The 57,671-nt window shown below is 61.8% G+C and carries 39 protein-coding genes and 3 tRNA genes (1 of these 42 running past the window's edge); 21 read left to right on the top strand and 21 right to left on the bottom strand.

What is annotated here, in order from left to right; genetic code table 11:
• The 10 genes from RWT78_RS04750 to RWT78_RS04705 form a co-directional block, all read left to right on the top strand.
• Positions 1–305, top strand: partial view of a PDR/VanB family oxidoreductase gene (locus RWT78_RS04750; protein ID WP_314674331.1) — the final stretch only. 817 nt of this gene lie to the left of the window's left edge; the window shows 305 of its 1,122 coding nt (coding positions 818–1,122); its start codon lies beyond the left edge, outside the window; its stop codon occupies positions 303–305.
• 40 nt (positions 306–345) lie between these two features.
• Positions 346–1,269 (top strand): alpha/beta fold hydrolase, encoded by a 924-nt coding sequence (locus tag RWT78_RS04745; protein ID WP_007729179.1) that lies wholly within the window; start codon positions 346–348, stop codon positions 1,267–1,269.
• A gap of 197 nt (positions 1,270–1,466) precedes the next feature.
• Positions 1,467–3,503, top strand: a complete 2,037-nt coding sequence (gene gyrB, locus RWT78_RS04740; RefSeq protein ID WP_003942515.1) for a DNA topoisomerase (ATP-hydrolyzing) subunit B — start codon at positions 1,467–1,469, stop codon at positions 3,501–3,503.
• 87 nt (positions 3,504–3,590) lie between these two features.
• Positions 3,591–6,122, top strand: a complete 2,532-nt coding sequence (gyrA, locus tag RWT78_RS04735) for a DNA gyrase subunit A (protein WP_003942463.1) — start codon at positions 3,591–3,593, stop codon at positions 6,120–6,122.
• The gene (locus RWT78_RS04730; protein ID WP_314674311.1) at positions 6,122–7,543 is read left to right on the top strand and encodes a DUF3566 domain-containing protein; all 1,422 of its coding nucleotides are present in this window, start codon (positions 6,122–6,124) and stop codon (positions 7,541–7,543) included. The genes gyrA and RWT78_RS04730 overlap by 1 nt, the downstream gene beginning before the upstream one ends.
• A gap of 75 nt (positions 7,544–7,618) precedes the next feature.
• Positions 7,619–7,692 (top strand) — tRNA-Ile (locus RWT78_RS04725).
• Positions 7,693–7,868: 176 nt separating this feature from the next.
• A tRNA-Ala gene (locus RWT78_RS04720) sits at positions 7,869–7,941 on the top strand.
• Positions 7,942–8,221: 280 nt separating this feature from the next.
• Positions 8,222–9,331, top strand: coding sequence for a hypothetical protein (locus RWT78_RS04715; protein ID WP_314674310.1), 1,110 nt, complete (start codon positions 8,222–8,224; stop codon positions 9,329–9,331).
• A gap of 62 nt (positions 9,332–9,393) precedes the next feature.
• Positions 9,394–11,058 carry an alpha/beta-hydrolase family protein gene (locus RWT78_RS04710; protein ID WP_007729186.1) on the top strand — a complete coding sequence of 555 codons (1,665 nt, stop codon included), beginning with the start codon at positions 9,394–9,396 and terminating at the stop codon, positions 11,056–11,058.
• Positions 11,059–11,185: 127 nt separating this feature from the next.
• On the top strand, positions 11,186–12,463 hold the full coding sequence (locus tag RWT78_RS04705) for a lipase family protein (RefSeq protein WP_314674307.1): 1,278 nt from the start codon (positions 11,186–11,188) through the stop codon (positions 12,461–12,463).
• A 57-nt stretch (positions 12,464–12,520) separates the two neighbouring features.
• Here RWT78_RS04705 and RWT78_RS04700 read toward each other — a convergent pair whose 3' ends face one another.
• Positions 12,521–12,973 carry a hypothetical protein gene (locus RWT78_RS04700; protein WP_314674305.1) on the bottom strand — a complete coding sequence of 151 codons (453 nt, stop codon included), beginning with the start codon at positions 12,971–12,973 and terminating at the stop codon, positions 12,521–12,523.
• Positions 12,974–13,039: 66 nt separating this feature from the next.
• Between RWT78_RS04700 and RWT78_RS04695 the strand changes: the two genes are divergently transcribed.
• From RWT78_RS04695 to RWT78_RS04675, 5 genes are all read left to right on the top strand, one after another.
• Positions 13,040–13,681: a TetR/AcrR family transcriptional regulator gene (locus RWT78_RS04695; protein ID WP_154100273.1), complete on the top strand. Its 642-nt coding sequence runs from the start codon at positions 13,040–13,042 to the stop codon at positions 13,679–13,681.
• A 200-nt stretch (positions 13,682–13,881) separates the two neighbouring features.
• Positions 13,882–14,715: an ABC transporter substrate-binding protein gene (locus RWT78_RS04690; RefSeq protein WP_157770410.1), complete on the top strand. Its 834-nt coding sequence runs from the start codon at positions 13,882–13,884 to the stop codon at positions 14,713–14,715.
• A 42-nt stretch (positions 14,716–14,757) separates the two neighbouring features.
• The gene (locus tag RWT78_RS04685; RefSeq protein WP_003942462.1) at positions 14,758–15,540 is read left to right on the top strand and encodes a siderophore-interacting protein; all 783 of its coding nucleotides are present in this window, start codon (positions 14,758–14,760) and stop codon (positions 15,538–15,540) included.
• 69 nt (positions 15,541–15,609) lie between these two features.
• Positions 15,610–16,137 (top strand): peptidylprolyl isomerase, encoded by a 528-nt coding sequence (locus RWT78_RS04680; RefSeq protein WP_007729190.1) that lies wholly within the window; start codon positions 15,610–15,612, stop codon positions 16,135–16,137.
• A 17-nt stretch (positions 16,138–16,154) separates the two neighbouring features.
• The gene (locus RWT78_RS04675) at positions 16,155–17,099 is read left to right on the top strand and encodes a rhomboid family intramembrane serine protease (protein ID WP_314674300.1); all 945 of its coding nucleotides are present in this window, start codon (positions 16,155–16,157) and stop codon (positions 17,097–17,099) included.
• A gap of 31 nt (positions 17,100–17,130) precedes the next feature.
• On the opposite strand, the gene RWT78_RS04670 is transcribed toward RWT78_RS04675, so the two are convergent.
• The gene (locus RWT78_RS04670; RefSeq protein ID WP_314674299.1) at positions 17,131–17,658 is read right to left on the bottom strand and encodes a lipoprotein LpqH; all 528 of its coding nucleotides are present in this window, start codon (positions 17,656–17,658) and stop codon (positions 17,131–17,133) included.
• Between the two features lie 304 nt (positions 17,659–17,962).
• Here RWT78_RS04670 and RWT78_RS04665 point away from each other — a divergent pair, with 304 nt between their 5' ends.
• Positions 17,963–19,306, top strand: coding sequence for an MFS transporter (locus RWT78_RS04665; protein ID WP_042920739.1), 1,344 nt, complete (start codon positions 17,963–17,965; stop codon positions 19,304–19,306).
• Here the strand turns inward: RWT78_RS04665 and RWT78_RS04660 are convergent.
• Positions 19,297–21,162, bottom strand: a complete 1,866-nt coding sequence (locus tag RWT78_RS04660) for a GAF domain-containing protein (RefSeq protein WP_073512969.1) — start codon at positions 21,160–21,162, stop codon at positions 19,297–19,299. The genes RWT78_RS04665 and RWT78_RS04660 overlap by 10 nt on opposite strands.
• Before the next feature lie 139 nt (positions 21,163–21,301).
• Here RWT78_RS04660 and RWT78_RS04655 point away from each other — a divergent pair, with 139 nt between their 5' ends.
• Together RWT78_RS04655 and RWT78_RS04650 are read left to right on the top strand one after the other, a co-directional pair.
• Positions 21,302–22,669 (top strand): FAD-linked oxidase C-terminal domain-containing protein, encoded by a 1,368-nt coding sequence (locus tag RWT78_RS04655; RefSeq protein WP_314674294.1) that lies wholly within the window; start codon positions 21,302–21,304, stop codon positions 22,667–22,669.
• 106 nt (positions 22,670–22,775) lie between these two features.
• Positions 22,776–23,624 carry a TauD/TfdA family dioxygenase gene (locus RWT78_RS04650; RefSeq protein WP_314674292.1) on the top strand — a complete coding sequence of 283 codons (849 nt, stop codon included), beginning with the start codon at positions 22,776–22,778 and terminating at the stop codon, positions 23,622–23,624.
• A 7-nt stretch (positions 23,625–23,631) separates the two neighbouring features.
• Here the strand turns inward: RWT78_RS04650 and RWT78_RS04645 are convergent, their stop codons facing one another.
• Positions 23,632–24,123 carry a PH domain-containing protein gene (locus RWT78_RS04645; RefSeq protein ID WP_003942511.1) on the bottom strand — a complete coding sequence of 164 codons (492 nt, stop codon included), beginning with the start codon at positions 24,121–24,123 and terminating at the stop codon, positions 23,632–23,634.
• Between the two features lie 107 nt (positions 24,124–24,230).
• Entirely contained in the window at positions 24,231–24,494 is a 264-nt protein-coding gene (crgA, locus tag RWT78_RS04640; protein WP_003942576.1) for a cell division protein CrgA, read from the bottom strand.
• Positions 24,495–24,596: 102 nt separating this feature from the next.
• Between crgA and RWT78_RS04635 the strand changes: the two genes are divergently transcribed.
• Both RWT78_RS04635 and RWT78_RS04630 read left to right on the top strand, forming a co-directional pair.
• The gene (locus tag RWT78_RS04635; RefSeq protein WP_003942461.1) at positions 24,597–25,310 is read left to right on the top strand and encodes a DUF881 domain-containing protein; all 714 of its coding nucleotides are present in this window, start codon (positions 24,597–24,599) and stop codon (positions 25,308–25,310) included.
• Positions 25,311–25,332: 22 nt separating this feature from the next.
• Positions 25,333–25,998, top strand: a complete 666-nt coding sequence (locus RWT78_RS04630) for an aminodeoxychorismate/anthranilate synthase component II (RefSeq protein ID WP_003942537.1) — start codon at positions 25,333–25,335, stop codon at positions 25,996–25,998.
• 57 nt (positions 25,999–26,055) lie between these two features.
• On the opposite strand, the gene pknB is transcribed toward RWT78_RS04630, so the two are convergent.
• The 7 genes from pknB to RWT78_RS04595 all read right to left on the bottom strand — a co-directional run bounded on the left by pknB (position 26,056) and on the right by RWT78_RS04595 (position 35,750).
• On the bottom strand, positions 26,056–27,981 hold the full coding sequence (gene pknB, locus RWT78_RS04625) for a Stk1 family PASTA domain-containing Ser/Thr kinase (RefSeq protein ID WP_007729221.1): 1,926 nt from the start codon (positions 27,979–27,981) through the stop codon (positions 26,056–26,058).
• Entirely contained in the window at positions 27,978–29,336 is a 1,359-nt protein-coding gene (locus RWT78_RS04620) for a protein kinase domain-containing protein (protein ID WP_063315330.1), read from the bottom strand. The genes pknB and RWT78_RS04620 overlap by 4 nt, the downstream gene beginning before the upstream one ends.
• Positions 29,337–29,339: 3 nt before the next feature.
• Positions 29,340–30,806, bottom strand: coding sequence for a penicillin-binding protein 2 (locus RWT78_RS04615; RefSeq protein WP_007735774.1), 1,467 nt, complete (start codon positions 30,804–30,806; stop codon positions 29,340–29,342).
• Complete coding sequence (locus RWT78_RS04610; RefSeq protein WP_007735775.1) at positions 30,803–32,254, bottom strand: FtsW/RodA/SpoVE family cell cycle protein; 1,452 nt, start codon at positions 32,252–32,254, stop codon at positions 30,803–30,805. Before RWT78_RS04610 ends, RWT78_RS04615 begins: the two co-directional genes overlap by 4 nt.
• Positions 32,254–33,684, bottom strand: coding sequence for a protein phosphatase 2C domain-containing protein (locus tag RWT78_RS04605; protein WP_314674286.1), 1,431 nt, complete (start codon positions 33,682–33,684; stop codon positions 32,254–32,256). The genes RWT78_RS04610 and RWT78_RS04605 overlap by 1 nt, the downstream gene beginning before the upstream one ends.
• On the bottom strand, positions 33,681–34,145 hold the full coding sequence (locus tag RWT78_RS04600) for an FHA domain-containing protein (RefSeq protein ID WP_003943418.1): 465 nt from the start codon (positions 34,143–34,145) through the stop codon (positions 33,681–33,683). Before RWT78_RS04600 ends, RWT78_RS04605 begins: the two co-directional genes overlap by 4 nt.
• Before the next feature lie 186 nt (positions 34,146–34,331).
• Positions 34,332–35,750, bottom strand: a complete 1,419-nt coding sequence (locus tag RWT78_RS04595; protein WP_050656362.1) for a DUF3662 and FHA domain-containing protein — start codon at positions 35,748–35,750, stop codon at positions 34,332–34,334.
• Positions 35,751–36,004: 254 nt separating this feature from the next.
• Between RWT78_RS04595 and RWT78_RS04590 the strand changes: the two genes are divergently transcribed.
• Positions 36,005–36,090: transfer RNA gene (locus RWT78_RS04590), tRNA-Leu, on the top strand.
• 53 nt (positions 36,091–36,143) lie between these two features.
• Here RWT78_RS04590 and RWT78_RS04585 read toward each other — a convergent pair.
• The 9 genes from RWT78_RS04585 to RWT78_RS04545 all read right to left on the bottom strand — a co-directional run.
• Positions 36,144–36,485 (bottom strand): hypothetical protein, encoded by a 342-nt coding sequence (locus RWT78_RS04585; protein WP_314674283.1) that lies wholly within the window; start codon positions 36,483–36,485, stop codon positions 36,144–36,146.
• A gap of 91 nt (positions 36,486–36,576) precedes the next feature.
• A complete protein-coding gene (locus tag RWT78_RS04580) occupies positions 36,577–36,807 on the bottom strand; it encodes a hypothetical protein (RefSeq protein ID WP_314674281.1) in 231 nt (76 codons plus the stop codon).
• A 963-nt stretch (positions 36,808–37,770) separates the two neighbouring features.
• Complete coding sequence (locus tag RWT78_RS04575; protein WP_314674279.1) at positions 37,771–38,949, bottom strand: hypothetical protein; 1,179 nt, start codon at positions 38,947–38,949, stop codon at positions 37,771–37,773.
• On the bottom strand, positions 38,942–44,146 hold the full coding sequence (locus tag RWT78_RS04570) for a hypothetical protein (protein WP_314674275.1): 5,205 nt from the start codon (positions 44,144–44,146) through the stop codon (positions 38,942–38,944). The genes RWT78_RS04575 and RWT78_RS04570 overlap by 8 nt, the downstream gene beginning before the upstream one ends.
• A gap of 989 nt (positions 44,147–45,135) precedes the next feature.
• Positions 45,136–48,876: a hypothetical protein gene (locus RWT78_RS04565; protein WP_314674273.1), complete on the bottom strand. Its 3,741-nt coding sequence runs from the start codon at positions 48,874–48,876 to the stop codon at positions 45,136–45,138.
• An 855-nt stretch (positions 48,877–49,731) separates the two neighbouring features.
• Positions 49,732–50,832 carry a DUF3320 domain-containing protein gene (locus RWT78_RS04560; protein ID WP_314674271.1) on the bottom strand — a complete coding sequence of 367 codons (1,101 nt, stop codon included), beginning with the start codon at positions 50,830–50,832 and terminating at the stop codon, positions 49,732–49,734.
• Between the two features lie 153 nt (positions 50,833–50,985).
• A complete protein-coding gene (locus RWT78_RS04555) occupies positions 50,986–51,417 on the bottom strand; it encodes a hypothetical protein (protein WP_314674270.1) in 432 nt (143 codons plus the stop codon).
• Positions 51,418–51,895: 478 nt separating this feature from the next.
• Positions 51,896–55,345: an SNF2-related protein gene (locus tag RWT78_RS04550; protein ID WP_314674268.1), complete on the bottom strand. Its 3,450-nt coding sequence runs from the start codon at positions 55,343–55,345 to the stop codon at positions 51,896–51,898.
• On the bottom strand, positions 55,342–57,671 hold a 2,330-nt coding region (locus RWT78_RS04545; RefSeq protein WP_399551271.1), incomplete at its 5' end, for an Eco57I restriction-modification methylase domain-containing protein. The genes RWT78_RS04550 and RWT78_RS04545, both read right to left, overlap by 4 nt.

Below are 57,671 nucleotides of genomic sequence, written 5' to 3'. Positions count from 1 at the left end.
CTTTGCATTTCGAGCGGTTCGGGGCTCCGCCGGTGATCGACGGCAAGGAATTCGAAGTGCAGCTTGTCAATTCGGGTCAGGTACTCGCCGTGCCCGCCGACGAGTCCGCGCTCGACGTCATCAAGAAGACATTGCCCGGTGTCGGGTACTCGTGTCAGCAGGGTTTCTGCGGAACCTGTCGCGTGAAGGTGCTCGCGGGTAAGCCCGATCACCGCGAAAGGCGTCTGACCGACACCGAACAGGAAACGGAGATGCTCATCTGCGTATCCCGTTCCGACGGTGGACGTCTCGTTCTCGATCTCTAGATTTCCCAATCCGAAGGATTCACAGCCGAAGGGTCAGTCAATGTCCAAGCACTCTCCTGTCCACGCCGTGACCGCGCGTCGCGTGACCAACGGTTCCGTCAGCCTGGCCGTGTTCGAGCAGGGCAAGGCGGACGGCGAGACCATCGTCCTGGTGCATGGTTGGCCCGACACCCATGAATTGTGGAACCGCATCGTGCCTTTGCTGGCAGACGACTTCCGCGTCGTCAGCTACGACAGCCGCGGGGCCGGTGAGAGCACAATCCCCTCGAGGGTGCAGGACTACCAACTGAGCGCACTGGCCGGCGATCTTTTTGCCGTCATCGACGCGGTCAGCCCGGGCAAGCCGGTGCACGTCCTCGCGCACGACTGGGGATCCGTCGAAACGTGGGAAGCGGTCTGCGAGCCGGGTGCCGAAGAGAAGATCGCGTCGTTCTCATCCATCTCGGGTCCGAATCTCGATCATCTCGGTAAGTGGATCCGGGCGAGCGCGTCCAAGCGTCGTTTCCTTGGCCCGGCGGCGCAGGGAATTGCATCGGCCTACACCGTTCTGTTCCAGATTCCCGGGCTGTGCACCCTTCCGTTGCGTCTGTGGTTCTCCAAGCACTGGCCGGCGTTTCTGGGCTTCTTCGACGGTCTGGACCCCCGTGTGGTCAACACCGCGCCCACCATTGCCGACGACATGGTGAACGGACTGAAGCTTTACCGCGCGAACATCCGGCCGTCGCTCGGCAAGCCGCGGGATCGGTACACGGACGTGCCTGTTCAGCTCATTCTGAACAAGTACGACAAAGCCGTTCGTCCGGTGGGATACGAAGACACCGAAAAATGGGTCTCCGACCTGCAGCGACGTGAAATTGCCGCGGGACACTGGTCGCCGTTTTCACATCCGGGCGAGGTTGCCGAACATGCGCGGGCATTTATCGCGAGCCTGAGAGAGCGTCGCTCGGAGAAGCAAAGTTCCTAGCGTTTCACCTTCCGGGGATCGTAAAAATTCGTCTGCGGCGCAGCCAGGGGTGTCATTGGCCGCTTCTAGTCGGTGCTTACCAGTAAGATGGTCAACGGTAACTAGCGGCAACATTCTCGAACCCGCTCCGACGACACCCGCAAGGGCTTGCTGACGGCTGCGCTCGAGTATTGACGGAGAAGGAGAGCTACCCACCCGTGGCTGCCCAGAAGTCAGATACAAGCACTTCCAGCAAGGACTACAACGCGTCGTCCATCACCGTCCTCGAAGGACTCGAGGCGGTACGTAAGCGTCCAGGCATGTACATCGGTTCCACCGGTGAACGCGGACTGCACCACCTCATTTGGGAGGTCGTCGACAACTCGGTTGACGAGGCGATGGCCGGACACGCCACCAAGGTCGAGGTCACCCTCCTCGAAGACGGCGGAATCCGCGTCATCGACGACGGCCGTGGCATCCCGGTCGGCATGCACGCCTCCGGAGTACCCACCGTCGAGGTCGTGCTGACCCAGCTGCACGCCGGCGGCAAGTTCGACTCCGACTCCTACGCCGTCTCCGGTGGTCTGCACGGCGTCGGTATCTCGGTGGTCAACGCGCTCTCCACCAGGCTCGACGTCGACATCAAGGTCGACGGCTACCGGTGGCAGCAGACGTACACCGATTCCAAGCCGGGAGAGCTCGTACAGGGCGACCCGACGAAGGAGACCGGCACCACCGTCAGTTTCTGGGCCGATCCCGAGATCTTCGAGACCACCCGCTACAACTTCGAGACCGTTGCGCGTCGTCTGCAGGAAATGGCCTTCCTCAACAAGGGCCTGACCATCACGCTGACCGACGAGCGCGCCGAGGTCATCGACGACGAAGCTGCCGAGGTGGCCGAGGCTCCCAAGTCTGCTGCCGAAGAAGCCGAAGAAGCTGCTCAGGCAGCGCCGCGTAAGTCCAAGACCCGTATCTACCACTACCCCGGTGGACTCGAGGACTACGTCCGGCACATCAACAAGAGCAAGACCCCGATCCACAACTCGGTCGTCGGATTCACCGCCAAGGGCACCGGCCACGAGCTCGAGGTCGCAATGCAGTGGAACTCCGGATACTCGGAGTCCGTGCACACCTTCGCCAACACCATCAACACCCACGAGGGTGGTACCCACGAAGAGGGCTTCCGCGCCGCACTGACCGCAACGGTCAACAAGTACGCGCTCGAGAAGAAGCTGCTCAAGGACAAAGATCCCAAGCTCACCGGTGACGACATCCGTGAAGGACTCGCGGCCATCATCTCGGTGAAGGTCGGTGAACCCCAGTTCGAGGGTCAGACCAAGACCAAGCTCGGCAATACCGAGGTCAAGTCCTTCGTGCAGAAGGCGTGCAACGAGCACCTCGCGCACTGGTTCGAGGCGAACCCCGCCGACGCGAAAACCATTGTGAACAAGGCTGTTTCGTCGGCGCAGGCCCGCGTCGCCGCACGTAAGGCGCGTGAGCTGGTCCGTCGTAAGAGCGCGACCGACCTCGGTGGCCTGCCAGGCAAGCTCGCCGATTGCCGCTCCAACGATCCGGAGAAGTCCGAGATCTACATCGTGGAGGGCGACTCCGCAGGCGGCTCGGCCAAGTCCGGCCGAGACTCGATGTACCAGGCGATCCTCCCGCTCCGCGGAAAGATCATCAACGTCGAGAAGGCGCGTATCGATCGCGTCCTCAAGAACACCGAAGTCCAGTCGATCATCACCGCGTTCGGCACGGGCATCCACGACGAGTTCGACATCGCCAAGCTGCGCTATCACAAGATCGTGCTCATGGCCGACGCCGACGTCGACGGTCAGCACATCGCAACGCTGCTGCTCACGCTGCTGTTCCGCTTCATGCGGCCGCTCGTCGAGCACGGCAAGGTCTACCTCGCGCAGCCGCCGCTGTACAAGCTCAAGTGGCAGAAGGGTGCGCAGCCGGAATTCGCGTACTCCGACCGCGAGCGCGACGCGATGGTCAAGGCCGGCCTCGAGTCCGGCAAGAAGATCAACAAGGACGACGGCATCCAGCGCTACAAAGGCCTCGGCGAGATGAACGCCAAGGAGCTGTGGGAAACCACGATGGACCCGACGGTGCGCGTTCTGCGTCTCGTCACGCTCGACGACGCGGCTGCTGCCGACGAGCTGTTCAGCGTGCTGATGGGCGAAGACGTCGAAGCACGACGCAGCTTCATCACCCGCAATGCCCGGGACGTTCGTTTCCTCGACGTGTAGGGCCTGCGGCCCTGTGGGCGGTTGAGGAGTCCCCGGACTCCTTTTCCGCGCACAGGGGCTTGCCCCCTCTTTTAAGAAAGTGAGCTCATGACCGACACCACGTTGCCACCGGACGGTCCGCAACACGACCGGATCGAACCGGTCGACATCCAGCAGGAAATGCAGAACAGCTACATCGACTACGCCATGAGCGTCATCGTCGGTCGCGCTCTGCCGGATGTCCGCGACGGACTGAAGCCGGTGCACCGCCGCGTGCTCTACGCGATGTACGACAACGGATATCGTCCGGACCGCGGATACGTGAAGTCTGCCCGACCGGTCGCCGAGACCATGGGTAACTACCACCCCCACGGCGACTCCTCGATCTACGACACGTTGGTCCGTATGGCCCAGCCGTGGTCGCTGCGTTACCCGCTCGTCGACGGTCAGGGAAACTTCGGATCCCGCGGCAACGACGGCGCCGCCGCCATGCGTTACACCGAGTGCAGGCTCACGCCGCTCGCGATGGAAATGCTGCGCGAAATCGACCACGAGACAGTCGATTTCACACCGAACTACGACGGTAAGACGCAGGAACCGACGGTTCTGCCCAGCCGTATCCCGAACCTTCTGATCAACGGTTCCAACGGCATCGCCGTCGGTATGGCCACCAACATTCCGCCGCACAACCTGCGTGAAGTTGCCGAGGCCATCTACTGGGCGCTCGAGAACTTCGAGGCGGACGAGGAAGCCACCCTCGCGGCCGTCATGGAGCGCATCAAGGGACCCGACTTCCCGACGCACGGGCTCATCGTCGGTGGACAGGGCATCCAGGACGCCTACACCACCGGCCGTGGCTCCGTTCGTATGCGCGGCGTCGTCGAGATCGAAGAAGATGCCAAGGGCCGCACCACGATCGTCATCACCGAGCTGCCCTACCAGGTCAACCCGGACAACCTGATCACTTCCATCGCGGAGCAGGTTCGTGACGCCAAGATCGGTGGCATCTCCGACATCCACGACGAGTCCTCGGACCGCGTCGGCATGCGCATCGTCGTCACCGTCAAGCGTGACGCCGTTGCCAAGGTCGTGCTGAACAACCTTTACAAGCACACCCAGCTGCAGACCAGCTTCGGCTGCAACATGCTCTCCATCGTCGACGGAGTGCCGCGCACGCTGCGCCTCGACCAGATGATCCGTCTGTACACGACGCATCAGCTCGAGGTCATCGTTCGTCGTACCAGGTACCTGCTTCGCAAGGCACAGGAGCGCGCCCACATCCTGCGCGGTCTGGTCAAGGCCCTCGACGCTCTGGACGAGGTCATCGCCTTGATCCGTGCGTCGCAGACCGTCGACATCGCTCGCGCCGGATTGATGGAACTCCTCGACGTCGACGAGATCCAGGCCGACGCCATCCTCGGCATGCAGCTGCGTCGTCTGGCCGCCCTCGAGCGTCAGAAGATCGTCGACGAGTTGGCCGAGATCGAACTCGAAATCGCGGACCTCGAAGACATTCTGGCTCGCCCGGAGCGTCAGCGCGCGATCGTTCGTGACGAGCTCAAGGAAATCGTCGACAAGTACGGCGACGACCGTCGTACCCGCATCATCGCCGCCGACGGAGACGTCAACGACGAGGATCTGATCGCCCGCGAAGACGTCGTCGTCACGATCACCGAGACCGGTTACGCCAAGCGCACCAAGACCGACCTGTACCGCTCGCAGAAGCGCGGCGGCAAGGGCGTTCAGGGTGCCGGCCTCAAGCAGGACGACATCGTCTCGCACTTCTTCGTCACGTCGACGCACGACTGGCTACTGTTCTTCACCACGAAGGGCCGCGTCTACCGCGCGAAGGCTTACGAGTTGCCCGAGGCGAGCCGTACCGCTCGCGGTCAGCACGTTGCCAACCTGCTGGCCTTCCAGCCGGACGAGCGCATTCAGTCCGTCATCCAGATCAAGACGTACGAAGACGCGCCCTACCTGGTGCTCGCCACTCGCAACGGTCTGGTCAAGAAGTCCAAGCTCACCGACTTCGACTCCAACCGCAGCGGTGGCATCGTCGCCATCAACCTGCGCGGTGAAGACGAACTGGTCGGCGCTGTCCTCTGCTCCGCCGAAGACGACCTGCTTCTCGTCTCGGCACAGGGCCAGTCGATCCGCTTCTCGGCCACCGACGAGGCACTGCGTCCGATGGGCCGCGCCACTTCCGGTGTCCAGGGCATGCGTTTCAACGGTGACGACGAGCTGCTCTCGCTCAACGTCGTTCGTGAAGGAACGTTCCTCCTGGTCGCCACGTCGGGCGGTTACTCCAAGCGAACCGGCATGGAGGACTACCCGGTGCAGGGTCGCGGCGGCAAGGGCGTGCTCACGATTCAGTACGACAAGAAACGTGGCACTCTGGTCGGTGCGCTCATCGTCGACGACGACGACGAGCTGTACGCGATCACCTCGGGCGGCGGCGTCATCAGGACGGCTGCCAAGCAGGTTCGTAAGGCGGGACGCCAGACCAAGGGCGTGCGTCTGATGAACCTCGGCGAAGGCGACACACTGCTCGCGATTGCGCGCAACGCCGACGAGCCCGAAGAGCTCGCTGCAGAGACCACCGACAACGCAGACAATGCCGATGGAGCTAAGGAGTCCTAGTGAGCACTCCCAACCAGCCGGGCAGTGACCAGAAGAGCGAAAGCACTTCAGGTTCGACGCCACCGAAGCCGGAGCAGGCAACTGCTCCGGCGGGGCCGCAGACCTCGAAACCTGCAGCTCCAGCGGACGGCGGACCCAGAGCTTCCGAGGCAGCTCCGGCGCCCAAGGCACCGGAGCCGCCTCGCGGCCCGTCGGCTCAGAAGCCGGCGGGTGGGGCTTCCGACGCCGCGGGTGCGGCCAAGGGTCAAGCTCCTTCCGCTCCTTCAGTGGCTCCGGCTGCGCCGGTAACTCCGGCAAAGGGTGACGGTCAGGCTCCGCCGCAACCGGTTGCCAATCAGGCTCGTGGCAGCCAGGCGCCGCCGTGGCAACGCGGACCCCAGCCGTCGGGTCAGCCGCAGGGGCAGCCAGCTCAGAACCCGGCTGCTCAGAACCCGGCTGCTCAGAACCCGGCGTCCAAAGCCCCGGCGTCGAAGGCTCAGCCACCGCAGAATCAGGCGCCGCAAAGTCAGCCGCAGACCAACATCACGCGCCCAGCCGGCGCTGGTGCTCCTGCGGGTCGACCGGCAGCTCCTGCCGGGGGTAAGCCGCCTGCGGGTCCGCAGCGTCCTGCAGCGGCCGGCCCGGCGCAGGGTGGTCCGGCCAAAAACCCCGCGCAGGGTGGTCCGGCCAAAAACCCCGCGCAGGGTGGTGCGCCGAAGGGACAGCCGCAATCGGGTCGCCCCGCTGCCGGTGCACCGACGGGTCGTCCTGCCGGCAACTCGTCGGCACGTCCCGTCGTGACGGGAACGGCAGCTGCCGCAGCTACCGGTGGCGTCGCCGGCTCGGCAGCAGCCAAGGCTGTTGCACCCTCGGGCGCAAATCCCAAGGCTGCAAACGCCACAGTCGCCAATCCCACCGTCGCTAATCCGAAAGCAAAAGCCGCCGCGATCGACGGGCCGACTCGGCACATTGATCGCAAGGATCTACCGAAGGACATGCCTGACCTCTCCGAGGCCAAGCATCCGTTGCCTGCTGCGGTGAAGGGTGAGAAAACTCACGCCGTATCGGCTTCGGTCGTGGACGGTGCGCCGCTGCGCGCAACGGTGCAGATCCGTCGTATCGACCCGTGGTCCACGCTCAAGATCACATCCGTGATCTCGGTGTCGCTGTTCTTCGTGTGGATGGTGGCCGTCGGACTGCTCTACGTCGTTCTCGACGGCATGGGCGTCTGGGATCGCCTGAACAACGCGTTCACCGACATCGTTGCCGACGGCGGCTCCGACGGTCTGGTGACGGCCGGCCAGGTGTTCGGCTACGCCGCGCTGATCGGCATCGCGAACATGGTGCTTTTCACGGCACTCGTCACGATCGGATCGTTCATCTACAACCTCTGCAGCGACCTGGTTGGCGGCGTAGAGGTAACTCTCGCCGACCGCGACTGACCTGCGAAAACATTGCTCCGCCGGGCCCGTTTTGGTGTCAGCGGCCCGGTGGGGTAATCTTTGGAATCGGTTCAGGGGCCTATAGCTCAGGTGGTTAGAGCGCTTTACTGATAATGAAGAGGTCGGAGGTTCAAGTCCTCCTAGGCCCACTCCCATGTGCCGAAGAAGGGTTGCTGGAATGAAGGTTTTCCTGCTTGTCGGGGCCGGAATTCTGGTAGCTCTCGGGGTCACCAAGCTGATCAAAAGTCAGCGCGGAGACAAGGTTTGGCACGATTTGGAAACAGGATAGAACCTAGGTACTCTGACTCCGGTCAGAAAACCGAACGGGGCCTTAGCTCAGTTGGTAGAGCGCTGCCTTTGCAAGGCAGATGTCAGGAGTTCGAATCTCCTAGGCTCCACAGTAAGAAAACACCCTCCCGGGATCCGGGAGGGTGTTTTTGTATGCCGATGTACCCGATCTCTGCTCGCCCCGGCTGGCCGGTGCCCGACTTGTGTGCCCCCGTTTTTGAGCGAACGGCACTTTCGGCGCACTGGAGGCGATGAACATGCCGTTCGCTCGGAGTGGGGTGGCCAGAACCGCGCCCACTATGGACCGTTCGTCCCGAATTCTCCGGAAAGTCTAGTGGTCATAACCAGCCGGGCGTAGCGTGAGGAGAACCCAATTTCAGGAGGTTCGTAGTGCTTCACAACGACATTCCCAGCCACGGTGAAATTGCCGCACTCGCGGAGGTGGAGGGGCCCACCTGCATCACCATCGTTACTCCGACTGAAGATGCGCCGCAGGATTACGACAAAGCGCGCATAGCCTTCAAGGACCAGGTCCGCTCGGCACTCGCATCGGTGGAGGATCCGGCCGAGCGCAAGCAGTTCGAGGCCGAATACGCAGAGCTCGACGACGACGACGATTTCTGGCGCTTCCAGTCGCGCTCATTGGTCACGTACGCGACGCCGGACCGTCTGGTGACCTTCCGCCTCCCCAACCGTCTGCAGGCGCTCGAAACGGTCAGCGATCGGTTTCATCTCAAGCCACTGCTCCGTTCGGTGACGTTCCCCCAGACGGCGTTTGTTCTCGCTCTGGCAGAGGGTTCGGTGCGACTGATCGAGATCACTGCCGACCAGCCGGCCGACGAGGTCCGTGTTCAGGGAATGCCGAAGAACGCTGCGGATCACGCGGGCAAGTCGTCGATCAACAGCCGTACCGAAGCGGGTCGGTTGTCGGGGTCGGACAGCCGAAAGTTGCGCGTCAATCAGTACGCCCGCGCAGTCGATCACGAGGTCCGCGGTGTGCTCGCCGGCCGTGACGTCCCCTTGATTCTGGCCGCTGCGGAACCCATCGCGTCGGTGTATCGCTCCGTGAATTCGTACCGCCACCTGGTCGACAAAACCGTCGAGGGAAACCCGGAAGCCTTGTCGACGCAGGAAGTGGCGGACGGTTCGCGTCCGGCGCTCGACGACTTCCATGCCGAGCAGCTGGCGGCGGTGCGGGACACCTTCAATGTGCGCACGGAACAGGGACGCACTCAGACGGACGTCGCCGACGTGGCAACAGCCGCGACGTACGGACAGGTCGACACCGTTTTCATCGACATCGATTCCGTCGTACCAGGAAGTCTCGATCCCCAGACGGGCGCTCTCACGACCGGTGAGTCGACCAACGGAAGCACCTACGGGGTCGTCGACGAGATCGCTCGTCGTGCGCTCCTGACGGGTGCGCGGGTGCTCGCTGTTCGCGCGGAGGACATTCCGGGCGGCGGCGCAGTTGCCGCGATTTTGCGCTTCGCCCCGTAAACAGACTGGACGCGTGTGCGCCTCGTGACCTGATTCGGGCACGGGGCGCATACGATTCCGGCATGAAACGTGTGTGGGAACGGCTGCGCCTCTATTGCAAGACGCTGCACCCGGTCGGGCTTGCCTTTGCTCTGGTCTTCTTCACCTGGTCGATGAGTCCGTCCCTGTTGCCGCGCGCGTGGTACCTGCAGGGCGTTGCGACGGGCATCTCGCTCGCCATGGGATACGGCGTCGGCGTGACGGTCGCCTGGATGATCCGCAAGTGCGGCGTCGAACCGCAGTGGTCGGATCGCACCAAGAAGATCGGCTGGCGAATCCTGTTGGTCGCGGCCGTCATTCTGGTGCCGACGTTCTTGGTCCTCGGTTCGTGGTGGCAGCAGATCGTTCGCGATCTCGTGGAAGCTCCACGCACCAATCAGGCGAATTATCTTCTGGTGCTGATGATTTCGCTCGGAATCTGGTTCATCCTGCTCGAGGCAGGCCGTGGTCTTCGGTTCACCACCAACAAGCTCACCGCCGTCGCACTACGGTTCGTTCCCCTCGAGGCGGCGAAGGTCGGCAGCTTGATCGTCATCTTCGCCCTCGGCATCTTCATCGTGAACGGTGCGCTGTACAACGGGCTGATCGCCTTCGCGAACTGGAGTTTCTCCGGTGCGGATCACGAAACACCGGACGGCATCGAACAGCCCATGATTGCAGAGCGCAGCGGTTCGCCGATGTCCGCCGAGGCTTGGGATTCTCTCGGCCAGGAGGGGCGCACCTTCATGGGTAGCGGTCCCACTGCAGCCGAGATCTCTGCATTGACCGGACGTGAAGCGAAGCAACCGATCCGGGTGTATGCCGGACGTGAATCCTCGGACTCGATCAACGGTGTCGCACAGCGGGTCGTCGACGAGTTGGAGCGCACCGGCGGATTCGACCGCGGAACCCTCGCAGTTGTCACGACCACCGGCCGCGGTTGGGTGAACGAGGACGTCGCGTCGGCGTTCGAGTACGTCGAGGGCGGGGACACGGCGATCGCGTCGATGCAGTACTCGTTCCTTCCGAGTCCGTTGGCCTTCATCGCCGACCGTGAGACGCCGATGATCGCCGGCCGCGCGCTGTTCAACGCGGTGTACGCCAAGTGGATCGACCTGCCCGTGGAGACGCGACCGGAGCTGGTTGTCTTCGGTGAGAGCCTCGGCTCCTACGGTGGCCAGGCAGCATTTGCCGGCGCTCAGGACATGATGACGCGCGTCGACGGCGCACTGTGGGTCGGAACCCCCAACTTCACTGCTCAGTGGCAGGAAATCACGGACAGTCGTGACTCGGGCTCACCGGAGATTCTGCCGGTGATCGACGGTGGCCAGGCAATTCGGTTTGCCGGTGATCCGGAAGATCTGGAGCTGAAGTCGGACTGGGACGACGATCGCATCGTGTACTGGCAGCACGCCAGCGACCCGATCACGTGGTGGTCCTTCGACCTGCTGCTCAACAAGCCGGATTGGCTCAAGGAACCGCTGGGTCGCGACGTGGATCCGGGAATGACATGGGTTCCTCTCGTGACCTTCTGGCAGGTAACCCTCGACATGGTCTTCTCTGCTGACGTCCCGTCCGGGCACGGTCACAATTACGGCGAGGATGCAGCGGACATGTGGGCCAAGATCCTGCACCCCGAGGCCTGGACCTCGGCTGATACCGACAAGCTTCGTGCGCTGCTGACCACCAATCTGGAGCCCACGAAGTAGTCGTAAACGGTTGTAATTCAGCCTGTTAAGGCGAAAACCTCACGAAAAAGTGTTACGTGAGGTATGTGTTACTCTGCGTTCGCTGTGTGCCAAGCCACAGCGCAAGCGAACGTGGGGAGATCGAAACGTGAAGAGCAGAGCATGGTGGGCGGCAGGGGTCTCCGTCGCGGCACTGGTCATGGGTGCTGTGACGGCCCCTGCCGCAACGGCGGGGCCGGCGGATTTCTACACGCCGCCGGTCGAGCTTCCGGCAGGTGCCAACGGAGATCTCATCAAGAGTGAGCCGTCACCACTGCTGCTGAGCGTGCCCGGATCGAACGGTGCGTGGCCGGCAACCGCCACCAAGATCATGTACCGAAGCGAGGACGCCAAGGGCGCCCCCGTTGCCGTGACGGGCACCTATCTCGAACCGTCGAACCCGTGGACCGGGCAGGGGGCGCGTCCACTGGTTGCCGCAGCAGTGGGAACGCACGGACAGGGCGATCAGTGCGCACCGTCCAAGCTGTTCAACACCGGCATCGAGTACCAGTTCCCGACGGACGTCATGGTCGGCTACGAGTCCATCTGGGTGAACACGTTGCTGCTCAACGGCATTGCCGTCGTAGTCACCGATTACGAGGGCCTCGGGACTCCGGGCGATCACACCTACGTCAACCGTGAAGCCGAAGCACACGCGGTTCTGGACTCGGTGCGAGCCGCTCAGCAACTCCCGAACACGAGCATTCCCGCCGACGGCCCCGTCGGACTGTGGGGTTACTCGCAAGGTGGTGGAGCTGCCGCTGCCGCAACGGAATTGAAGCCGTCGTATGCTCCCGAGCTTGATCTCAAGGGCACCTACGCAGGTGCACCGCCCGCCGATCTGGCGGCGACGCTGCAGCAGGTCGACGGCACGTTCCTCACCGGAGTGATCGGATACGCGCTCAACGGGATCCTTGCCCAGTACCCCGAGGTTCAGCCGCTGCTCGACGCCGAGATCAACGATCGCGGCCGACAGATGTTGGCCGCCACCAAGAACCAGTGCGTCGCCGAAAGTGGATTGCAGTTCGGCTTCCAGCAGTCGTCGAGCTTCACCAATTCCGGTGAATCACTCTCCGCAGTTCTGGCGCGTCTACCCATGGCGCAGGCAATCCTCGACGAGCAGAAGATCGGCAAGCTGACGCCGGAGTCGCCCGTGCTCATTCAGCATGGCCGCTCCGACGACATCGTTCCGTTCGGCCAGGGACAGCAACTGGCGCGAGACTGGTGCGGCAAGGGCGCGACGGTGCAGTTCTCCGTCAACGAACTGCCCCCGATCATTCCGGGACTGGCAATCAATCACGCGACGCCGTACCTGGTGGGTACCCCCGAATCCGTCGGATACATGATCGATCGCTTCAACAACGTCCCGGCACCGTCCAACTGCTGAACATGAACATCGAAAAGCCCCGGAACACAATCTGTTCCGGGGCTTTTCGTATGTCGACTAAGCGGTCTTCTCGGCCGAGTTCTCCTCGAGGCGAGGGGGTGCGGAAGCGACCGGCGGATGCTCGCGTCGGCGGCTCTTGAAGAACACCGCGCCACCGATCACCGCAACACCGGCGATCACGAACACGGTGACGCGCTTGCGACCGCGAGGCTTCTCGGCGCGTTCCGTGGATTTCGTGGGGATGGCCTTTGCGCGCTCGACGCCCTTCTTGGCGAGGACTTTGCCCTGACGACCCAGGAACAACCCGACCTGCCCAGCGCCGCGAGCGACCGACGTCGCGACCACCGCGGCGATACGGCGAGCGTTGTCGGCTGCCTCGGACTCCTTGATGCGAGCCGCTGTCTCTTCGAGGTAGGCGGCAGTCTCGTCGAAGGTGTCCTCGACGCGGGCGCGCGCGTGATCGAAGGTGTCGGGCAACTGCGTGCTGAGGGACTCGGTCACTCGTGTCATGACTTCACTTTGCCACAAGGGCTGTGCCGGGGTAGGTCGGTCGCAGATCGGACTTACGATGGATGAATGTCGACCTCCCCTGCACGGTCCCGTCGAAGCCCAGGCCGACCTGCGATTACGTCGACAGACGAGATTCTCGATGCAGCGGAACGGGTGGGTTTGGACCGCCTGACGCGGGCGGAGGTCGCACAGGTCCTGGGCGTTTCCGCTGCGACGATTCGCCATCACGTCGACTCGACCGATCGTCTGTACTCGTTGGCGTGTGCGAGAGCTTTCGGACGTCTGCAGTTGGATTCGGATTCGAAGTCCTGGCAGGACTACCTTCGGACGTTAGGTCAGCGGTTCGCTGAACTCGTGACTGCCACGCCTGGGCTCGAGGACTACGTGCTTCGAGGGCCTTACGAAGAGCGCACTCTGGAGCAGTTCGAGCGAATCATGAATGAGGTACTTCTACGGAAGCCTGAATTCGACCGTGCAACAGCACATTTGCTCGGCTCTCGGACACTGATCATTTCGGCGGCACTGCATACACCGGCGCGCAATCGTTACCCGGATTCGCAGTATCCGAAGCCGGACACTCTCTCGGCTGTTGTTTCCTGGACGCTCGACGCCTTCCTTGTCGGTGCCGAAACGATGATCGATTCCGGCCTCGTTCCTGCGGTCGTTCCAACTCCTGACGCGTCTTGGACTCACATTTCGGATCACTGATGCCCTTCCGGGATAGGAAGGTTAGGCAACCCACATTAATTATTGCTACTGTGGCAATTATGAATAGACACAGGTGGAGGCCAAGATTCCTCGGCGCGGCCGGGGCCGCGTTAGTGCTCGCCCTCGCTGGATGTTCGTCATCGAACACGAACCCGGACGCTGACGGAAGTCCCGCAGCGAGCGGAAGCTATCCGGTGACCGTGAGCACGGAATCCGGAGACGTGATCATCGAGTCGGCACCTGAACGGATCGTGACCTTGGGGAACCCGGCGTTCGAGAACGTCGTGGCGCTGGGATCGCACCCCGTGGCCGCGAGCGTGACCAACATCGACAAGCTTCCCTATCTGGCGGACTACGTGGGAAACGAGGCGCTCGACGAGTCCTTGGCTGACATCTATGCAGGGCAAGTGAATTTCGAGCGGATGCTTGCGGTCGAACCGGATCTCATCATCGCGCCTGCCTGGCCGGTTTTCACCGAGCCCGCCACGTTGGAGCGGCTCCGAACGATCGCTCCCACTTTGATATTCGACATGCAGGACGCAGACAACGATTGGAGAGTCGGCGTTCAGCAGGTCGCGGATGCGTTGGGCAAATCCGAGCAGGGTGGCGAGTTGATCACCTCGGCAGTCGACGAATTTACGGGTGTGGCTGAGTCGAACCCAGGACTTGCGAAGCGGCCGTACTCATTCGGGCTCTACTACAAGGAGCAGATTTCGTTGGGATCGGGCGGAAACATACTGCGCCTCTTCGGAATGAAGCCGGCGGAGGACCAAGCCGCGGTGGAATCGACGGGAACTCCGGTGACGTATTCGGGTGAGACTGCGGGTGACGTCGACGGTGAAGCGGTACTTCTGATGCCGTCACCACGGGATTCCATCGCGAACCTCGAACAATCGCCTTTCTGGGAGTCGAATCTGAAATCCCGCGTCGTATGGCTCAGTGATGCGCAGGGTGAGGCGATCAACAATGCGGGTGTACTTGGAAAGACGTGGCTGCCGGGAAACCTGGGTACCGCGTTGGGACAGTTGGGTTAGTCGAGCGTGGACAGGGCGAGAGAATCCCGGTTACCTGCGGGCATGGTCATGACCGTTGCCTCGATTGCCGAGGTTGAACAGCGAACGGACGACACCGTTCGAGTTGTGTTGCAGTCGAGCGAGTTCGGAAACCTGAGCGTTCGTGGGGCGGCGCCGGTGTTCAAGTTGTTCGTGCCTCGGGAGCCGGCGGACGAGATGATGCTCCCCACCTTGGGGTCGGACAAACTCGCGGTTCCCAGTTGGGAGGCCGACCCCCGGCGTCCGATCGGGCGTTCCTACACAGCAATCGATTTCAATCCTGGCGATCGAAGGATCACGTTCGATGTCATGGATCTTGGGAAGCCGGGTTGGTGGCTCAACCGGACGGGCGTAGGCAGTCGCGTTGGGGTGATCGGATTCAAACACGAACTCGTCCTTGTTCCGGGCGTCACTGACGTCGTTGCAGTCGGCGACAGATCTGCGCGCCCTGCTGTCGGATCCTTGACGAATCTCGCCGAACAAGTCCGAATACACAGTTTCACGGGTCCGTCAGGCGAGCACGGATTCCCTGATATCGAGTGGGTGGACATAGTCGATCGGACCAAGGCGCAGACAGAATCGACAATGTTGTGGATCGGCGGAGAGAAAAGCTGTGTCGCCCGCTTGCGCAACCAAGCGATCGAAAACGGCCTACCGCCGTCCCGGATTGTCGCATTGCCGTACTGGTCGGCGGGGCGAACGCGCGACGAGTTCGATCATGCTCTGTACCGGCTGTACCAACGCGCAGCTGCGGACGGAATCGACATTTCCGATCCGGTCGTTGCCGCCGACATCGAACTGCAGTGACGCATGCCCCGTCGCACGGAATTGGCAGGCTCACATCCGCGAGAACGCCGGCAATGGCACGATGGTGGTGTGACTTCAACTCATCAGACCGCAACCGCAACGCTGCACACGAACCGCGGCGACATCAAGATCGCTCTGTTCGGCAACCATGCGCCGAAGACCGTCGAGAACTTCGTCGGCCTCGCCGACGGCTCGAAGGAGTACACCACCGCAAACGCCGCCGGCACCAAGACCGGCCCGTTCTACGACGGTGCCATCTTCCACCGCGTCATCGACGGCTTCATGATCCAGGGTGGCGACCCCACCGGAACCGGCACCGGCGGCCCGGGCTACAAGTTCGGTGACGAGTTCCACCCGGAACTGCAGTTCGACCGTTCCTACCTGCTGGCCATGGCCAACGCAGGCCCGGGAACCAACGGCTCGCAGTTCTTCATCACCACCGGCCCGACGCCGCACCTGAACCGTCGCCACACCATCTTCGGTGAGGTTCTCGACGACGATTCCAAGAAGGTTGTCGACGCTATCTCCTCCACCGCCGTCGATCGTGGCGATCGTCCGGTCGAGCCCGTCGTGATCAACAGCATCACCATCTCCTGAACAGGTAAAACAAGCAGATGACGAACCCCGGTTGGGGCGGCGGTGCGAGTGAGGGCATCCCGCCCCAACCGCGGTGCGTCCGCCATCCAGATCGACCTACCGCACTTTCCTGCAATCGTTGTGGACGACCGGCGTGCCCGGACTGTCTCCGCGAGGCGGCGGTGGGATACCAATGTGTTGACTGTGTAGCTGCCGGCCAACGCGATGTCCGCCCCGTTCGGGGCGTCGCCGGAAACACCGTGAGCCCCTCCCGCGCGGTCCCGATCGTGACGTACACCTTGATGGGGCTCAACGTCCTGGCGTTCCTCGCCACCTTCGCGCAGTCGCGAAGCATCATGAACAATCAGGTCGGCTCGTCGATCTTCGCGAACTGGGCACTCAATCCGGGGCTGGTCGCCAGCGGTGACTGGTTCCGGCTCATCGGCTCCGGGTTCCTGCACTTCGGAATCCTGCACCTCGCGGTCAATATGTACGCCCTCTACATCCTGGGCCGCGACACCGAAATCGTGATGGGCCGCTCGAGGTACATCGGCATCTACCTGGTTTCGCTCCTCGGCGGTTCCGCCTCCGTGATGGCGTTCCAGCCGGTGTTCTCTTCGCTCACGGCCCTGTCCTGGACCGCTGGGGCGTCGGGTGCAATCTTCGGCATCATGGGCGCACAGGCCGTCCTTCTACTGCGTTTGCGTCGAAGCCCGGTCCCGATCATCTCGGTGATCGCGATCAATGTGATCATCAGCATTTCGCTGCCCGGGATCTCGTTCTGGGGTCACGCGGGAGGTCTGGTGGCAGGTGCTGCAACGGCCGCTGCATTCCTGTACGCCCCACAGTGGTTGGGCGCCGGTGAGAACCGCGTGAAGGCGGTGCGGATCGGCTGGATCGCTTTTGGTGCCGTCACTGTGGTGACGTTGGGAGTCATCGTGCTCCGCGTCGTCCAACTGCGCGAACAGCTGGGAATCAGCTAGCAAGAATCCTAGGGCCCAGCGGTTCTATGGATCAGCCGCCGATGATGGACTCGCAGGCGAATGTGATCTCGAAGCTCGACGTCTCCGTCGGGTTGCCCTTGTCCCGGGCGCCGATTCCCTCGCCCGTCACCACAAAGGTATTGCCGTCCTGCTTGGCACTGGCAGATCCGCCGGGCAGTCCCGGTGCGTATCCGGCGGTGTACGGCAGACCGTTCGATCCACCCTCGCTTCCGGCGATTCCAGCAGTCTGAACCGTGCCGGATTCATCGACGATGGCCGAGACGGTCAACATGCCGTAGGTGGGATTTTCCGCGTCGAGCAGTGTCATAACTGTCGTGCCGCCGTCCTTTGCGCACTTCGTCTCGAATTTGGCGTCGAGCGTCTTCCCGCCGACGGTGGCCGAGGATGTAGCGGACGAGGCGCCGGCAGCGCTCTTGTCGGAGTTGGTCTTGTCGGAGTCGCTGCCGCAGGCGGAGGCGAATAGAGCGACCGCCGCGAGGGTGGCAGCGACTGCGGTGGAGGACCGGCGGGTCATCGTGGTCCGAACCAACTTCGTCATGTTCTGTCCTTCAAGTCACGCGGTGCGTCCGCACTTGCTCTGGCTGTTTCGGCGACAACACTAACCACTGACTCGGTGCTCGTAGCGCTAAACCCCCAGCTCAGACGGGTTTGTCGCCTTCGACTGATCAGGGACGTTCGTCGGGCTGCCCGGGATCATCTGCCGGATCTTTGGGAGCAATCGCACATGCAGAGACGGCTTCTGTAGAGATTGTCCACATAGGTTGGGCTCAGTCGTGCTTCTACTGTGGCTTGAGTCACTTCGTAGATAGCAACGCTGACCTTTTCCGAGGAGTACCCCTGCCATGACCTCCACCGATAGCACCACCACTGACGGTGGGGTTGCGCCGAGCGAGATCGAATCTCGCGTGGTGAAGAAGGTAGCGCGACGACTGATCCCCTTTTTGATCCTGCTCTATTTCGTGAACTATCTGGATCGTACGAACATCGCCTTCGCGAAGCTCACCATGAGCGCCGACCTCGGGATGACCGAGACCATGTTCGGGCTCGCCTCCGGACTCTTCTTTGTCGGCTATCTGTTGTTCGAGGTGCCGAGCAACCTGGCCCTGCACCGCTTCGGCGCCCGGCTGTGGATCGCGCGCATCATGCTCACCTGGGGCATCCTCGCCGCTGCGCTGGCATTCGTGCCCAACGTGGGCAGCCTCTATTTCCTCCGCATTCTGCTGGGAATCGCCGAGGCCGGCTTCTTCCCCGGAGTTCTTCTCTACCTGACCTTCTGGTTCCCGAAGAAGTACCGCGTACGCCTGATGGGCTTGTTCCTGCTGACACTTCCGCTCTCGTCGGCGCTCGGTGCCCCGCTCTCGGCCGCCATCATCCAGTACGGCGACGGCCTGTTCGGCCTCGCCGGATGGCGCGTGATGTACCTGATCGAGGGTCTGCCCGCCGTGATCTTGGCGTTTGTCGTCTGGTTCTACCTCACCGACCGTCCCGCCGACGCGAAGTGGTTGACCCTCGAGGAGCGCACCTGGCTGATGAAGTCGATGGCCGACGAGGAGAAAGAACTCGGCGACGCCGGTCACCAGTCGGCCGGCAAAACCCTGCGTGATCCCCGCGTCATCGGTTTCGGTCTGGTCTACTTCGGAATCACGTACGGCCTTTACGCTTTGAGCTTCTTCCTGCCCAGCATCGTCGCAGGATTCAAGCAGACGTTCGACACCGATTTCTCGCTCGTCGAGACAGGCCTGATCGTGGCCGTCCCCTACGCGATCGGCGCTGTCGCGATGGTGCTGTGGAGCCGCCATTCCGACAAGACCGGTGAACGAATGTGGCACGTTGCAGCCCCGACGCTCCTGGGCGCGGTATCCATTCCGATTGCGCTGTACCTGGATTCACCGTTCACCGTCATGATCGCGGTCTCGCTCACCGCCGTCGGCGTGCTGTGTGCACTCCCCGTATTCTGGTACCTTCCCACCACGTTCCTGACGGGTGCCAGCGCGGCCGCGGGCATCGCCATGATCAACTCGATCGGCAACGCGTCGGGCTTCGGTGCTCCGTACATCACCGGCTGGCTCACCGATGTGACCGGAAATGCCAAGGCAGGACTGTGGGTGGTGGGCGCCGTGATGCTCTGTGCCGCAATCCTTGTGGTGGCACTGGCAAAGCGATCGAGCAAGCCCGCTCAGATCTGACCGAGTTTCCCGGCACTGGCACGCAGCCGGATCAGGAGCGCAAGATCGAGCGCCTGGTCCGGCTGACGCCACTGTGTACCGATCAACCTGTCGATCGACTCGAGCCGTTGGTACAGAGTGTTGGCGTGAATCGCGAGCGCGGCGGCGGTCGCGGAGTGCTTGCAATTGTGTGACAGGTACGACGCGAGGGTGTCCAATAGCGGAACGCCGCGTCGTTGCTCCTCCTCGAGGAGAGGACCGAGGGAACGCTCTGTCAGGGCTTCCAGTTCTTCGCGGCCGGTGCGGCTGAGGAGAATTCGGTAGATGCCGAGTGAACTTGCCGGTTCCACGTGGGAGGCCCGACCGAGAGTCTCGAGGACGTCGACGGTGTGCTGTGCCTCGACATACGCCCGCGCCAGACCTTCCGCTCCCACCGCGGGATCGGCGATTCCCACTGTCGGGTTCTCCGCCGGCTGAACCCACGCCGCCGCAACTGCTGCCGGTGACATTCCGGGAATCAGTGCGATGACTCGTGAACCATGTTCGGCAACAACGGTTCCCGAGGGGAATGCAATTTCCTCGATACTGCGACGCGCACGGTCGACGGCGTCGGCCGGGCGGGCCACCACGACGGTGTATGAGCGGTCAGGATTGAGCCCGGCCAGGCGGAACTGACCGGTGACCTCGGCCGGCGTCGGCGCAGGCCTGGTGATCAGATCGACCAGAAATGCATCGCGTGCTCGGCGGGTGGCTTCCCGGGCTGCCCGTTCGCCGACCAGTGCCAGCGCAATGGCGGGAGCAGACCTTTCGAGTGCCAATCTCATGGCGGCGGTGGGTTCCTGGCGCGAGAGTAGGAACAGAACTCCGAGTTGGTCACCGGCACTGCGTACTTCGGTGGCGAACAGGAACTGCTCACCGACGATAAGCGTCACTTCCTGCTCGCGTCGGTCGGCGGCAAGGATGTCGAAGACCCGATGCACGCTCTCGCTCACCCGTTGCAGTCCCGGTGGGATCTCGGATGTTCCGGTCACGAAGAACACGGGCGAGCCCGTCGACGCCGAGGTTTCCTCCACGAGTTCGCGAACACCGCCGCCGCGCAGGACAACCTGAGTGAGCGAACGATCCCAAGTCAGTGTCTGTTCGAGAAGTGCTGTGCGCTTGGCAAGTTCGGTGTTCGCGGCGTTCACTTCCGCAACCGTCGCGCGATAGCGTTCGAGAGAGCGGGCATTCTCGATGGCCACCGAGGCATGGGCTGCGAGGGCGGACAGCAACGCAACTTCCTCGTTGCCGAATCGGCGCTCTTGACGTTTGCACGCGCACAGGGCACCCAGGATCTTGCCGTTCAAGGTCAGCGGCACAGCCAGCAGGCCGCGCATGTTCTCGGCTCGCGCTGCATCGTCGGCCGGTCCGATATGTGCAAACGAGGGATCGTTTCGGTAGTCGGGAGACCAAGCAGGAGAAGAGTTCTCGACCACGCGACCGATCAGACCTTCGCGGAAGGGAACCGTGAGGCCGAGCAATTGGGAGGTGTACGCACCGCTCGTGACTTCGATGATCAAGATGTCGTCATGAATGAGAGCAAGGTACGAAAGGTCGACGCCGAGTAGTCGTTTGGCCTGATCCACGATCTCCTGCAGGAGGGCGTGGTGATCGTGCATCGTGGTCAGCAGTGACGCGATGTCGTTGAGTGCCCCGAGTTCGGTGGCGCGCTGTCGGCGCTGAGCCAGGAGACTTCGTAGTTGAAGTGCCGATCGGGCTTCTCGCTCGATTTCGGCGGCGACCTCGGGGCCTGACCCAGCGGCCAACTGATCGCGGTGTTCGATCAGTTCCTCGGTGGATGCCTCGGCCAGGAGAAGCTGTAGCCAGTTCTCGTGCATCCGCGCTCCCTTGTCAGATTAACTCGTCAGACCAACTCGTCAGGCCAACGATGAGTATGGAGAGAATGTCCATACGGTTTCCGGTTTCTCGGAGTAAATCTACATGGGGCGGTGTAGCGGCCGTCACTATCGTGGAGACATGACACTCCTCGAGGCGCTCGGCTCGCAGATCGATGCGGATCGACTGATCACCGACCCCGACATCATGGCGAGCTACATCCACGACGACGCCGAGTGGGCTCCGTACGAGATGCCGGTCGCAGTGGTCCGACCGCGCACAGCCGAGCAGGTACAGACAGTTGTGCAGGCGTGCATCGCCCACGGTGCGCCCGTCGTCACGCGCGGCGCCGGAACCGGTCTGTCGGGCGGAGCCAACGCAGTCGCCGGCGGCGTCGTGATCGCCTTCGACGCGATGAACGCCATCAAGGAGATCAACACCCTCGAGCGTTTGGCCGTGGTCGAACCCGGAGTGGTCAACGATCACCTCCGCGACGCCTGCGCCGAGCACGGCCTCTGGTATCCGCCCGATCCGGCGAGCGCACCCTGGTCGACGATCGGCGGCAACGTCGCGACCAATGCCGGCGGCCTGTGTTGCGTCAAGTACGGCGTCACCAAGGACTACGTACTGGGCATGCAGGTGGTCACCGGAACCGGTGAGCTGGTTCGGCTCGGGCGTCGAACTGCCAAGGGAGTGGCTGGGTTTGATCTCTCGGCGCTCATGGTCGGCTCCGAAGGCACTCTCGGGGTGATCACCGAGGTGACCGTCAAGCTTCGTCCTCAGCGCGATCCCGAACGCACCATCGTCGGATACTTCGACTCCATCGTTGCTGCGGGCAAGGCAGTCGAAGCCGTCGCCGCAGACGGTCTCACGCCGTCGGCCCTCGAGTTGATCGATCGGCAGTGCCTGCTTGCCGTCGATGCCTGGAAGAACATGGGCCTCTCGGCCGATGCCGAGGTGGTCCTGCTCGGCCGAATCGACACACCGGGCGAGATCGGCGACGCCGAAGCCGAGCGAATGTTGGCCTGTTTCAACCGTTCCGGGGCTACCTGGAGCGCGAGATCCACCGACCAGGAGGAAGCCGACGCCCTGTTCTCCGCCCGGCGTCTGGCATACCCCGCCCTCGAGCGGCTCGGCCCGGTGCTCACCGAGGACATCTGTGTCCCCAAGGCAGCGGTCCCGGAGATGCTGGCACGGATCGAGGCCATCTCGGCCAGGCACGACACGCACATCGCGAACATCGCGCATGCGGGTGACGGCAACCTGCATCCGCTGCTGATCACGCCACACGACGACGAAGCGGCGCGGAGGCGTGCTCAGGCCGCTTTTGCCGAGATCATCGACAACGCCCTCGAGTTGGGCGGAACCGTCACCGGTGAACACGGCGTCGGCCTGCTGAAGATGGGCGGCTTGGCGCAAGAATTGTCACCGGCCGTCGTCGCGATGCATCATGTAATCAAGGGCGCACTCGACCCCCACGGAATCATGAACCCGGGCAAGGTGATCTGAAAGGCTGGCTCCGTAACCGAATCGGTTTCCGGAGTTACGCCGTCGAAATGACGAGTTCCTACGCTCGAGTTGAACCGTTTGGCCAACTCGACGTATGGAGTGATGAATGTTCTCTTCCGATTTGACGCTGGCAAGTGTTGTTCCGCGGCGCGTGGAGACGGTCGAGGCCGTGCGGGCGGCAATCGCTCTCGACGGCGCCGCGGTCTTCGGTGGCCTGCACACCGAGGAAGATGCCATTGCCTTCGCGTCGAAGTTGCTCGGTGAGAAGTGCATTCGCGTCGGCCGCCAGTTCGAGGCGAGTGCCAAGAGTCAGGATGCCGAAGCAGCTGTCGTCGACACCCAACCGGTGGACGAACGCGGCAGGAAGCGCTCGTTCGGCATCTCCGGCGAGCGGATGACCGCCCACAACGACGGTTTTGCGTTCGGTGACTACGCGCCCGACTATCTGTTTCTGTGGTGCAAGCGTCCGGCGTATCCGAGTGGCGGCGACTCGTTTCTCATCGATGCGCTCAAACTGACGCGGTTGCTCGCCTTCGATCCCGCAACCGCTGAATTGGCCGAATTCTGTTGGAGCACAGACATCGACCATTCGGAACCGAACTTTCCGCAGAACACATTTGCGCCGATCGCCAGGACGGTGCCGAGTGGACGCAACCAGGTTCGCTATCACCCGTACCTCGCGCCGATCGCCGGTGAATCGGAAGTAGCGCAGTGGCCGCTGGTGAAGCAGTGGAGTGAGGCTGTGATTCACGTGCGAGACAGCGGTCCGATGTTCCGCGCCGAAGCCGGCGAGATGATCTGCATCGACAACTACCGGGTACTGCACGGCCGCGACGGATACACCGACCCCGGCCGTGAGCTGTACTCGATCTGGGGATGGTCGAGCGACGCAGTCGCGGTGCCGCAGCAGGCTCTCGACATCGTGCAGCCGGACCTCGCGGCACTGGCCATGTAACCCGCGCCTATTTCTCGGGCGGTACCAAACCGTGGACGGCGAGCACGTCCAGGACGTCCTCCGGTGACGTGCCGAGATCCCAGCGTCCGAAGATCAACAGCTTCTCCGTGTCGGTGGGACGGTCGACGATGTCGATCTCGAGCATCGGGACGCGTCGACCCAGACGCGGGTAGCGGACGAGACGCACGCGGTCGATCTGTTCGCGGGTGAACTCGTGGCGGGCGCGCAATCGCTGCACCGCGATCGACTTGGTTCCCGCGTCTTCGATCACAGCCAGGCGGGGACGCTGACGCAGGGCGAGTCCGCCCATCACGAACAGCCCGATCACCGCGAGGGCGAGCAGGAAGCGTCCGGCAGGCTCCGTGGGCGCGATTATCGAGGCGATCGCGAGGGCAATTCCGCCGCCGAACATCGCGTAGACAACACCCATCGGAGTGGCCCACGAGATCACCTCCGTGACGTTGTCACGAGGCTGTGGATGAAATTCATCCTCGAGCATGTGGATAACTTCCTAGGTTGTCCACAGGAGTTATCCACAATGGGGATGAATGACACCCATGTAATTGAATGACGGTCACGATCCGGGTCGAATCAGATACTCGCTGGTCAGCGCCATCTCATGGTCATCACAAGGCCCACAACCATGAAGCCGAAGCCGACGAGGAAGTTATAGTTTCCCAAGTCGTTCATCCACGTGATCGAATCCGCGGCCAAGTAGTACACAATCAGCCATGCCAGGCCGACAAGCATGAATCCGAGCATCACCGAGACGTACAACGTGCTCGACGGACCCATCTTCACCTTCACCGGAGTGCGGTTTGCCGGGTTGACTGTGTAGTCGTTCTTCTTACGGACCTTCGACTTGGGCATGACGTCCTCGCTCTACGGTGTGACCTGCATGTGTTACCTACACGCTAACGTAGCTGTGTCCAGTTGGTCACCGGCCGACCTGCACAATCCGGGAGGAGCCACGTGTCTTCGGGTGAATCTTCACGAACCGTCTGGCACATCGGTGTACTTGCCGTCTGCCTGGTAGCCGGTCTGATGGTCGCCACGGCGCAACGATCCGCCGAGGAGAACCAGCTCCAGGTCACCGAAAGCACCAGGCTCTCCGATCTGGTTCGCAGCGCCCAGGCCAATGCCGAAAAAGTCTCGGCCGACCGGGACGAACTTGCCGCCCAGCTCGATTCGCTGCAGCAAGACGCCGCTCGGTCCGACGCCGGAGTGGCCGCCGCGCTCGGTGACATCAAGAACATCTCCGCCGACGCGGGACTGACGGAGATGACCGGCCCGGGTGTTGTCGTCACCATGACGGACGCTCCGCGCAACGCCGACGGCAAGTACCCGGTCGACGCCACCCCGGACGACCTCGTCGTGCATCAGCAGGACGTCCAGAGCGTGCTGAACGCACTGTGGGCCGGCGGGGCCGAAGCGGTGGGCATGCAGGACCAACGGATCATCAGTACGTCGGCGCCGCGGTGCATCGGAAACACCCTCCTTCTTCACGGACGTACCTACAGCCCGCCGTACGTGATGAGTGCCATCGGCGACGTCGCGCGCCTCGAGGCGGCACTCGCCGCCGAACCGGGCATTCGGATCTACAAGCAGTACGCGACCCGCTTCGGCCTCGGGTACACGCAGGCGACGCCGTCGCAGATCACGGTCCCCGCCTATACCGGCGGATAGCACGGGCGTTTACCCTGCTCTCATGAGGATTCTCGTCGTCGACAACTACGACAGCTTTGTGTTCAACCTGGTTCAGTACCTCGGCCAGCTCGGAACCGAAGCCGTGGTCTGGCGCAACGACGATCCACAACTGACGGCAGACCTCGAGGGTGCAGTAGCGCAGTTCGACGGCATTCTCCTGAGCCCGGGCCCCGGAACTCCACAGCGCGCGGGAGCGACGATGGATCTGGTGAAGGTCTGCGCAGACACCAAGACCCCGCTGCTCGGCGTCTGTCTCGGACACCAGGCGATCGGTGCGGCTTTCGGCGGAACCGTCGACCGCGCGCCCGAACTGCTTCACGGCAAGACGAGTCTGGTGCACCACAAGGACGTCGGCGTCCTGGCCGGACTGCCCGATCCGTTCACCGCTACCCGCTACCACTCGCTGACGGTTCTCGAGGACACCATTCCCGAGGAACTCGAGGTGACCGCACACACCGAGAGTGGCGTCGTGATGGCGATGCGTCACCGCGAACTGCCGATTCACGGCGTCCAGTTCCACCCCGAGTCCGTACTCACCCAGGGTGGACACCGGATGCTCGCGAACTGGCTCGCAGTCTGCGGTGAGGCGCCGCCGGAAGGACTCGTCGCAGCCCTCGAGGCCGAGGTCGCGTCGGCGCTCGGTGGAGCCCTGCCCGCGATTCTCTGACACCTGTCCACAAAAAAGTGCCTCCCGGAAATCTCCGGGAGGCACTTTTTCACTTTGCTAGCGGCCGGGGATTCCGAGCGCTCCGACGCTGACGGTGATGACCGCGTCCTTGGAGATCTCCGAGCCCGGAGGCTGCGTCTGCGAGACGATCTTGCCCACCATCTCCGGGGTGAGCGTCGTGCTCTGGTTCTGCACAAGCTGCGAAGCAGTTCCCGCCCAACCGGCTGCGCGAAGCGTGCTCAACGCCTCCGATACCGTCTTGTTGGTCAGATCAGGCATCGCGACCTGGTTGCCGTTGGACACTCGTAGCGTCACGGTCGAACCCTTGGTGGCCGAAGTGCCACCGGTCGGGTCGGTCGAAACGACCTGCCCCTTCGGCAGACCCGAATCGATCTCCGTGATCTGGACGACGAACCCGGCACCTTCGATGTTGGGCCTCGCCACCTCTTCACGCTGACCGGTGACATCCGGGACACGAACCTGCTCCGGTCCGGTGCCGACGGTGATCGAGACCGCGGAATCGAGAACAACCGACACTCCGACGGCCGGGTCCTGATTGACGATCTTGTCGACCTCGGCGACGGTCGACGCCGCCTTGCCGATGGTCGGATCAAGTCGGAGTCCGACGGAGTTGAGCTTCTTCTCCGCGTCGTCCTGGCTCAGCCCGGTCAGGCGCGGGATCGCGACCTGCTCGGGTCCGGTGGACACGTCGATGGTGACGGTGCTGCCCTTCTCGATACGCACCCCGGCAACCGGACGCGTCGTGATGACGTTTCCGGCGGCGATCACCTTGTCCGTCTTCTGCTGACGCTCCACCTGGAATCCGGCGTTGGTCAGCGTCGCCTCGGCGACGTCGGCGGGCTGGTTGGTGAGGTCGCCCGGAACGGTCACCATCTCGACCTTCGGCGAGTTCACCCGAATGAGGAAGAACGTCACCAGACCGATCACCAGAAGCGCCGCGATGCCCATCAGGGCGTAGCGTCCGCCCTTCTTCTTGGCAGGCGGCTCGGCGGCGCGAGTTGTCCTCGCAGCAACCGGCTCGACCGGATCGGGAGCGGTGCGGTAGTTCCCGGTGTCGGAGCCGACGGCGCCGAGGATGGTGGTGCGGTCCTCGTCGTTCATCACCATCGGAGCACTCGGACGCTGACCGCCCAGGACACGTACCAAGTCGCTGCGCATGTCGCCGGCGCTCTGGTAGCGGTTGGCCGGGTTCTTGCTCATCGCCTTGAGAATGATCGAATCCAGCTCGCGCGGAATGTCGGGATTGATCTCCGACGGCGTCTGCGGATCTTCACGAACATGCTGGTACGCCACGGCGACCGGTGAATCACCCTTGAAGGGCGGCTCGCCCGTCAGAATCTCGAACAGCACACAACCGAGCGAGTACACGTCCGAACGCGCGTCGACCTGCTCACCTCGCGCCTGCTCCGGCGAGAGGTACTGAGCGGTGCCGATCACGGCGGCCGTCTGCGTCATCGGGCTCGACGCGTCGGAAATGGCACGGGCGATACCGAAGTCCATCACCTTCACGGCGCCGGCACGGTTGATCATGATGTTGGCGGGCTTGACGTCGCGGTGCACGATGCCGTTGCGGTGGCTGAAGTCCAAAGCGGCACAGACGTCCGCGATCACTTCCATCGCCTTGCGCGGAGCCATCGGCCCGGTGCTGCGCACGATGTCACGCAACGTGTCGCCGTCGACGTACTCCATGACGATGTACGGCAGCGGCCCGGCGTCGGTCTCGGCTTCACCGGTGTCGTAGACGGCCACGATCGCCGGATGGTTCAGCGCGGCAGCGTTCTGCGCCTCACGACGAAACCGCAAGTAGAACGTGGGATCGCGTGCGAGGTCTGCACGCAGCACCTTGATCGCGACGTCGCGGCTGAGTCGGAGGTCGCGCGCCAGGTGAACCTCGGACATTCCGCCGAAGCCGAGAATCTCACCCAGCTCGTAGCGGGAGGAGAGATTGCGGGGTGTCGTCATTGGTCTTGTCCTAGCGGTTCTTCAGCGTCTCCGGGATCCGCCAACGGCTCAGTGGTCGTTGTGGTCGTCGTTGTCGTCGTGGTGGTGGTTGTGGTCGTCGGAGTTGTTGTGGTCGTGGTCGGCGTTGTCGTGGTGGTTGTCGGCTCGGTCGTTGTGGTCGTCGGCCGAGTCGTCGTTGTTGTCGGCTCGGTGGTCGTCGTCGTCGGCCGAGTCGTCGTGGTGGTGGGCTTGGTCGTCGTGGTGGTCGGCAACGTCGTGGACGTGACGACGGGCGGCGTCGGGTCGCTCGGACCGTCGGTCGCGATCCAGACTCCGCCGATGATCAACGCCAACAGGATCAATCCGCCGCCGGCCCACGCCACGGCCTTCTGTCCACTGGTCAGTCCGCCGGCTGCCGCGTCGTCCGCAGCAGCGGCGCCCGTCACCGGGCCCGCGTACGTCGGCGGCATGACCTGCGTGGCACCCGTTGCCGGCAACGCGCTCGCGGCACCGGTAGCGAGCAGACCGGGCGGCGGTGGACGTCTCCCTGCCCGAACGGCTGCAACGGCGTCGGCGAACTCGCCGCCACTGGCGTAGCGGCCGGCCGGATCCTTGGTCAACGTGATGTCGATGAGCTCGCGGATGTTCGGCGGCAGGTCGGCCGGCATCGGCGCCGGGGTTTCCTGCACGTGCTTCATCGCGACGGTCAGCGCGCCGTCACCGGTGAACGGGCGTCGACCCGAAAGTGCTTCGTATCCGACGATTCCCAGCGAGTACACGTCACTCGCCGCGGTCGCGTCCTGACCGAGAGCCTGCTCGGGCGCGATGTACTGGGCGGTGCCCATCACCATTCCCGTGCGCGTGACAGGTGAGTTCTCGACGGCCTTGGCGATGCCGAAGTCCGTGATCTTCACCTGGCCAGTCGGCGTGATGAGGATATTGCCCGGCTTCACGTCGCGGTGCACGACACCGGCGTCATGTGCGACCTGCAGGGCGCGGCCGGTCTGCTCGAGCATGTCGAGGGCATGCGGAACCGCCAGGCGGCCGACGCGTGCCAGGACAGCGTTGAGCGGTTCACCGTTGACGAGTTCCATCACCAGGTACGCCGTGGAATCACCCGAGCTGTCGCGGGTCTCGCCGTAGTCGTAGATTCCGGCGATACCGGGATGGTTGAGCTGTGCGGTGGTGCGGGCCTCGAAGCGGAAGCGCTCCAAGAACTCCGGATCGGAAGAGAACTCGGACTTGAGTACCTTGACGGCGACGCGACGGTTGAGCCGGGAGTCGGTGGCTTCCCACACCTGACCCATCCCACCGGTGGCGATGAGACGGATCAATCGGTAACGATCGGCGATCAAAGCGCCGTTGTTCAACGCCACGGTTCAGCCCCCTTGGATTCCGGCTGCGATGACTGCACGACCGATCGGCGCAGCAACCGAGCCACCGGTAGCGGCAAGTCCGCGGTCACCACCGTTCTCGACTATGACGGCCACGGCGACCGTCGGATTCTGCGCCGGTGCAAAAGCGATGTACCAGGCGTGCGGCGGAGTTTCCCGCGGGTTCACGCCGTGCTCCGCGGTACCGGTCTTGGACGCGATCTGAACGCCGGGAATCTTGCCGTCGCCGCCGGTGAAGTTCTCCGAGCCGATCATCAGATCGGTCAGCGTTGCCGCAACTGCCGGCGAGATCGCCTGACCCATCGAAACCGGCGACGGTGTACTGAGATCGGTCAGATCCGGTGCCTGCAACTGGGAGATCAGGTTGGGCTGCATCCGCACTCCACCGTTGGCGACGGTCGCGGCGATCACTGCGTTCTCGAGCGGGGTCACCGCGACGTCACGCTGGCCGATGCTGGTCTGGCCGAGAGCCGCGTCGTCGGAGATGTCGCCGACCGTGCTGTCTGCAACCGGCAGCGGGATCGCGGGAGTGTTGGGTCCGATACCGAAGGCGCTGGCCTCGTCCTTGATGGCGTCGGCGCCGTCTTTGATGCCCAGTTCGACGAACGCCGTGTTGCACGAGCGCGCAAACGCGTCGCGCAACGACGCCGTCGGGTTGGGGCCGCACGTGCTGCCGTTGTAGTTCTCGAGGGTCGTGCTGGTGCCGGGCAGCGTGATCTGCGGCGCCGCGGTCAGCTGGTCGTCCGGGGTCGCACCGTTGCCAAGAGCTGCGGCCGTGGTGAGCACCTTGAACGTCGAGCCGGGAGGGTAGGTCTGCGAGATAGCGCGGTTGACCAACGGATCGTTGGGATCGGCATTGAGCTCGTCCCACGCCTTCGTGGTTTCGGCGCCGTCGTGGCTGGCAAGCAGGTTCGGGTCGTAGCTCGGAGTGCTGACCATCGTCAGGATGCGTCCGGTGCTCGGCTCGATGGCGACGACGGAACCGGTGTAGCCCTTGCTGGTCAGCTGGTCGTAGGCCACCTGCTGCATGGCCGGATTGAGCGTCGTGACGACGTTGCCGCCGCGCGGATCGCGTCCGGACACCAGGTCGAAGAAGCGCTGACTGAACAGCCGGTTGTCCGAGCCGTTGAGAATCGGATCTTCGGTGCGCTCGAGGCCGGCGCTGCCGTACTGCATCGAGTAGAAGCCCGTGACCGGTGCGTACGGGTACGGATTCGGATACTCGCGCAGGTACTTGTACCGGTCGTCGGTGGCGCGGGAGGCGGCAAGCACCTGACCGGAAGCCGAGATCTGACCTCGCTGGCGTGAGTACTCGTCGAGCAGCACCCGCGAGTTGCGCGGGTCGGCTCGCAGGTCGTCAGCTTTGATGACCTGTACGTACGTGGCGTTGGCGAGGAGCGCGACGACCATCACCATGACGGCCATCGCGACGCGGCGCAGTGGAGTGTTCATACGCGCGGCATCATCTCGGTATTGGCGTCAGCGATTGGGGGCGGACCTTTCTTCTTCGTCACTACCGGCGCACGTGCCGCGTCCGAGATCCGGACGAGGATGGCCAGCAGTAGGTAGTTCGCGAGCAGCGACGAGCCGCCGTACGACATGAACGGTGTTGTCAGACCCGTCAGCGGGATCAGCTTGGTGACGCCGCCGACGACGACAAAAATCTGGATCGCGATCGTGAACGACAGACCGGCGGCGAGCAGTTTGCCGAAGCTGTCGCGCACTGCCAACGCAGTACGCAGGCCGCGCACGATGAGAAGCAGGAACAGCATCAGCACAGCGGCCAGGCCGATCAGGCCGAGTTCTTCGCCGATGGTCGCGATGATGAAGTCCGTCTTCGCGAACGGCACCTGGTTGGGTCGACCACTGCCCAGACCTGTTCCGGCGATACCACCGGTGGCCAGGCCGAACAGCGATTGCGAGATCTGATACCCGGTGTTGGCGTAGTCGCCGAGCGGGTCCAGCCAGGTGTCGACGCGCACGCGTACGTGACCGAACATCTTGTAGGCGAAGAAGAATCCTATGGCGAGCAGTCCGCCGCCGATCACCAGCCAGCCCACACGTTCGGTCGCGATGTAGAGCATCACCAGCACGGTGCTGAAGAGCAGCAAAGACGTACCGAGGTCGGTTTCGAAGACGAGCACGCCCACCGAGACGATCCAGGCGAGCAGGATCGGACCGAGGTCGCGGGCACGCGGAAAGTCCATGCCCAGGAAGTGTTTACCGGCCGAGGTGAACAGGTCGCGCTTGGCGACGAGCACCGACGCGAAGAAGATGATGAGCAGGATCTTCGCGAACTCACCTGGCTGAATGCTGAATCCAGGCAGGCGAATCCAGATTTTTGCGCCGTTCACGCTCGAGAACTTCGCCGGCAGGATCGCGGGAATCGCCAGGAACACCAGGCCTGCGAGGCCGAGTGTGTAGCTGAACCGCGCCATCAGGCGGTAGTCCTTCAAGAACACGAGCAGCAGCACGAAACCGGTGATCGCCAGTGCAGTCCACATGACCTGCTGGTTCGCATCCGGTGACGGTGCCTCGACGCCGTTGTAGAGCGCTGTCTGTTCGTCGGCGAGGTCGAGTCGGTGGATGAGCACCAACCCCAGGCCGTTGAGCAGGGCGACGATCGGGAGCAACAGTGGATCGGCGTAAGGCGCATACCGCCGAATTGCCAAGTGCGCGATCAGGAACAGGCCCGTGTACGCGAGCGCGTACTTGGCCAGATCGAGAGTGATCTTCTGTTCCTGGCTCGCCTCGACGAGCAGAAGCGAGACCGTCGTGATGATGACGGCAAAGCCCAGGAGCAGCAGCTCCATGTTTCGACGAGTCGACTGGACCGGCGCCGGGGCAAAACCTCCGGGCGGACTCGGAAAAGCCGTCCCCGCAGCTGCGTTGGACGACATCAGTTGACCGTCCTGCAAGTCTGACCGGGAATGTCGGTCGGCGTCGGCGTCGGCGTAGTCGTGGGTGCTGCCGTCGTCGGCGCAGCAGGCTCCCCGGGCGGTGCGGGGGGCGGCGTGGTCTCCGGTGCCGGCGGGGGAGTGGGCGTGGCCGTCGTCGTCGGAACCGGCTCACAACGAGGCAGCAGATCGCCGCCGATGAGACGGATCATCTGGCTCTGCGCATCCTCACGCTTGCCGGACGGCAGCCCGGCGCGCACCTGCTCCTGCGCCGACGGCTGCAGATCCGTCACTTCGAGGATGTTGCAGTTGCTGGGAATCGCGTCGGGGGAGACGAGGGTGAGGACGTCGTCGTCGCCGACGCAACCCACCAGATCCGCGTCCTGCAGCGAGTAGCCGAGCACCGAACCGGGGATTCCGCGCAACACCGTCACGCGGCCGTTGTCTTCGCCGACGTAGTAGTTGTTGCGGATGACGGCGCGGCCGATCACGGCGCCGACGCCGACCAGTGCGATCAGCACCACGGCGAGGACCACCCACCACAGCCGGTTCCGCTTCTTCTTCGGTTCCGGTTCGGGTTGGGAGACAACTCGCTTGGGCGTCGCGCGCGGCGGACGCATGGCAGCGGCGCGGCCGGCAGCGGTGTTGGGGGGAGGGGCGTCCTCTTCCTCTTCCGTCGACGCGGCGCCCGCGACGATGGGATGCGACTGGCCGTAGTCGAGGTCGATGACATCGGCGACGACGACGGTGACATTGTCGGGACCGCCGCTGCGCAGCGCCAATTCGATGAGACGGTCGGCGCACTGCTCCTGCGAGCCCTCGCGCATCGTGTTCTCGATGGTCTCGTCGCTGACCACGTCGGAGAGGCCGTCGGAGCAGAGCAGGTAGCGATCGCCGGCGCGGGCTTCGCGCACGGTGAGCGTCGGCTCGATCTCGTTGCCGGTCAACGCCCGCATGATCAGGGATCGCTGCGGGTGCGTGTGTGCCTGTTCGGCGGTGATCCTGCCCTCGTCGACCAACGACTGCACGAAAGTGTCGTCGCGGGTGATCTGCGTCAGGTGGTCGTCGCGCAGAAGGTAGGCGCGCGAGTCGCCGATGTGCACGAGACCGAGCTTGCTGCCGGAGAAGAGGATCGCGGTGAGCGTGGTGCCCATGCCGTCGAGTTCGGGTTCTTCCTCGACGTGATCGGCGATGGAATCGTTGCCCTCGCGGGTGGCTGCCTCGAGCTTGCCGAGCAGATCCTCGCCGGGCTCGTCGTCGTCGAGATGCGCCAGGGCGGCAATCATCAACTGCGACGCGACCTCACCGGCCGCGTGTCCGCCCATGCCGTCGGCCAAAGCCAACAGGCGTGCACCGGCGTACACGGAATCTTCGTTGTTGGAGCGCACGAGACCGCGGTCGCTGCGCGCCGCGTAGCGGAGAACAAGGGTCACGGGCGTAGCTCGATTACCGTCTTGCCGACGCGAACCGGAGTGCCCAGCGGCACGCGCACCGCAGTGGTGACCTTGGCGCGGTCCAGATAGGTGCCGTTGGTCGAACCGAGATCCTCGACGTACCAATCAGCTCCGCGCTGCGAGAGCCGCGCATGGCGCGTCGACGCGTAATCGTCGGTGAGAACGAGCGTCGAATCGTCGGCGCGGCCGATCATGACTGGCTGAGAACCCAGGGTGATGCGGGTGCCGGCGAGGGCGCCCTGCGTGACCACCAGGTACCGAGGCACCTTCGCCTTGCCCAACGAGGGCAGGACCTTTCCGGCGCGGGTGTACCGCGGCGGAACCCTGACCCCGGAGCCGGCATAGATGTCGGAGCGGAGAGTGCGGAGGACTGCCCAGACGAACAGCCACAGTAGGAGCAGGAAGCCCGCCCGTGTGAGTTGCAGAATCAGGCCCTGCACGGCTGTCCACCTCCTTCTATGGCTCGAGCCCCGCCGCAGCGGGGTTCGAGCATTGTCGACTGGCAGCATCATAGGGGGCTCTGGGCCCCGAAGATCACGATACTGACAGCCGCGTGACGGCGGCGCGCCGACGGACCGCCGAATGTTCGATTGTTATCGGAAAAATCCTGGCGTCCGTTTCTCAGCTCAGAGAATGCGAACCAGAATCTCCGAGTGACCTGCACGAATGATGTCGCCGTCTGCCAGCTGCCAGTCCTGGACCGGTGCTCCGTTGACGGTGGTGCCGTTCGTGGATCCCAAATCGGACAGCATCGCGGTGCGGCCGTCCCAACGGATGTCGATGTGGCGACGTGAGACGCCGGTGTCCGGGAGGCGGAACTGAGCTTCCTGGCCGCGGCCGATGACATTGCTGCCGTCGCGAAGCTGGAAGTGGCGTCCGCTGCCGTCCTCGAGCTGCAGGGTTGCCGTCAGGCTCTGGGCTGTCGGTGCGTAACCGCCCTGCGGCTGGGCGTAGCCCTGCTGCGGGTAGGCCTGCGTCTGCTCGAAGTTGCCGCCCTGCTCGTAGCCACCCTGCTCGTACGGCTGCTGTGTGTACGCCTGCTGGTCGTAACCGCCCTGCTGGTAGCTCTGCTGGTCGTAGCCCGGCTGATCGTAGGACTGGCCGTTGTACGGCTGCTGGTAGCCCTGCTGGTCGTAGCCGCCCTGCTGGTAGCCCTGCTGGTCGTACCCACCCTGGTACGCCTGCTGGCCGTAGCCCTGCTGGTCGTACGGCTGCTGCTGGTAACCCTGCTGGTCGTAGCCGCCGCCCTGCTGGTCATACCCCTGCTGGTCGTAACCGGCCTGCTCGTACGGCTGCTGCTGGTTCGGGTACGCCTGCTGGTCGTAGCCACCCTGCTGCTGGTTGTAGCCCTGCTGGTCGTCGCCCGTGCGGTAACCGTCGCCGCGGTCGTAACCGTTCTGGTAAGGCGCTTCCTGGCCCTGCGGAGCGGCATAACCGCCGTCGTCGTGGGAGTACCCGTTCCGTGCCGGCTGCTGCGGTTCGGGCTGGCGACCCGCCGGTTCGCGGCTTGGTTCGTAGCCTGAGTTCTGCGTCATGGGGCCGGCTCCTGGTTGTGACGGGACTGGATTGGAAACAGGGGGAACAATCGGTGCGGGTCGCTGAGGCGGCCGTTGTGGAGGCCGCGACGAAACCTGCGGAACATGCGACGGCGGTGATGCCTGCTCGGCGTCACCATCCGGGTCGACGGTTCCGCGGGTGCGGAACTGACCGGTGTGGAGCGTAGGCGAAGGCTCGAAAGTGACCGAGATGTCGCCGTACGTCTGCCAACCCTGATCGCGGATGAAATCCTGCAGGTGTCGGCTGAAAGCTTTGGTCGTCAGTTCGCGATCAGCTGCCAACTCTTCGTGATCGGAGTTGTTGATGGTGATCACGTAGTTGTTGGGGGCGAGAAGGATTCCGCCGCCGAGGTGCTCGACGCGGTCACGTGCCTCCTGCTGGAGCGCCGCCTCTACTTCCTGCGGCACAACACCACCACCGAAGACCCGCGCGAATGCGTCGCCGACAGCTCCTTGGAGCTTTCGTTCGAAACGCTGCACGATGCCCATCGGGCCCTCCTCTCGCCTCGCATCTACGACGGCAAAATGCTCGGCAAGTAGCGCCGGCACCGCCTTGTCGCGTGTCGTCCAAACTGCTGTACAGGTTCCACGGTACTGTCAAATGTCGCTTCGGCAGTACCTGGCCGCTGTTTCAGCATGGTATCGGTTCTGGGCTTTCGGGTGCTCGGTGTTCATCGATTCGTGCCCTGAGCTGCACGAATAGAACTTTCAAAGTTTGTCGTGATAATGTTTCGGCGTTGCTCGGGCGAGTGGCGGAATGGCAGACGCGCTGGCTTCAGGTGCCAGTGTCCTTCGGGACGTGGGGGTTCAAGTCCCCCTTCGCCCACCACAAGACGAGGCCACGAACTCACAAGAGTTGGTGGCCTCGTTTTTTGTTGTCGGCTATCTGGCCGCAGCCTGAATGAAGCTCAGAACGAAGTCCAATGCGGTGCCCGCAAACGGGTTGCCGACTGGTTGAGTGGCCGCGGCGGGCGCAGTGATCTGAGGGTTCATCATCCCTGGCGGCAGTGTGCCGGGTGGGAGATTGATGATGGCGTTGATGTCGTAGATGGTGTTGTCGGGACCGTTGGTCACCGAGAACGAGATACTGCCGAAGTCGACGACTGGACTATCGGCTGATGCAGTACCAACTGGGCTGCCGAAGGTGATCGCGGCAGCGAGCGCGCCGACACCGAGGGCCGCGGTGGTCCGGGACAAACGAGTAGGTGTTTCGAGTCCATTCACAGATGTGCTCCCTTTCGTGTTGACAGCATCCCTGCACGGGACGTCGAGCAGCGGGGAGATTGCAACCACTATCGAGGAAGATAACGGACATTCACCCCATGGCGGGGTGGTTCGGCACGAAGTGCTTGGCCAACGGATCTGAGTCGATTCTCAAGTCGAGCGAGTACTGCGCGCGAATTTTCGCGTGAACGAAGGCCCTGTATCGACTGGTAGATTCCGAATCGTCCATCGCGGCAGGCTGATCGAACAACTCGCTGGCTCTGGGCACCACGTTCGGCGCGGCCACGTCAGGCCTGGCGCCCGGCCACGAAGTTCTCGTCATCGCTCGCTCCGATCTGTTGCCCACTTGCGAGAAGTGCCTTTCCGAACCCAACGGCAGGGTCTGACTTTCCTGGCCCAAACTTCTCGGAATTGGCCAAAACGTATCTATTTACGAAATGAGATTGGCATCCTTTGCTTGAAAAGGGGCTCTTTCGAATCGAGAGCGCGATCTGGAGAGGATGGAGGAGTTCGTCGTAGGGGACGTGCCGCCACTGCTGCGGGAGTTCCTTGGCGGGGTGGATCAGCGAAATCACCATATGATGCGTCAGGTAACGGACACGTCCGAGCTTCTCGAACCTGTCCAGGTTCGAAATGGTGTGTAGCGTATTGACGATACCGAGCTTCAGACTCCTCCATGTCCTCGTTCATGTAGAGGTCCAAGCCGAGCCAGTCCCGTTCGACGATACATCCATAAAAGGAGCTGGAAATTTCCGCCGAATAGTTCCCCGCATTCAGGGGTGTGCTGAGCAGCCAGTACAGCATCCCGGTGTGAAATCCGTCTTGGTCCGAGGCGGACAGTTGGTACAGGGGGTCCTGTGCCAAGACCTCGACGACATCGCCTTTTTCTAGTGTCATTTTTCCGCTTTCACGTTGACCTTTCGTTGACTGGCGACTCATGTGCGGCGGTACCGAATTCGTACAGTATGGGGATCGGCTGGGTCCGATGCGGTGGTCGTCGCTATCGGAGTTTCTGCGGGGCGTCGGTGCGGGCGCCAGTATGTCTGCCAGTTGGCAAGGTCGTAGTCGACGAGGACCCTGATCATGTCGGATCGGTGGGTTCCCCGCCGCCTTTGACGAACTCTTATACAACGCTCGGTATTCCGACTGCATCAGGATGTCGTCTCAGAGCCGTAAGGCGGTGGCAGTTCTGAGGGAGGGTCCGGTCGGGCCATCAATATGATCGGATTCCGCCCGGGAGCAGGGCCCGAGGTGGCCGCTCACCGCTTTTCCATTCGTACGACTGTTATTTACAGATTTTCGCGATCTCGGCGTAGACATCGTCATCAAGACTCGTATGGTGCGCGATCTTGTTGCGCGCGGCCACCAGTGTTCTGAGTAGGGCCCCGTCTTCCCTGCCGAAATCGACCCGACCCCAGGTGTGTGCATTGAGCATGGGGCCTAGCTCGAGGAGATCGGAAAATTTGGTGGTTTTGGCGACTTCGTGTGAGGTAGAGATTTTCTCGAACCGTTTGGCCAGAAATTGGCGTCGAAGTTCGAACTGTGGCATAAGGATTCGCGCCTGAGCGTTCCAGAATCGACGATCAACAACTCGATCGAATTTCTCGTAGCGAGTACTCACATGGATGCGGCCATTCCATGCGTTCACCTTCCCTTCGTTCCATGCCTTCCGGAGTTGGTGCGCCGGCCTGTCGACGGCGTGGGCACGTTCGAGTGCATACAACTCTTTGTCGTCGAGGGAGAACGTTCTCCCTTCAGCCTGCTCCGAGATCGTCTTCGCGAGGATGGACGGGACGTCGGACGAACCCCACGCTCTGGCGCAGTCAGGCACGAGATCGATCTCCCACCCGATGGTCTCCGAGAGCATTGCACGGCGCAGCGGAGTGACCTCCTGGTCTGCGAGTTCGAGATCGACACACAGTTCCGAATCGAGTAATCCGACAACTCCCCACCACCACAGGACTGCCAGGTGCGGTGCGTGTTCCTTCTCCAACAGCTCGATATCGACGTCCGATTCACGGACGAGGAAGACAAACGTGGGACGATCGTGAGGATCCATCGACGATCCGTGAACCAGTCGGAGCCAGTAGCGGACGTCGTCAGAGAGGTCGACGTCCCACGCTGCCACGAGAACTGACTTGCCGCGGGCATCGTCATGGTGCAAGTATGCCTGCCAACGGTTGACGCGGTCGCCGTTCTGCAATGGTTCGAGGAAGTCGGCCGCGACTGCGACTGCGTCCGGAATCGAGTCGTTGTGGTCGCGTAGAGTCTCGACATCGAGTGACTGGTGAACACAGCCGGAAGCAACGAGCCCATGGCGGAGCTGCTCCGCCAGGCCCGACTCTACAGATGAATCCGGAACGGCGATCAGTACGCTGCGTCCGTCGTCGACTGCGCGGTCGACCCTTGCGCAGAACCGGCGAACTCCCGGAAGGTCTGACAGCGACCGGTCGTTGTTACGCATCGGCCACCTCGATCGCCTTCAACGACCGGTGGACGACATCGTTGAGAACAATCCCTTCGGAGCGCTCGGCGACGATGGAGAGCACGCTGAATCGGCCGATGACGTCGGACATATTGTCGACGCTGGTCGCGAGCAATTCGACGAGAGTGTGCAGGTCGATGACATCGCCGACCTCGGCGATGTCCGCCCACGCGGTGAGTAGCGTGAGGTCAGCGGCATCGACCACTCCGGCGTCAGAGAGGAAGGTGCTGGCTTCGTCGCTGTTGGCAGGGAACTTCGATGCCTCTATGATCGCATCGGAAACTGCTGTGCCCATTCGGATTTCGTCAAGGTAGCGCTCACACAGTGAGGGCCAGCCGCCGCTAACTCGCACAAATTCTTCTCTCTGTGCTGGATTGGTAATGGGACTGTCTATGGTCGCGCGCACTGTTTCGACCGTCCACAGTTGGAGCGGCACAACCTCGACACCGAGCGCAGCGAGTTCGCGGCTGACCGAAGCGCCGAAGCTGCCTAGTAGGACGCCGCGCCGGCCGATGTTGGCTTTTTGTGCGGCACCGATCCTTTCGACAATTTCCTCCAGATGCTCGGGGGCATCGGTGGCGTTGCACACGACCAAGGGACGTTTCGCGATTGTCCCTGCCGCTGCGCGTACCAGTTCTTTGGATTCTTCGGCCGAGATCAGGTCCAGGCCGTACTCGTAGCCTTCCGCGCAGGAAGTTAGCAGAGCTTGTACGGATCCGATGCCCAGTGCTGCGCTACCGATGATCGCGAATGTGTACTGGTCGCGGCCGATACCGGTGCGCTTGGGCATCACCCTCGAAAGTTCATGCTCGGTAAGGGGACTGTACTTCTCGCTACCGCGTGACGCGCTCACCCTGCGACGAGAAACCCTGGCGTTGTACTGAAGTGGGAGCTCAAATCGTCCTTCCAGCAACTGATTTTCGATGGTGTCCCGGTCCCCGAGCATGTGAACCACATTGGGTGAACGCATGCCGTAATGCCTGTCGTTTCCGCGGACCAACACTCCCAGACCTACCATCTCGTCCAGATAGACAGACAGTTCGTCTTCGCTCAACGACTCGAACCCACCGGACCAGTACACGCGGCAGTGTTCGAGGATCTCGCCCTGTGAGTAGCGATTCTCGAAACCGTTGTCGAGGCCGAGTAGCGCGATGACCATCGAAACGACGAAATAGCGATCTTCGAGCTGGATGGTCAGTCGGAATCGTTCTGCGATGAAGTCTCGAACATTTTTGCTGGTGATGACATGATCGACATCCGCGGTCCGAACGATGTACGGGGGCTCTGATGCGAGAACCCTGTGCGAACGCAGATATTTGTACAACTCGTCGCACACGATCTGCACCAGTCCTGCATGATCGTTGGTGAAAGCAAGCAGTCGCCACACCAGATCCAGAGACTCGAACTGGTAGCCGAGCGCCTTGAAGGGACGAACGACGAGTTCCCACGCTTCCTGGGTATTCAGCGGACCGACCAGAATGTCTTCACCACCGTGCGCGAGAGGCGAATTGGGGGTATCTGCGATGCGCTGCACTTGATGCAGACCGGCGAAGACAGGTTTGAAGCGGCGATGAGTCTCGTCCATCATGCCCTTGAGTGCTGCCAGATTCGGAAATGATGCCGACCGATTCTCGACCATTCGTTCCCGAGCCTCGTTCTGGAGGAACGCATCAGTCTCGTCGCACAACAGCAGAATCCTGCGGTGCGGATCGGCGTCCAGCCATTCGCGGATCTTCTTCCCGATCGCGTCCGGTTTAGTCGAACTGTTGGAGGTCGGGATGATCTCTTCATCTTGAAGACGATTGCGCAGGACTGTCCACAGATGCTCGGGTTGGTTCTCTTCGCCGATTCGCTCGACCTTGAAGTCAATGTAGATCGCGAGGTGGTTCTCGATGCGGTTGAAGTCCCGCTCGATGCGGTGCAGCAGAGCGGATTTTCCGAGTTGGCGACCACCGTAGACGAAGATACTTCCGTTCAGGGAGATGATCTGATCGATCTCTTCGACGCGGCCGACGAACAATTCATCCGGCACGTCACCCGCAACTCGTGGAGCCCAGTGCGGAAAGATCGAGAACGGCAGCGAGATTCGTTGAAGGGAAGTGAACTTGTTGTTGCCCTCCATCGCCATGTAAACCATAGTGGGCGTGTCGATGACGAGCGCTGTGACTTTCTTCTTCTCGGCGGCTGCGCGGATCTTCTTTCTGTCGTCCCAACTCAGGACCCCGGGGTACAACATCAGGGACGCATCACGGCGCTCACCGGTCGGGATCATGTCGAATACAGATTCAACGGAGTTCTCCGCCGGTAAGACATAGACGGCATACCCTTTGCGCCGGGTACTGCTGCCGAGAGCGGCTACGTACGAGCCTCCGTTCGGAGTTGCCTTGACGAGGAACTTGCCCACACGGTTCTGATTGCGGTTCGTCTTGTCTGCGACGGGAATTTGAGGATCCTTGTCCAACCCGAGTAGTTGGAGAATGCTCGGTAGTAGTCGTATCCATTCGGAGGGTTTTCGAGTTCGTTGCCCTTGATTCCATGATTTCAGCGCGGTCACTGTCGGATCCGATAGTGCGCTGCCGAGACGTTTCTGCGTGATTTCGAGTGCATTGGTCGAGGTGCGGTCCCACGACTCCAGTAGCGCATGGAATCCCAACAGTTCAGTCAGTCCGCTGTCTTCCGCCGGAGGCAATGAACGTCCGCTGTCGTTGGAGATGATTGACATGAATTCGCGGGCGGTGATGAAGTCGTTCTGGTCGACCAGGGTCCGAATCCGCTCTCCATCGTCAGGAGCGATGCCGAGCGTCAGATTGAGCTCGTTGAGGCTGTCGAGCAAGTGCATTCGGCCTACATCCCACAAGGTGTCCAGTTCGTCGGCGATCGTCAGTGCCCTGTTGGATGCGACATCGAACCGATCGTCGAGGACTGTTGACAGGCCGGTGATTCGGCCCTCGATTCGGGCACGGTCCACTGGGTCGACCTGAGTGTGCGTTTGCATCCGCAACAGATCAGATTGCAATCCCACTGTCTGCGTCTTGATCCGGTCACGCCAATCTCGTTGAGCGGTTCGCAGTGCCAGCATGCTGTCGGTGTCGCTGCGAACCTCTCCTGCAGCGATCAGGTTTCCGCGTTCGAGATATGCCTGGAACAGGTCATTCTCCGAACGAGGCTCCAGTAACTCGCGCGTCATCATGTACCCGGAGATCGGGCTTTTGACAGGAAGATTGAAGTGCTCGTCACGAATTGCGGATACAGCGGGCAGGGAAGAGACGAATTTCAATTGATCGAAGGTTTGTACCACATCTGCGGTAGGTCCTTCGCCGGAAACAAGCCAGGTGCGGAACCGCTCGAGAACGGCAGTTCCCAGTCCGCCGTCGAGTTCAACCTGCGGAAGATTGTGGACAACATCGCGCATGTCCTCCACATGTGGCCCGATCTTATGAGCCTGTTTCGTCGTTGACTCTGCGACGGCGATCGTTCGGTCCAGAAGTTGCGCAACTTCACCGATCCGGCCGGCAAGGTTCTCGTAGGCTTTGGAAACAATCGGAGCCTTCTTCTGCTTTCCACCGTAAAGAGCGCCATCATTTCGATCGATCAGCTTTCGGGGATCGTTCAGAATCAGCCGACATGTGCGGAGTTTGTCGATGTCGCTGTCTCCGTCGGCCCATGCGGCCACAGCATCGAGGGCACATGCGAGGTCACCTCCGGGATTCATCATGTACCGCAAAACATTGCTGGCACGTTGAAACTTGTTGTTGCGCTTGGGAAGGGTAACTCGAAGATTCTCAGATTCACGCTTCATCACGGCTGGCGGAACCGTCGAATTCTGGACAGTCTTGTTCTCCCAACGATGTTGATAACCATCGGCGACTGCGTCGCGTAGCGCCCGTCCAGCTTCGCGCCACTGTCCGGGAAGTACTTCCAATGACTCTTCTGTCAGCTGCCAGTACTGCTCGCGCCCGAACTGCAAACAGGTACGCAGAACACCGACAACCGTCAGCAACACCGCGTCGGTCCCTGGCGCCTGCAATGTTTCTACGATGGACGCGGCGTTGCGTCCCAGCATCTCGTACGGATCGGTGCTGACAATCGACAGAGAGAACGCTTCGGAACAGAAGTCGAGCGCTCGGATTACTTCATCCTCGAGGTCGGAAGCAGCGGCGACCGCGCTCGCCGAAGCCCATTGGTTACGGCCGATCAGGACAGCCAGGTCCGCTTCGATTAGTACGTCACGGTGGTCGACGCTAACCCTGTGATCGTCTTCGGCTGGGGTGAGCTCAGCGGCGGCGGACTGCGTGGGCAGGGGGACTTCGTGCGAGGCAGGGGCGGAATTTTCACTCTCCTCTACCTCGTCCTCAACGGCTCCGTGAGGAGTAGCAGCGGCGCCGCTGCTGGTGACTTCTGGAGTCGCATCGGCGACTTCATTGCGGTCAATTTCGGGAGGTACGCCGGGGGCGCTGACTGGATTTGATTCGGCAGAGTCAGAGGAATCCGGATCGAGGTCGTTGGCGTCATCAGACTCATCGTCGGCGTCGACGGAAATTGCAGGGGCTGCGGCGGATTCGGTAGCGGGACTATCACTGTCAGCGTTGTCGGCTGAATAGTCGAACTCCGATTGTCCATCGACTTCAACTCCTCCAACTTTATGCGCATACGTCACCTCGTCGATTTCGTGAGTTAAATCTGCGATCCGTCGATCAACGAACCCCCGATAGCCCTCGTCCGAGTCGTACAACTCGTCATCGCGTTTGTCTTCGAACTGGGTCAGCTTCACGTTCAGTTCCTCGAGCAACTCACGATGTTCTGCATTCGACTCCTCCTCCTCTCTCACTCGATCAACTTCGGCTTCCAAAACGTCGAGGCCACCGCTGGTGAACTGCACGTCCCCGTGCAATCCACAGGCGAATAGAGTCAGAGTGTCATTCCACGATTCGATGAGGTTCGCGAGATCCGAGTCGATCAGCTGAGCATCGTCGATATCGGCGGACGCCGCCTCGAAGGCTTGGATTATGTCTGAGGCGGTCGAACGTAATTGATCGAGGATGGCGGTCAATTGCTCGCTGGTGGCTTTGGTTCCGGCGCCTGCGACACTCGACTTCGACTCTGCTGAATCGCCCAGAAGGACCAATCTCGTGTCTCCCTCGAAGTGGTCCTCGTCGCATGTCACAGTCTCAGTCACTTCCGATAGTTCGGGAAAGGTCCAATTCAGGTCGGGCGGGGCGATCAGATGGCAGAACTTCACGTAGTCAGGACCAAGATGTTTCGCTGTACAGTCCAGAAAGTCTCTCCAGCCTTCTGGACTGTCAGGGATTCCGGCGTCGCTGAGGAGCCCTTCCTTCGCAAGGTGATCGGCCGCTACCTTCACGAAGGGCAAGAGCATCCCGGGTAGCTGACCCACAGATCGCCTGTTCGGCGTTCGTACCCAGCGGATCCGTTGGCGTACGTCATCGCGGACCGATTTGGTAGGCATTTCATTTGGTGAAAGCTCCCAATACGTTTGGCATGCGATGTGCCATGACGTTTCCGGAATAGCAGACAGCCGCCTCCGGAGTATCGGGTCCTGCAATACGATCCGTGGTTGCGCAGTCAACGGACACGCTCCTCCCCTGTGTACAGTCGCGATACCGAAACTGGTAGTCCCACTATTGCGGACACTTCGGCCATTGTGGGACAAAGGGTAGATTACTTCGTGGGGGTCTCTGGTTGACACACTATTTACCGAATCGGTGGTTTTCGTCCCGTTGGAGGTCTTCGAACCGGTAGAAACACTCTTACCCGTCCTCTGACTACAAAAACGGCTCCACCGTTCTTGTTTCCCGGCCCGGCGATGCTCGCTGATGGGGCGAGCGCCGAACTCGGCATTCCGATCAGGATCAGCCGTAACTCCGATCTCGTATTCTCACCGAAGATATACCTGCACCGACTAGTGGCGGACCTGTTCGTGTGGCATATCCACGCTGCCAGTCGGTGGGCCGACTATGTTGGCCGCGGCTGGGCGCACTACCTCGATGCGCGAAGCAACTCTCGAGTCAAAGGCAACTCGATGATCGCTAAACGGCACTGCCGTTGGAGAGGGCGATGGCAAGTGGCTCTTTTGCAGCCTGGCTACGTCTGCTAACCGTCCCTTGCGACAAGCATTCTTCGGTCAGTGTGAAGAATCGCCAGGTTTCAACCAGTGCGACGGACATTCCATTCGACCGGTTCCGGATCCCCCTCACCGTAGGGGCAACGTCTCCATGCGTTCGCAGACACACACTCGACTTTTTCGCCGGCAGCTAAGTACGACGCGCTGGCGCTCAGCCACCTGACGTTCGGTCCGGGCCGATCATAGTTGTTGTGGTCGTGTCGTTGCTTGTTCAGCAGAACCGTCCAGAAGAGGTTGTAGCCCGCCTTTGCCAGCCGGTCGGTCAAGTCGCGCCGCATCACTAGCGTCGACGCCTCATCCATGCCGGCGGTTGGATCAAAGACTGCTAGCCCATCGGCGCCGTCCCAATGGAAGTCGTTCCCACGGCGTAGGTCGAGCAGGTCAAACACCATCCGGCTGGGGACATAACCAGTAGGTTCCTCGGTCCCGGCGCTCTCACGTGAGGTGCCAGTTCCGCCGTACCAGGCGATGGGCTGATACATATCTGTGGGTACCTCTTTCGCAACGCCGACGCTGCGCGGCTCAGCATTCCCATCAGCACAGTCCCAGTCCGGGCACCCGGGGTGTGCTGCGAGTAATCGGCTGTGCACGTCGGAGTTCTCCGACATCCAGCGGCCGTCCCAATCCTTCCCTACTGCCCAGGCCCGGAGTGCATCTGTCTTGTCGACGGGCACCAGGTATCCGCGGATCTGGATCCAAACATTAAGGTTGGGAGCCTTCAGTGCCTCGATCTCTGGTGGAAGCACCTGGGTCCAGTTACCGTGCCGAATTAGTGAGAGCCACTTGGTGCCGTCGGGTGCGACCAGGGAGATGAGGTCGAGTGGGTCGGGCACGCCTTGGAGGTCATGGGGGTAGTCGTCTACAACTTCGGTGGGAAATGTTGCGGGGACCGGTATGAACCAGACGCGTGTTTCGTCACTGGGATCTTTGAGACCACCCGGGGTCAGAACTGTTGGGTCGATGTCTCTATAGACGAGTTGTTCGGCATATTCGTACGGGAACGGGTCGTTTTCGCTCCATCGCTCCTGGAGCTTGTATTGGTCGGTGATACGCCCGAGGACCTCGTGGAGGCCAATCCACTGGTATTTCTTGCCGTAGCGCTCGACCGGTCCGTCGCGTCTGCCGCGGCGTCGACCACCCTCGAGATGCTCGAACCGTTCGGGTGTCCAGCCGAGGTTCGCAACACGGGTGAAGATGGCCCGGTCTGCGAGCGTACGAAGCTTCTTGTGGTCGGGGTGGTCGAAATGCTCCAAGGCAGGTTCGAGGATGTACCGGCCGAAGTCGCCGAGCATTCCGCTCAGGGAGTTCCAGATTGATGCGTACTTGTAGTCGGGTGCATTGGCCATCGACTCGATTGTTTCCAGAGACAGTGCATCCACTGGCCACTCGGCGCCGTACGGAGGCAACCAATCCGGTCCGCTCCAGCCGTATTCACGTGCGACTGCGGACGTGCGCCGCAGGTAGTCGCGGGTGAGGAGATGCACGGGGAAACCGTCGGCGACAAGCTCGACCGCAGCATCTGCAACCTGGCAGACCACCACAGGATCGGATGAACGAAGCGCGACAGCGCATACGGCTGCGGTGAGCCGTTCAACTACGTACGGATCATCGCACCCGCGGAACTGCCTGACCGCGGACGCGAAACCTTCCGGTCCACGCTCACCCACGCTAACGAGCGCCTTGGTCGTGCGGTCACGAACATTCCGGTCTGGTGTGCTCAGCATCCACCCCAAAATGAGTGTCGCCAAGCGGGCGACGTCCGGCAGCAGCGGTGAAGTATCACGTGTGGTCTTGCAGGGATGCCAGCCCCAGTCGAGCAGCATCTCCACCGCGTTTTCACTCCCGTGGGCACTAGACCTGATTAGCCATTCAGACCAAGTCGCGTCCCGCTCGGGCAACGGCTTCGACGACAGCAGCTTATGAGTCAACTCCGCGTTGACCGCATGCCCAGGGACGCATGCGACCCGAATGAGCTTTCCCCAGACCTCGTTTGTCCACTCATAGCGCTCAACGAGTTGCTCGACTAAACGAACCGTGCGGTCTGTCGTGTGCTGTGGCGCTCGCAGTGCGAGACTCTCCACAAATGCGTCGATTATTTCGTGGTCTGCACGATTCTCGTTGTCTATGAACAGGTCGATGACCTCGATTCCGAGCTTTTCCGGAGCGATGACTGCGAGCGCGCCGAAAGTGCCGCGTTCCTCCCAACGGTCATCCCCGATTGAGGCATACCATGCGGACAGATCCGTGGCAGAACGCTCAGCCAAAAGAATCGCACGCAGAACGTCCCCGAGGCGTTGGTAGCTAAAGGCGAAGTGGTTGTTGTAGGTACCCATCAGGACGCCCTCCCGCTGAAGACCGAGCAGGAGGCTCTTGGACCACGTACGGCCGGGAAGCAGTGATTCCGTGATTCGTTGTGCATCAGTGCGCTTGTACGGTCCAGGGCCCAGGGCCGCGAGTTCACGCACGGCCATCTGTACGAGGTCCGTTGCTTCGTCGTAATCGCAGCGCGTCGGAGCGGCAAGACGCTTGTTGACTGCCTCCATGAACGCGTTGCATACGGTGGTCAAACCTGCCGTACCCAGTGTGAAGCGAGTCGACCCCAATGTAGTGAGGGCTTCGCACGCAAGTTTGAGAAACAGCGGGTTGCCATACTCCGGGTTCAGAACCGGGAACGTCAGTCGTTCGAGTTTGTATTCGCGCGTGTACCGCTCGACGGCTTCGCTGGTGGCCTCGGCGAACCCGGGATGTTCAACCGTCGGGAATCCGTCCGCGTCACCCACCACGTGTTTGACGAACTCGGAACGACATGAGATTGCGAGCACGACGTTCGGGTGCCGCTTGACAGCGCCCTCCAAGACACGAAGTTCGTCGACCCACCGTTCGGCATTTGTCCCTTCGTTGACAGCATCCAGCATCAACATCGCGAAGTGGCCGGATGCCTCGCCAGCCGCGTCGAGTACTGCTAGGACATCCTCGAGACTTCCATCGAGCTGGACGAGCTCTCCGATTTGCGGAAGAAGCTTGTTCGAGTCAAAGTCCTGACCGAGCGCGACAAGTGTTGGCAGGCCCGCAGAGATTCGTCGACTCGCGACGTCGCAGAACAGGTGTGTCTTCCCGACACCAGCACGGCCGGTCATCAGTAGACGACCAGCCCTGGCCGCCTCAGTCTCAGGAGACATCAACAGCAAGCGCACCTCCCACAATGCTTCTCTGGCCTTCCTCACCGTGCCATAGAGGGATCCAGCTCTATCGGAGTAGTACCGGCCGTCCTTAAGATGGTGCTCCCGCAGCAGTCCGTGAACCACGTCGAGGTGAGTCTCAATCGCACCGAGTTCGTCTCCGATCTCAGGCAGTGGACCGGTAGTTCTCACTGCGGCCAGGAATCCCAGTAGAGCGGACTCGACTTTGTCCAAGGCTGCGATGCAGGACGCGATGCAGTCCTTGAACACGTCCTCGTCACCTTTAGGTGCGTACCAGCTATCACCTTGCGCTTTCCGGACGCCGGCTAACGCGGCCTGGACCTTCCGGACGTACCCGTCTGTACGTCCAAGTCCCTCCAGAGCCTGGACGGGCTCGACCTCGACATGGACGTTAGGGCTATATCGGCGTCCGGCCTTGGCAACAACGTCGTCGAGCCGCTGCTTCAGGCTGTCCGGGGACAGGACTGAAGCGTTGAACCAGTACCGCATCCGGCCTGCATGATTGGGCTTCGTCAGCTCGCTGACGAGCTCATGCGCACCCAGGTAAATGAAGTCGACCTTCATGCCGCGAGCAGCTGCGAGGCCCTCCCACTCTGCTTTCTTCTCGGTCCACTTGGTGTGGGCTGACTTCCTCGGCATCTCACCCGAGATGTCACCCGCGGGCAGGTCATACGGCAACGCCACGTAGTACCGCTTCAGAGCAGGCTCGCGGTCGAGGGCACGGAGAACTGAATCCTTGACCTGAGCGATCTCGTCCTTGTCGAACTTGAACAGATACTTGACCTGCCAGGCCCACACATCGCCGTTCGGCAGGACCCCCTTGCCCTCGCGTCCACCGTCAGGATTACCGAACCTGTGGAAGACCGCGCCAACGGGCCACTCGACTAAACCATCTCGAATGAGGATCGACGCCAGCTCCTCGAACGCGTCAGCTCGCGATGCCGGCGAGCCGTAGGGCCGTATCAGGTGGAAATCCACATCAGGCAATGCGGCGCCCGCGCTTGGCGTCATCACTGATCTCCGATCGCTTCCCGGCTGTCATTAAGTCCATTGATCGCTGGCACCCAGTGAGGCTAGTTGCATCCGTCTGGCGCGCTTATGCCGGCGGCTCTCGCATCAAGCCTTGCTCATGAGTGCCGCCTTCCGCTGTCTAGTTGTTACTCACAAATAGCCCGCGGGCTCCAGTCTCCAGTGGGAACGGTCCAAAAATATTCTCGATGAGGGGGTTATCGTCGATAATCCCAATAGGTGACGCAGAAAAGGGGTATGGACGACCACCGACAGAGTCGATATGTATTCGTGTCAAGCTTTCATAGGGTAGTGGACTTGGTTGAGAACTCGTCGTGGCGGCTACAAATGTGAAGGATCTCCATCATTTATCCAGAGAGGTATGGGCGATGGCATGTTCTTCGCGGAACCCTAACCACCAATGTATTGGTGGTCTACTGTCTTGAGGATGCCAAGAGATTGTGCGTGTTTCAACGATTTTTGTAGATGGTCTTTGATCATCTTGGTTCGTCGTTTCCGCCCGAACGTCTGAAGGACGGAGGTTTCCAACTGGTCGATCCCCATCGGACCTCCGCGAAGGAGGAACCGCGCGGCATTGGCGATCTCCACGGGACTGACCTCGACGAAAGGTCGATTGATAGAACTTGAATTTGGACGAAACTCTGTCCATGCAGCTCGATCGATGTGTGCTGGCCAGACAAATTTTTCGGAGTCGACTTCGCAATCGAGCATCTTGATCTGGTAAATGAGTTTTCGGGAGCGTGCGTCGTGTAGTCGAGACACCCCGAACGACTGCGCCGTGAGGCTTGCCAGTCGATCGAGCTGGATCGGGCCCTCGTATTCCACGATTTCGGCAGCAACAGCGCGAACCGCTTCCTTTGCAATCTTTTTGGGTAGTGCATCGAGAACGGTGATGTCGCCGACGGGAACAACTACCCACTGTTCGAATTCGAGTCGCTTCTCGCCGATGGTGGGGGTTTCGGCGTGGTCACGCTCGAGAACAGTCTTGTCTGGTTCGATGTGTTCGCCACCGTCTTCATTTTCGGTCGAGCTCGCGGCGGTCTCTGCGATTCCGGACTCGGCCACCACGCGGGAGAGTGCGTCGGAACGCAGAATTTCGGTTATGGATGTGCCTTCCTGATCGCCGAGGTGACTGAGCAGGCGCACGACGAAGTCGAGGGCGCGCCACACATCGAGCGACGAGAAGTCGTCATTGTGTGCCCAGCGATTACGAACGATGCGTAATTCGCCACCGAGAACGGACACCGTCCGGGTCGGGTCGTCGAAAGGGAATCCGAGCTTGCCGAGCCTTTCGGTCAGCATGCGCAGTTGCGCCTGAAGATCGCCGGTGGAGTGCTGACGCGGGGTATATCCCTTCGCTCGATCAAGTTCGGTCAACACCGCCGTCCACGGAAGGCCTCCGAGCTCGTCTGCCAGCGCGGCCGCAAAGTAGGGATCGAGTCGAGAGGCGAGGTGGTCAAGACCCTTTTGGATCGCCGCGCGATTGTCCATGCGTTTCCTATCGTCATCAGGTTGCCCGCGTTCGTCCGTGCGGCTACACCCACCAGTCGATCACGTCGACGACGTACACAGAGCGGATGAACCGGGCAGAGGTGTGCGCTCGGAATGGTTCGTATTCTCACATATTTACTGCGCTAAGTAGAGCTACAGGGAATCGAAGATGTCCTTGACCTTCTGTCCATCGCTCGATGAGAGTCCTTCGTTGATCTGCACGAAGATCAACGCACTTTCCGAACCGTAGCGGTGTGGTCCGGCCAGAAAAGCGGCATCTGAATAGCTTTGTACTGTTTTGCGGTAGAGATCGGCATTGTCGAAGATCATGACGGTTCCGCTTTTTCCGGGTACCGAGGGGAGGTCGAAATCGTAGGCTCCGGTTGCTGCCACTGCGAGCCCCGTGGTGCTTCCTGGTGCGCAGTTCTTGCCGATGCCGGCGTCTTCGATTTGTGAACACACACTTGCGGGCGTCGTAGCTTCAGCGGAGGAAGTCGCTCCATCGGAGGAATCGGACGAACAACCCGACGCGAAGAGAAGCGCACCGGTGGCCGAGACAGTAGCGAAGATCTTCAACGAGTTCATAGGTCTCTTCTTCAGGTCGCTAGTTACAGCGGAGTTTATGGGGACCTTCACTTAAGCAGAAACGTCCGACAGGTTTCAGTCGCCGGACCGGACGGCGGGTGCGATCGAGCGTTCTTGTGCACTAATTGCCTGACCAACTTTCGGCCGCGGCGAATTGTCGACCGAAACCTCATGATCGAAACGGTGCTGACGGAAAACCAGACGAATGCACGTTTTTGATCGATCGGAAAGCGCCGACATCGAATAGACCCATGATGCGGATCCTGAGACTATTTCAGGTGTCGATAGAGTGTGGTCCTTTGACGCCGAGGATCTCAGTCGGTCAGGCGCATGTCGTTTTCCCGCATCCGTTGTGTTCGCATTCAAACGTTCACGCTGGACTGCTCGATCGATTGGGGCGGTTCTGTAAAGGGCTTGGGTGTGTTGCAAGCGCCCCCGGCATGCTGTTGTCAGTAATTTGTGAAGGCAGTTCAGCAGGCTACTGCAAGCCTCGGGTTCCCTGGACCGCCAACCAGGTCACTAGCCGCACCTCATGTTTTTCGATATCTGGGAGCGGTTCTCGCGGCGGGGGTGCAGTGATGCCGGCTTCGTCGAGCACCTCGGTTACGAGCGCGATGCGTTCTTCGTCGGTCCGCCCCTGGTTGAGGGCTCCACGAATCTGGCGAGACACCTTCGCCGACGGCACGCTGCGGAGTCGGTTGGCGAGCGCAATCTGTGTTTCTCTCCCCAGGTATCCGCCCTTTCGCAGTGCAAGCGAGTAGGCATCTCGGAAAGAAAGCGGCAGGTCGGGCTGGAAGGCGTTGGGATCGGTGAGCTCATTCCAGACGGAGTAGGCGCTGTTGCGTGCGACCTCCCATGCATCAAAGGCTTTGTCATAGACCTCGTCGGGAAGCAGTCGCTCCGCAGTCGTGTGCTGCGGGTCGGCGACGCGAAGAGAGATCAACGTGTCAGACGAGACGATAGGGAACCCGTCTTCGGTGTACTTGATGGACCAGTCATCGGTGACAGGGACGTACCGGAACCACGGCTTAGCGCTGTCGCCCATCTTGATGCAGAACACGTAGCCGTTGCCCTGCACAACCGGGTTCACGAAGCCGCTACCTGATCCGTAGGGGAGGCTAAGGACATCAGACTTCAGGAGTGGTTCCATGTTGAAAGCGCTGTATAGGCGGCGACGATATTCCTCGCCTGAGAGCGATGCACTGGAACCGCCGGCATCGAGCAGCTTCTCAATCTCGTCGATGACCTGATCATCGGCAAGGTTGACCTCGTGGCCGGGGCCGCGCCCCGGGAGCACTTCGCCCGCCCCTACGGCAGCGTCGGCCAAGGCAAGCTTCGTCTCCAGTCGAGCCTCCAATTCCAGGAGGGCGTCGAGGCGTTCAGTAGGGAAGAAGAGGCCGAGCTGGATGTAGTCGTGCTTCGATCCGATGCGGTCAATTCGGCCGTGGCGCTGGACGATTCGCATGGGGTTCCACGGAAGGTCGTAGTTGATCATCTGGCCGGCCTGCTGAAGGTTGACACCCTCAGCGAGAACATCAGTGGTGAAGAGGATGTCGAATTCGTCAGTCGCCGTCGGTTCGCCGGCAGCGTTACGAGGGCCAGCGGTTTGCGGAGCGAATCCTGCAATTGTCGATGCACGGCCACCCTGGTCGACGCCGCCGCTGGCGCCACGCTCATGCGCTTTCGCGTAAGAACCCATAATCGGCGGAGCGACTCGGTCCTTGTAATCTGCCAATGGTGATCCAGCGGGAGCAGCGTTGATAGCCGCCACCACTGCTTCGTGAACCGGAATGATCGTGTCAGTGAAGGCAGAGAACAGAATGACTTTCCGGCGATCGGCGTGAGAAAGGCCCCGCGGGTCGACTCGCTGCGCCGTCTTGGCAATCTCGGTGAGCTCTTCGATTAGCTTCTTCGCCTTCGGCTCGATCCCTCGGACCACCACCGCCGCGAAGTCGCGCAGCTCGCCTAGCAATGCGATGTCGCACTCGACGTCAGCAAGGAGCTCGACGAGATGGTAGCCGTCGACCGACTCAATCTGGTCGTCCTTGTCAAACTCAGCCACAAAGTCTTCAAGGTCGTCGGAGTCCGATGAAACCCAGTCGGAGAGCGCCTCGCCCTTGAAGACGTACCCCTTGCCGAGGGCTTCGAGGAACGCTTCGTGGGAAACGATCATCTTCTCGAGCGAAGCATGAAGCGCCTGAGGGCTGGATTCCAGCCGCTTCAGCAGGCCAGACCGAAGCAGGCCTGCATTGGTGATCTGATACTCCTGCAAGTCGTGGTCGATGGTGTACATGCTGGACAGGTAGCGAGCGAGCATGAGCCGCTTCGGGTCTCGGCTACGGTCCTCCCACGCACGAGGTGCATGGGGGTCGGTCGGGTCATCGAGCGCGTAGACCATTGCGTCAATGAGGGTGAGGCCGTCCGCGTCGAGGTCATAGTCGATACGTCGCACCTTCGGCTGGGGGAATTTGATCGTAGTCGGCTTGCCGTCATGCCCGATGATCAGCTCGTTGGCGTAGTGCTCCTTTACGAACTTTCGGGTACGTCGCACAGCGACTTGGTCCATAAGGTCGAACAGGTGCTCCGGTGTGAGGTTCGCCGGGTCGATTGCCTGGGCTTGCTTGATGTATTCGCGAATGCTTGGAATTCCCGACGACGCGAAGCGTGCGTCGTCGCGGATGAAATATTTGACAAGCGTTTCGAGGTCGGTCAGCGTGTTGTTGACGGGCGTCGCAGTCAACAACACGACTTTCTTAGGGCTGCCCGCCGTGATGACTCGGTCCACAGCACCAGAGCGCTGCGCCCCGGAGTTACGCAGGTTGTGAGCCTCGTCGATTACGACGAGTGAGTAGTCCTCAATCTCCCGCAGGAATGCGTCGATTGGACCTTTGTCGGGGTCTAGGCGATTCCGCACTTCCTCATACGAGTAGACCTTCACCCACCGGCTGAAGTCGTGGGTGACTAGGAACGGCTCCCACATCGAGGACTTCAGCGCGGCCGGTGCGACGATGAGGACCCGTTGGCGATTGATGTTGGCTGTCCGGTAGATCACCTCGCCGGCGAGGAAAGTCTTACCCAGGCCAACCTCATCGGCGACCAGTACACCTCCGTGCTCATTGAGCAGTCGCTCCATGCGAACAACGCCGTCGGCTTGGAAGCTCGTGAGGTTCAAGCCGGTGCGGACATTCGGGTTCTCTTCGGCATCCAGGTGTTCGCCGTAGAGTTCCCAGAGCATGCGCAGGTAGATCGACCACGGTGTGTGCGGCTCCCAAAGACGACCGTAAAGTTCAGCCAGATCGTAGGGGTCGCTGAGCTGCCAGAAGTGCTCGAACCATTCGCGAACCTTCGCTGCCGAGCTGGTGCCACCGCCTGTGCCGAGGTTGAGTTCCGCGTTATGTGCCAGACCCGCGTACGTCATGTTCGACGAACCCGCGATGGCTGCCTGTGCAGCACCGTCTTCAACGAGGTACGCCTTACCGTGCAGGAAGCCACCGCAGTATCGCCGCACCTCGACCTTCGCCTTGCCGTCCGGGTCAATATTGCGGAGCCACTCCACCAACCGCTTCGCATGGGCAGTCGGCACTCGAGCGAACCCCATAGTGTCCCGCTCAGCTTCGAGCCACGCTTGGTGATGCTGGATCGCAGCGCCACGCCGCGAATCCTGGTCAGAATCACCGGAAGCGATCGCCCGCACCGACTCCGCGTCCGGCTCCGCTCCCAGTAGAAGTCGCACACAAGGCGCCGTCTCCAGTTCATCCGCGAGGAGCGCGAAACCTGCCGGGTTGATGTACGCCGTCGCGATAGCGATAGGCGGCGCAGTCACCTTGTTCTCCCGCAGAACCCGGAAAAGCTCGTTGACCTTGTCCGCGACCGTCGCCGCGGGATCGCTTAGCGAGTGGTTGGTTGCGAAATCAGGAAGCTGGGTCATGCCTTGCCCTTCCAACTCCTGTAGTGCGTGAGTACTGCGTCGAGCCGGGTCGCGTAGTGCCAGCCACGGTGGAAGGTTGCGAAGATGTGCTCGACTTGGTCCTCTGTGAGTCCATAGAGAAGGCCGACGAGAGCGTCGAGCTCCGCGATCAAATCGTCCTTCTCAGCTTGGGTCTTGACCGATCCGACTGGGACGCCAACCTTGGCTGCCCAGTCGGCGTATCGGTCGTCGACTGCCGCAAGCCGTCCCGCAATCACGACCACGCGGTTCGCAGCAGTCGAGCCAGGCTCATACACCGGCACGGGTAGGGCGTTGAGCAGTTCGAAGGTGAGGTGCAGCTCAACCCAGCGCCGAGCGGCCCAGTCGAAAGGAGTGCTCGACATAACGCCAAGCAGGAAGGCTTCGGCCTTCTCGTCCCCTTGGCGCCTCACCAGGATCGGTGACTGGTGCACAGCGGCGGTGCCAGGCGGCAGAAGGCACGGGATCGCGGTTCGTGTGTCAGTTGCTCTTGCTATGTCGCGGAAGGCGATCCGTGCCGAGTCCATCGGCAGCATCTCCGGTGCAAACCTCAGTCCGTTGTATGCGGACCGGGAGTTTCTTACGGCGCCAGCAAGCTTCTTGGCGAGATGCGGACGAAGTACCTTGGGGTTGCCGTAGGCGAATGGCGTTCCAGCATTAGGGTTCCAGAGGTTGTAGCTCGCCCCTGTCGCGACGGGAATCCGATCGCGGGGGGCATCGGTGTCGAACTCCATGACGCTGCGGTCGCCGCTCGCGTTCATGTCGCCTTGGATGGGACGGAACCCCCAGCTGTCCCGGGCTGCGTCGAAACGTGGGTTCTGCTTCATTTGTCGAAAGACCTCGGCCGACACTGGATCGGGGATCAGTGGGAACGCTGCAGTATTTGACCACGAAGCGAACTCATCTCCCGGGACGTCCGCCAACTCCGGGGCTCCGGACAGGAAATCCTTCTCGTTTGCGAATGGTCCGACCCAACGGACAGCATGTGCGTCGCCCCGTTCGATGACAGTGAGGCCTATTGTGTACTGCGGGTGCACTTCTGGAAACACCCATTGCTGGTTGTTCAAGAGGAAGCAGACATCCGCGAAGGAGCCGAGGGCAAGGATTTCCCGTCGCCACGCCGCGAGTGCAGACCCGGAGAGTGCACCTCTCGGAAGGACGATTGCGGAGCGGCCGCCGGATCGGAGCAGTTGCCAATTGCGCCAGGCGAACGCTTGGTAGAGGTCCAAATGAGCGGCACCTAAGCAGGCATAAGGCCCGGACGACACTGCGGTAGCCATAGCCCGTACTCGCTCGATCTCGGCTCCGTACTCTTCTTCAAGATCGGGACGGCTGGCGCGGAACGTCGCCAGTGTGGCATCCCGCTGTTTCGTCGGCATGGATCGCAGTCCGGGCAGGCGGAGCCCCCACCATTGGTGCTCCTCGACGTGGAGCTTTTCCCATGGAGGGTTACCAAGGAGCACGTCGAAACCAGAGCAATCTCGCATGAAGACCTCAGGGAAGAGGTAGGGCATGTGGGCCGGACGGAGCTTGTCCGCTGCTTGAGCAACATTCGGTTGCTGAAGGACACGCTGGAGAGACTCCTCGTCGAGGATAAGTCCCGGCTGGATCCAGCCGATTCGCGCTGCGACGGCCGCATCGAAGATTCGACGGGCTGTATCGGCAGCTTCGCGCGCCTGCGCGAGGAGGCGGGCACTCTCGTCGACCTCAGCCTTGTTTGCTTCGCTCGCGTTGGCGACGTCAATCAGTAGGGTCTTCGCGGACGCAAGTTGGTCAATCAGGATCTCGTCGAACAAGCCCATCTCACCTGGCTTCCGCCCAGGCTGAAGAGTGTCGAGTGCCTCGTCGATAGTGCCGATGCCGGTGAGGCTGTTGGCGTTGACCAGGCCGTGGTCGAGATTGCTCATCGGTAGGCCGGGTACGAAGGTGTGAATCCAGAGGGCGAGGCGTGCGAGTTCGACCGCCATCGGGTTGATGTCGAGGCCGTAGATACACCGGCGCGCCACCTGACGGCGCAGCAGTCCGACCTCGTCGACCTCGCTCTTGGCGACGTCGTCGGAGCCGAGTGCTTCCTTGGCAACCGCGGCCAGCCGCAGTAGTTCCTCGGTAACGCCCGGGACTGTGTGCTCTGTAAGGAAGGTGCGCATGAGGGACTCGATCTTGTCCACCGCAGCGACCAGAAAGTGACCTGAGCCCATCGCGAGGTCCGCGACCCGGAAATCGAAGAACTCCCGTGCCGCAGCGGCCGCGTCGCCCTTGGCGAGGTAGCCCGCGATCATCTCCAAGAGTGTTGTTAGCGCAGGCACGA

Origin of the sequence: uncultured Rhodococcus sp. (assembly GCF_963525155.1) — a bacterium.
GTDB classification, from domain to species: Bacteria; Actinomycetota; Actinomycetes; order Mycobacteriales; family Mycobacteriaceae; genus Rhodococcus_F; species Rhodococcus_F qingshengii.
Note: the sequence above shows the minus strand (reverse complement) of the source record. Positions and strands in the feature narration are given on the sequence as shown.

Coding starts and splice junctions, on each gene's coding strand:
- RWT78_RS04655 (WP_314674294.1), top strand. CDS start 21,302: ATGACACTCCTCGAGGCGCTCGGCTCGCAGATCGATGCGGATCGACTG.
- RWT78_RS04670 (WP_314674299.1), bottom strand. CDS start 17,658: ATGACGAAGTTGGTTCGGACCACGATGACCCGCCGGTCCTCCACCGCA.
- RWT78_RS04580 (WP_314674281.1), bottom strand. CDS start 36,807: ATGACGAGAACTTCGTGGCCGGGCGCCAGGCCTGACGTGGCCGCGCCG.
- RWT78_RS04610 (WP_007735775.1), bottom strand. CDS start 32,254: ATGTCGTCCAACGCAGCTGCGGGGACGGCTTTTCCGAGTCCGCCCGGA.
- RWT78_RS04645 (WP_003942511.1), bottom strand. CDS start 24,123: ATGCTCGAGGATGAATTTCATCCACAGCCTCGTGACAACGTCACGGAG.
- RWT78_RS04685 (WP_003942462.1), top strand. CDS start 14,758: ATGGTCATGACCGTTGCCTCGATTGCCGAGGTTGAACAGCGAACGGAC.
- gyrA (WP_003942463.1), top strand. CDS start 3,591: ATGACCGACACCACGTTGCCACCGGACGGTCCGCAACACGACCGGATC.
- RWT78_RS04665 (WP_042920739.1), top strand. CDS start 17,963: ATGACCTCCACCGATAGCACCACCACTGACGGTGGGGTTGCGCCGAGC.
- RWT78_RS04675 (WP_314674300.1), top strand. CDS start 16,155: ATGACGAACCCCGGTTGGGGCGGCGGTGCGAGTGAGGGCATCCCGCCC.
- RWT78_RS04595 (WP_050656362.1), bottom strand. CDS start 35,750: ATGGGCATCGTGCAGCGTTTCGAACGAAAGCTCCAAGGAGCTGTCGGC.
- RWT78_RS04560 (WP_314674271.1), bottom strand. CDS start 50,832: ATGGACAATCGCGCGGCGATCCAAAAGGGTCTTGACCACCTCGCCTCT.
- crgA (WP_003942576.1), bottom strand. CDS start 24,494: ATGCCCAAGTCGAAGGTCCGTAAGAAGAACGACTACACAGTCAACCCG.
- RWT78_RS04550 (WP_314674268.1), bottom strand. CDS start 55,345: ATGACCCAGCTTCCTGATTTCGCAACCAACCACTCGCTAAGCGATCCC.
- RWT78_RS04660 (WP_073512969.1), bottom strand. CDS start 21,162: ATGCACGAGAACTGGCTACAGCTTCTCCTGGCCGAGGCATCCACCGAG.
- RWT78_RS04575 (WP_314674279.1), bottom strand. CDS start 38,949: ATGCGTAACAACGACCGGTCGCTGTCAGACCTTCCGGGAGTTCGCCGG.
- RWT78_RS04745 (WP_007729179.1), top strand. CDS start 346: ATGTCCAAGCACTCTCCTGTCCACGCCGTGACCGCGCGTCGCGTGACC.
- RWT78_RS04615 (WP_007735774.1), bottom strand. CDS start 30,806: ATGAACACTCCACTGCGCCGCGTCGCGATGGCCGTCATGGTGATGGTC.
- RWT78_RS04565 (WP_314674273.1), bottom strand. CDS start 48,876: ATGAAGGTCGACTTCATTTACCTGGGTGCGCATGAGCTCGTCAGCGAG.
- RWT78_RS04700 (WP_314674305.1), bottom strand. CDS start 12,973: ATGACACGAGTGACCGAGTCCCTCAGCACGCAGTTGCCCGACACCTTC.
- RWT78_RS04695 (WP_154100273.1), top strand. CDS start 13,040: ATGTCGACCTCCCCTGCACGGTCCCGTCGAAGCCCAGGCCGACCTGCG.
- RWT78_RS04710 (WP_007729186.1), top strand. CDS start 9,394: ATGAAACGTGTGTGGGAACGGCTGCGCCTCTATTGCAAGACGCTGCAC.
- RWT78_RS04630 (WP_003942537.1), top strand. CDS start 25,333: ATGAGGATTCTCGTCGTCGACAACTACGACAGCTTTGTGTTCAACCTG.
- RWT78_RS04650 (WP_314674292.1), top strand. CDS start 22,776: ATGTTCTCTTCCGATTTGACGCTGGCAAGTGTTGTTCCGCGGCGCGTG.
- RWT78_RS04555 (WP_314674270.1), bottom strand. CDS start 51,417: ATGAACTCGTTGAAGATCTTCGCTACTGTCTCGGCCACCGGTGCGCTT.
- pknB (WP_007729221.1), bottom strand. CDS start 27,981: ATGACGACACCCCGCAATCTCTCCTCCCGCTACGAGCTGGGTGAGATT.